Source organism: Oerskovia gallyi, from assembly GCF_014836745.1.
Lineage (GTDB): Bacteria > Actinomycetota > Actinomycetes > Actinomycetales > Cellulomonadaceae > Oerskovia > Oerskovia paurometabola.
This window is the reverse complement of the sequence record NZ_JACSQE010000012.1, coordinates 5,096-61,757: the sequence shown is the minus strand read 5'-3', so window position 1 is coordinate 61,757 and position 56,662 is coordinate 5,096. Positions and strand designations below refer to the sequence as shown.

Sequence of the window (56,662 nt, the reverse complement as noted above, 5' to 3'; positions counted from 1 at the left end):
CGACGCGACCGACGTCGTCCTGGGCCGTCTCGCCACCCACGTGGCGACCCTGCTCCGTGGCAAGCACAAGGCCACCTTTGCTCCGCACGTCGACGGCGGTGACTTCGTCATCGTCATCAACGCCGGCAAGGTCGCCCTGACCGGCAACAAGCGCGAGCAGAAGCTTGCCTACACCCACTCCGGTTACCCGGGTGGTCTTCGGGCGGTCGCGTACAGCGACCTGCTGGAGAAGCACCCCGAGCGTGCTGTGGAGAAGGCCGTCCGCGGCATGATCCCCAAGACCTCGCTCGGCCGCGCCCAGTTCGGCAAGCTCAAGGTCTACGCAGGCTCTGAGCACCCGCACGCCGCGCAGCAGCCGAAGACTTTCGAGATCACCCAGGTCGCGCAGTAGGCTCCGCCTGCTCGTAGACGAGAACTTAGGACGCGAGGACACACCAGTGGCCGAGACCACCGTCGACATCGACGTGCTGGACGAAGAGACTCCCAGCAACTACACCTCTGAGAGCGCAGCCCCCACGGGCCGTGGCCAGAGCATCACCGCCCCCGCGCAGGCCCTGGGCCGTCGCAAGGAGGCCATCGCCCGCGTGCGCCTGGTGCCCGGCACCGGCCAGTGGAAGATCAACGGCCGCACCCTCGAGGGGTACTTCCCCAACAAGGTGCACCAGCAGCTCGTGAACTCCCCGCTGAAGCTGGTCGACGTCGAGGGTCGCTTCGACGTCATCGCCCGCATCAACGGTGGTGGCACGTCCGGCCAGGCCGGCGCCCTGCGTCTCGGCATCGCCCGTGCGCTCAACGAGATCGACGCCGAGCACAACCGCCCGGCACTCAAGAAGGCCGGCTTCCTGACTCGCGACGCACGCGTCGTCGAGCGCAAGAAGGCCGGGCTCAAGAAGGCCCGTAAGGCTCCGCAGTACTCCAAGCGCTGATCCAGCGCTTGCGCACGACGGCCCCGGTGGACACAGTCCACCGGGGCCGTCGTCTTTTGTCAGGGATGCTGACGAGCGACCGGACCGGTCGGCTCGCGGCGGGGGCGGGGCAGGCCCTGGTGCCTGTACCGTCCCGTTGAGGGAGGAAAACTCATGGGACGACTGTTCGGCACCGACGGCGTGCGGGGGCTGGCGAACAGGGACGTCACGGCCGAGCTCGCGCTCGGCCTGGGCGTGGCTGCCGCGAACGTGCTGGGACGCACCGGACAACCCGACGGGCACCGTCCGCGTGCCGTGATCGGGCGAGACCCGCGTGCCTCGGGCGAGTTCCTGGGCGCGGCGGTGACCGCGGGCCTCGCGAGCGCCGGGGTCAACGTGCTCGACGTCGGCGTCCTGCCGACCCCGGCCGTCGCGTTCCTCACGAGCACGCTCGACGTGGACTTCGGCGTGATGATCTCGGCCTCGCACAACCCGATGGCCGACAACGGCATCAAGTTCCTGGCCCGCGGCGGCATCAAGCTCGAGGACTCGCTCGAGGACGAGATGGAGCGCCAGCTCCACGCCGAGTGGGACCGCCCGCTCGGCGCCGAGGTCGGCCGCGTGCGCCGAGACACCGGGAGCGCCGGTGCCGACTACGTCGAGCACCTCATCGCGAGCATCGGGGCGACCGGGGACGCGCTCCCGCTCTCCGGCCTGCGGATCGCGGTCGACTGCGCGAACGGCGCCGCGAGCGACGTCGGACCTGCCGCGCTGCGTGCCGCGGGCGCCGACGTCGTCGTGATGAACGCGAGCCCCGACGGGCGCAACATCAACGAGAAGTGCGGGTCCAACCACCCCGAGCAGCTCCAGGCCGTCGTCGTGGCGTCAGAGGCGGACTTCGGTGTCGCGTTCGACGGCGACGCGGACCGCTGCATCGCGGTCGACCACCGCGGCGTCCTCGTGGACGGGGACCAGATCATGGGCGTGCTCGCGCTCGCCGAGAAGGACAAGGGCCGCCTCGCCGACGACACGCTCGTCGTGACCGTCATGAGCAACCTCGGCCTGATCCTCGCGATGCGCGAGGCCGGGATCCGCACGGTCCAGACCGGGGTCGGCGACCGCTACGTGCTCGAGGAGATGCGTGCCAAGGGGTACACGCTCGGTGGCGAGCAGTCGGGCCACATCATCCTGTCCCAGTTCGCCACGACGGGCGACGGCGTGCTGACCGCGCTCCAGCTCGCTGCGCGCATCCAGGAGTCCGGCGCCAAGCTGGCCGACCTCGCGGGCGCCGTGCCCAAGCTGCCCCAGACGCTGCTCAACGTGCGCGGCGTGGACAAGGCGCGGACCGCGACCGACGAGGTGCTCCAGGAGGCCGTCGCGGCCGCCGAGGAGCGTCTCGGCGAGACCGGGCGCGTGGTCCTGCGCTCCTCGGGCACCGAGCCGCTCGTGCGGGTCATGGTCGAGGCAGCGACGCAGGCCACCGCGGACGCTGTCGCCGAGTCCCTCGCGGGCGTCGTCCGGGACCGGCTGGCCCTGTGACGGGTCGACCTGCCGCCCCCGGGCCGGGAGGCGGGTTCGCCGGTCCCGTCGACGAGTCGTTGAGGGACCAGGTCGCGGCGCACCTCGCACGGTACGACGACGGCGTGCTGCCCATCGTGCAGGCCGGGCACCCCGTCCTTCGCCGTCCCGCCCTGGCGTACACCGGGCAGCTTGGGGACCTCTTCCCCCGGCTGGTCGAGGCGATGCGCACGACGATGCACGCGGCCCCGGGCGTCGGGCTCGCCGCCCCGCAGGTCGGGCTAGGGCTCGCGGTCGCCGTGGTCCAGGACGCGGGCGTCACCGACCCCGAGGACGCGGACCTCCGGGAGCGGTACCCCGTGCCGTTCCGGGTGCTCGTCAACCCGTCCTACACCGCGGCGGACGACGAACGGCGGTCCTTCTTCGAAGGCTGCCTGAGCGTCAGCGGGTGGCAGGCCGTCGTCGCGCGGCACCGGTCCGTACGCCTGACCGGGCAGGACGAGCACGGTGCGCCCGTGGACGAGGTCCTGACGGGATGGCCCGCGCGGATCGTCCAGCACGAGACCGACCACCTGCGGGGCGAGCTCTACCTCGACCACGCGGAGCTGCGGTCGCTCTCCTCGAACGACAACATGATGCGGTACTGGGGTGGCACCCCGGACCCCACCGAGGCGTCCGAGGTGCTGGGCTTCCGGCTGCCCTGACGTCGCGGGGACCGGAGCACCGAACGCGCGCCCGGAGCACGGAACACATCGTCCGGAGGACGTCACAGCATCCCTGCGGGGGACCTCCCTAGGGGTGGATCTCCCTCCGGAGGATGACGTGACCGGCCTGACGATCCGGCAGAATCGTCCTCGGAAGGTGGGGGTCGACATCAGGGCAGACTGGGGGGTTTCCCCGATGGTGTCGGGCCTCCGTATCCGTAGGCTGGTCACAGGCGTCGACACGATGCCTGTGACCAGCCGGTGACCAGCCGGTGACCAGCCTGGTCCGCCCCGCCGACCGACGAACAGAGGACCCGTGATCGAGGCCGTTTCGACCTTCCTGGAGAACCTGGAGATCTGGGTCCTCGCGCTCGCGGCGTCCGCATGGATCTACCCCGCCCTGTACGCCTTCGCGACGATCGACGGCTTCTTCCCGCCGATCCCCAGCGAGTCGGTCGTCATCACGCTCGCCGTCGCGGCCAGCGCCTCGGGAAACCCGAACCTCGTGCTCGTCCTGGTCATCGCTGCCTCAGGAGCCTGGACGGGCGACCAGATCGCCTACTCGTTGGGCCGCGGGATCGGGACCGAGCGCATCCGCTTCCTGCGGACCGTGCGCGGCCGCAAGGCGGTCGCGTGGGCCGACCAGGCGCTCAAGGCGCGCGGCGCAGCCTTCATCCTGGCGGCCCGCTACGTCCCGATCGGCCGGGTCGCGGTCAACATGACCGCAGGCGCCGTGGGATACCCCCGCCGCCGCTTCATGGCCTACTCCGGCCTGGCCGCCGTCACCTGGGCCCTCTACTCGGTGCTCATCGGGCTCGTGGCAGCGCAGTGGCTCGGGCACCAGCCGCTGCTCGCCATGGTCATCGGCGTCGTCATGGGTGTGCTGTCCGGCGTGATCGTCGACCGCGTCATGAACGCCATGGCACGCAGGCGCCGGGCCCGGGAGGCCGCTCGGCAAGCCGTCCAGGACGCAGCCGGCGCCACCCCGATCCACGGCGAGCCGACCGACCCGACCACCGCGACGTCGTCGGGCGTGGAGGGCGACCCGAGCGTGGTCCGTCGCGCCTCCTGACCTCCGGCGCGCTCAGACCTTGCGCAGGCGGGCGCGCTGGACCGAGTGGTCCGAGCCCTTCGTCAGCACGAGAGTCGCGCGCCCCCGCGTCGGCAGGATGTTCTCCTCCAGGTTCGGCGCGTTGATCGAGTCCCAGATCGACTTGGCCTTCTCGACGGCCTCCTCGTCCGTGAGGGTCGCGTAGCGCTTGAAGTAGGACTCGGGGCGCGCGAACGCCGTCCGGCGCAGCGACAGGAACCGGTCCACGTACCACTGGCGGATGTTGCGCGTGCGCGCGTCGACGTAGATCGAGAAGTCGAAGAAGTCGCTCACCGCGACCGCCTGGTCGTCGGACGGTCCCGGACGGGCCGGCTGGAGGACGTTGAGGCCCTCCACGATGAGGACGTCCGGTCGGCGGACGACGGTCTCGGCCCCCGGGACGATGTCGTAGGTCAGGTGGTCGTACACGGGGCTGCGGACCTCGGGCACTCCCGCCTTGACGCGAGACAGGAACCGGATCAGGGCGCGCCGGTCGTACGACTCGGGGAACCCCTTGCGCTCCATGAGCCCGCGGCGTGCGAGCTCGGCGTTCGGGTAGAGGAATCCGTCCGTCGTGATGAGCTCGACCCGGGGGGTCTCCGGCCAGCGGGCGAGCATCTCGCGCAGGATGCGCGACGTCGTCGACTTGCCGACGGCGACCGACCCCGCGACCCCGATCACGTACGGCGTGCGGGTCGAGCTCTCGCGCAGGAACGTCGAGGTGGCCTCGTGCAGGCCGCTCGTCGCCGTCACGTAGAGGTTGAGCAGCCGCGAGATGGGGCGGTAGATCGCGTCGACCTCCGCCAGGTCGATCGGGTCGCCCAGGCCGCGGAGCTTGACGACGTCGGCGTCCGTCAGCGGCAGCGGCGTCGACTCGGAGAGCCTGCTCCACGCTGAACGGTCCAGATCGACGTACGGGGACGCCGTCGAGAGGTCGGGCAGGCGCCTGGACCCGGGCGAGGCGTCCTGATCGGTCGCGGGAGCGCCCTCGAGCGGAGGGACGGGCAGGTCGGAGGAAGGAACCACTCGGACGATTCTGCCGGACGTCGGGCCGCACCGTGAACACGAACAGGCCGGACCGCTAACAAAGAACCGCAAGATGTCGCGGCTGCGAAGCCTCCAGGACGTCCGGCTAGACTCCGAAACCATGTGTGGAATCGTGGGTTACGCAGGCCCTCCTGAAGCGTCGGGGCGACCCCTCGACGTCGTCCTCGAAGGACTCGGCAGGCTCGAGTACCGCGGCTACGACTCGGCCGGGGTCGCGCTCGTCGCGCCCGACCAGACGGACGTCGCGACGGCCAAGAAGTCCGGAAAGCTCGTCAAGCTCGTCGACGAGCTCCAGGCGCACCCGCTGCCCGCGGCCTCCGCGGCGATCGGGCACACCCGCTGGGCGACGCACGGCGCCCCAAACGACACCAACGCGCACCCCCACCTCGCCGACGACGGCCGCCTCGCCGTGATCCACAACGGGATCATCGAAAACTACAGCGGACTTCGCGAGTCCCTGCTCGCCGACGGCGCCACGTTCCTCTCCGAGACCGACACCGAGGTCGCCGCCCAGCTCCTCGCCCGTGCCTACCGCCGCACGGGGGACCTGACCGAGGCCATGGCCTACGTCGCCCGCCAGCTCGAAGGAACGTTCACCCTGCTCGCCGTCCACGCGGACGCCCCGACCACCGTCGTCGGCGCCCGGCACGACTCGCCGCTCGTCGTCGGGCTCGGGGACGGAGAGAACTTCCTCGGCTCCGACGTCGCCGCGTTCATCGCGTCCACCAAGGAAGCGCTCGAGCTCGGCCAGGACCAGATCGTCACCATCACCCCGGACAGCGTCGAGGTCGTCGACTTCCACGGCAAGCCCGCCGAGGCCACGCGCTTCACGGTCGACTGGGACGCCGCAGCCGCCGAGAAGGGTGGCTTCACGTCCTTCATGGACAAGGAGATCCACGACCAGCCGCACGCCGTGGGCGACACCCTGCTCGGGCGCACCGACGCCGAGGGCCGCCTCGTCCTCGACGACCTGCGGATCGACGAGGCCGTGCTGCGGACCGTCGACAAGATCATCGTCGTCGCGTGCGGCACGGCCGCCTACTCGGGGCACGTCGCGAAGTACGCGATCGAGCACTGGTGCCGCATCCCCGTCGAGGTCGAGCTCGCCCACGAGTTCCGCTACCGCGACCCGATCGTCAACGAGAAGACGCTCGTCGTCGCCGTCACGCAGTCCGGCGAGACCATGGACACGCTCATGGCCGTGCGCCACGCGCGCGAGCAGGGCGCCAAGGTCATCTCGATCGTCAACACGCACGGGTCGACCATCCCGCGCGAGTCCGACGCCGTCCTGTACACGCACGCCGGGCCCGAGATCGCCGTCGCCTCGACCAAGGCGTTCCTGTCGCAGATCACCGCGGCCTACCTCCTGGGCCTCTACCTCGCGCAGCTGCGCGGCAACAAGTTCCCCGACGAGATCCGCGAGATCCTCGACGACCTGCGCGAGATGCCCCGCAAGATCCAGACCGTCATCGAGCGCGGCGAGTACGTCAGCGCCGTGGCGCGCTCCATGAAGGACGCGACGTCGGTCCTCTTCCTGGGGCGTCACGTCGGGTTCCCCGTCGCGCTCGAGGGCGCGCTCAAGCTCAAGGAGCTCGCGTACATCCATGCCGAGGGCTTCGCCGCGGGCGAGCTCAAGCACGGTCCCATCGCGCTCATCGACGAGGGGCAGCCGGTGTTCGTCGTCGTGCCCTCGCCGCGCGGGCGCGACTCGCTGCACTCCAAGGTCGTCTCCAACATCCAGGAGATCCGGGCGCGCGGCGCGCGGACCCTCGTGATCGCCGAGGACGGCGACGACGCGGTGCTGCCGTACGCCGACGAGATCTTCTGGATCCCGCAGTCGCCCACCCTCATGTCGCCGCTGCTCGCGGTCGTCCCGCTGCAGATCTTCGCCATGGCCCTCGCCACGGCCAAGGGGCTCGACGTCGACCAGCCACGCAACCTCGCGAAGTCGGTCACGGTCGAGTAGACGGCCGTCCCGCTCTCCGACGGAAGCCCGCCGTGCCCGCGCCCGGCGGGCTTCCGGCGTCCGAGGCCGGGCCCTCGCGGCCCTCGGCAGGCCGGCGCCAGCGCATAGGGTGAGCGCATGATCATCGGGGTGGGTATCGACGTGGTCGACGTCGCGCGGTTCATGGACACGCTCGAACGCACGCCGCGCCTGCGCGAAAAGCTGTTCACCCCGGCCGAGCGGGACCTGCCCCCCTCGTCGCTCGCGGCCCGGTTCGCCGCCAAGGAGGCCATCGCGAAGGCGCTCGGTGCGCCCGGCGGCATGCGCTGGCAGGACGCGACGGTGCACCGGGTCGTCGGGGGAGCGCCCCAGGTCGAGATCTCGGGGACGGTCCAGGCGCGGGCCACGGAGCTGGGTATCGCGACGTTCCACCTGTCGATCTCGCACGACGCGGGGATCGCGTCGGCCATGGTGGTCGCGGAGGGCTGAGGGGTCCGCCGTCGAGCATGCGGTTCGTGTCGGTCGACCATGCGGTTGGCGTCGTGAAACACGTCGAGACGAACGCCAACCGCATGCTCGGCACCGAGCCTGCCGCCGGCACGGGCCAGAGTGCGGCTCAGCCCTGCAGGGCCGGGATGACCTCGCGCTCGAACAGCTCGAGGCCGGTGCGGTCGTACGCGGCCTCCGCGAAGTACGTGATCGCGTACGTCATGCCCGCGCCCTCGAGCTTGCGCAGGTTCTCGACGATCTGCTCGGGCGTACCGACGAGCGGGCCCGAGCGGAAGTCGGCCACGGTCTCCTCGGCCTTCGCGGGGACGGTCTTGGCGTAGTGCTCGCCGATCCACCGCAGGCGGTCCTCGACGTCGGCCTCGGTCGCCCCGATGACCACGTTGTAGTTGGACGAGCGCGTGATCTCCTCGAAGGGGCGCCCGATCGCCTCGCAGTGCCCGCGCAGCACCTCCGACTTGTGCGTGAAGTCCTCGAGCCGGCCGTCGAAGTTCGTGTACTGCGCGTGCTGGGCCGCGATGCGCAGCGTCTTCTTCTCGCCGCCGCCCGCGATCCACAGCGGGATGCTCGGGGCGTCGGCGCCGTCCGGCCCCACGCCGTCGAGGACCTGGAGAGGCTGCGGGTGGCACAGTGCGCCGTCGACCTGGAAGTACGTGCCGTCGAGTGTCGCGGATCCCGTGCGCCACATCTGCTCCATGACCTGCACGCCCTCGTCGAGCGCGCCCAGGCGCGCGCCCGCGCCGGGGAAGCCGTAGCCGTAGGCACGCCACTCGTGCTCGTACCAGCCGGCGCCGATGCCCATCTCGGTGCGGCCGCCGCTCACGATGTCGACGGTCGCGGCGACCTTCGCGAGGTAGGCGGGGTTGCGGTAGGCGATGCACGTGCACATCTGGCCCAGACGCACGCGCTCGGTCGATGCGGCGAACGCGGCCATGAGCGTCCAGGCTTCGTGCGTGGCCTCGCCCGTGGGCTCGGGCACGGTGTGGAAGTGGTCGTAGACCCACGCCGACTCCCACGCGTGGCGCGCACCCGGGAGGCGCTCGCCGGCCAGTGCGGTGTCCGCGTGGCGCGCGAGGGAGCGCATGGTCTCCCACTGCTCGGAAGGGTCGATGCCGACGAGGTCCTGGCGCCAGCCTTGCGGGATGAAGAGTCCGAATCGCATGGTCGCCAATCTAGCCCGGGAGACCGCGGGCGCGCCGGGTCCGGTGCGCCGGTGGTCCGGCGGGGAGCGTGGCGGCGGGGCAGGATGGGCCCATGATCGAAGCGTTCACCGCCGCCCAGGTCCGCGCCGCGGAGGAGCCGCTGCTCGACCGCGGGGTCCCGCTCATGGAACGGGCCGCGTTCGCGCTCGCGACCGTCGTGGCGCAGGACCTTCGGCGCGGCCCGCACAGCGGGACGCCCGACGGCGCAGCGCGACCTCGGCGCGTGACCGGTCGAGGTGTGGTGCTCCTCGTGGGCTCGGGCAACAACGGCGGCGACGCCCTGTTCGCGGGGGCGTACCTGGCGCGGCGCGGTGTCGCGGTCGAGGCGGTCTGCACGAGCGAGCACCCGCACGCCGAGGGGGTGGCGGCCCTGCGTCGCGCGGGCGGGAGGGTGCTCGACCTGACGGCACCGGCCGTGCGCGCTCGCTGGTCGCAGGTCCTGGACACGGTCCTCGCGGCCGACGTGGTCGTCGACGGGCTGGTAGGGATCGGCGCGAGCGGGGCGCTGCGTGGCCTGGCAGGGGAGCTGGTCGGGGCTCTCGTGGACGAGCGGTCGCGGCGGACGCGCAGGGCTGTGGGGCGGGTGCCTTCGGCCGGGTCGGGGAACGGGGGCCCGTGGGTCGTCGCGGTCGACACGCCGAGCGGCATCGGGGTCGACGACGGCTCGGTCCCCGGGCCGGTGCTCCCCGCCGACCGGACGGTCACGTTCGGCGCGCTCAAGCCCGGGCTGCTGCTGCCCCCCGCGACGCATCTCGCCGGGGTCGTGACGCTCGTCGACGTCGGGCTCGAGGACGTCGGTGGTGCGCGCGGCCCGGTGGTGCGGCGCCTCGAGCGCGCCGACGTCGCTCGCCTGTGGCCCGTCCCCGGTCCGACCGACCAGAAGTACACGCGCGGTGTCCTGGGCGTCGTCGCCGGCACGCCCACCTTCCCGGGCGCGGCGGTCCTGGCCGTCACGGCGGCGGTCCGCGCGGGCGCGGGCATGGTCCGCTATCGCGGGCCCGACGACGTCGCTCACGTCGTCGTCTCGGCGCGCCCCGAGGCCGTGCCCGCCGAGGGCAGGGTGCAGGCGTGGGCGCTCGGCTCGGGGATCCCGGCGGCGGAGGAGCGAGGTGGCGCACGGGACAGCGGCGGGAACGGAGACGGCGAGCAGAGCGCGGACGCCGGGCAGCACGAGCGGACCCGGTACGCGCTCGCAATCGCGTGCGGGGTGCTGGCCGAGGACGTGGCGGGACCGCGGGTACCGGCCGCGGTCGACGCCGGGGCCCTGTCGCTGCTCCCGGACCGCTGTCCGGCGTCGGTCGTCCTGACGCCGCACGCGGGGGAGCTCGCGGCGCTCCTGCGAGCGCGGGGCGAGGACGTCGACCGCGCGGGCGTCGAGGCAGAGCCGGTGCGCTGGGCGCGCAGGGCGCACGACCTCACGGGCGCGACCGTGCTGCTCAAGGGGGCGGCGACCGTGGTGGTCGGTCCGGCCGGGGCGTGGTCGCAGGCCGACGGACCCGCGTGGCTCGCGACGGCCGGGGCAGGAGACGTCCTCACGGGTCTTCTGGGTGCCCTGCTGGCGGCGTACAGCGAGCGTGTGGTGCAGGAGCCCGGCCTGGCGGCAGAGCTCGCTGCTGCGGCTGCTACGGTCCACGGGTGGGCGGGCGCCCGGGCGAACCCGGGGGGACCCGTCGCGGCGCTGGACGTCGCAGAGGCGCTGCCGGGCGTGGTCGCGGAGCTGCTCCGCCGAGGGTGACGGTCTCAGCCGCCGAGGGCTACACGCGAGCCCGCCGAGGGTGACGAGACGAGAGGGCGACGCATGCCGATCGAGGGTGAGCAGGTCGTGGTCGAGGGTGACGTCGCGGCTGCCCTCGCGGCGCGGTGCCGGTCGCTCGTCGACACGGCACGGCGTGCGCAGGGACCGGGCGGTCCCGTGCGGGTGCTCGTCGGGATCGCGGGTGCGCCGGGAGCCGGCAAGTCGACGCTCGCCGGCGAGGTCCTCGCGTCGCTCGCGCACCCGGTCTCCGGGGCGCCGGCGGTGCGCGCCGTCGTCGTGCCGATGGACGGGTTCCACCTCGCCGACGTGGAGCTCGGGCGACTGGGGCGCCGCGACCGGAAGGGGGCACCGGACACGTTCGACGCGCACGGCTTCGTGGCGCTCCTCGAACGGCTCCGGTCGCCGCGCCCGGGAGCCACGGTCTACGCCCCGGCGTTCGACCGGGACCTCGAGGAGCCCGTCGCCGGGTCGATCCCCGTGACGCCCGACGTCGAGCTCGTGCTCACGGAGGGCAACTACCTGCTGCTCGGCGAGGGCCACGACGAGGGGCGCTGGAACGCGGTACGCGGACTCCTCGACGAGGTGTGGTTCGTGGAGCTTCCCGACGAGACCCGGGTCGAGCGTCTCGTGGCCCGCCACGTCCGGCACGGCAGGTCGCTCGCTGCCGCGCGGGACTGGGTGCTCGGCTCCGACGAGACCAACGCCCGGCTGGTGGCCTCGACGCGGGACCGGGCCGACGTCGTCGTGCATCCCTGAGCACCGCCCCCGTCCCGCGCGGACACCCTGCTCGGGGGCAACGGCTACCGTGGTGGCCGTGCCCACCCCGACGACCCCCCGTGTCCCGCCGCGTCGCCGACGGATCCCGTTCCAGCCGCTGCCCGTGCGGGACGGGCTCAACGCGACGCGCGTCGTCCTGCCGGGGAACGGTGACGGCAGCGAGGGGGCGCCCCGGTGGGAGACCGTCCTCGACCACCTGATCCACCGCTTCCCCGACGACGAGCCGCGCCTGCGGGAGAAGGTCGACGCGGGCGAGGTCGTCGACCACCTGGGGCGACCCGTGACCGCCGAGACGCCCTTCGCGCAGCACGCGCGCGTCTTCCTCTACCGGGACCCGCCCGTCGAGACGCGTGTACCTTTCGAGATCGAGATGCTGTACCAGGACGACGACCTGGTCGTGGTCGACAAGCCGCACTTCCTGGCGAGCATCCCGCGGGGGGCGTTCATCGCGGAGTCCGCGCTCGTGCGGCTGCGCCGAGACCTCGACCTGCCCGAGCTCTCGCCCGCCCACCGCCTCGACCGCGTCACCGGCGGGGTCCTGGTACTGACCGTACGACCCGAGGTCCGCGGTCCGTACCAGACGCTCTTCGCCGAGCGTCGCGTGACCAAGGTCTACGAGGCCGTCGCGGGCGTCGACCCGGGGCTCGAGCTCCCGCGCGTCGTGCGCAGCCGCATCCACAAGGAGCGCGGCGTCATGCGTGCGTTCGAGGTGCCCGGCGAGCCGAACTCCGAGAGCCTCGTCGAGCTCCTGGACACCCGGGAGGTCACGGTCGGCTCGGGTCAGGGGGAACCCAGCACGCTCGGCCTCTACCGCCTGACGCCGCACACCGGCAAGACCCACCAGCTCCGGCTGCACATGAACTCGCTCGGTCTGCCGATCCTGCACGACAACTTCTACCCGACGTTCTACGACGTGCGCCCCGACGACTTCGGTCGGCCCCTCCAGCTCGTCTCACGCTCGATCGAGTTCGTCGACCCCCTCAGCGGGAAGCAGCGGCGGTTCGAGACCACGCGCCCCCTCCAGGAGTGGCCCTAGGTCCGCCGGCGTCACCGTCGGCGGGGGTGCGGTCACCCTCGACGGGGGTTGCGGTCGCCGTCGGCGGGGAGATGCGTCACCGTCGGCGGTGCCCCCGCAGGCGGGTGAAGGAACCGGTGAGAGAATCGGTGACCGTGAGCCCCTTCAGCGACCCCAGGCACGGATCCGCGGACGACGTCACCCCTCTCACGGCGGCCGGTGCCCCACGCCCCGCCGACTACTTCCCCGCGCGCGCGGTGATCGACCTGGGCGCGATCCGCTCGAACGTCGAGGCGCTCGCGTCCCGCGCGAGCACCGCGCAGGTCATGGCCGTCGTCAAGGCCGACGCGTACGGTCACGGCCTGCTGCCGAGCGCCCGCGCGGCGCTCGCGGGCGGTGCCACGTGGCTCGGCACGGCCCAGGTCTCCGAGGCGCTCGCGCTGCGCGCCGCGGGTGTCCGCCCCGACCAGGCGCGCATCCTGACGTGGCTGTACGCGCCGGGCGCACCGCTCCAGGCGCTGGTCGAGGCCGAGATCGACGTCTCGGTCGCCTCGGTGTGGGCCCTCCAGGAGCTCGCCGAGGCGGCGCGCGCGGCCGGTCGCCCGGCCCGCGCGCACCTCAAGATCGACACGGGGCTGGGCCGCAACGGGATCATGCCGGACCAGCTTCCTGCGGCGCTCGACGCCGCGCTGCGGGCCGAGGCCGAGGGCGTGCTGAGCGTCGTCGGGATCTGGTCGCACTTCGCGTTCGCGGACGAGCCCGAGCACCCGACCGTCCTGCGCCAGGTCGAGGTCTTCGACGACGCGGTCCGCACGGCCGAGAGCGCGGGCGCCCGGTTCGAGGTGCGCCACCTCGCGAACTCCGCGGCGACCCTGACGAACCCGCGCGTGCACTACGACCTCGTCCGTCCGGGTCTCGCGGTGTACGGCCTCTCGCCGGTCCCGCAGCTCGGGACGCCCGACGACTTCGGCCTGACCCCGGCCATGACGCTCGAGGCCGAGCTCGCGACGGTCAAGCGCGTCCCGGAGGGCCAGGGCGTGTCGTACGCGCACGCCTACACGACGTCGCAGGCGACGGTCCTCGGCGTGGTGCCCCTGGGGTACGCGGACGGCATCCCGCGGCACGCGTCGGGTGCGCTGCCCGAGCGGCCGGGCGGGCCGGTGCTGGTCGGCGGCCCGGTCGACGAGGCGGGCGGGGTCGACGGCACGGGCCGCGTCCTGCACGTCGCGGGGCGGGTCTGCATGGACCAGTTCGTGCTGGACCTGGGCCCGTACGCCGCAGAGCAGGCCGGTGACGTCGTGACGCTGTTCGGACCCGGCACGGGCCTCGCGCGCGGCGGAGCGCCGACCGCCGAGGACTGGGCGCTGGCCGCCGGGACCATCAGCTACGAGATCACGACGCGCCTGGGGGCCCGCGTACCGCGCGTCTACCGGGACGGCGGTGCGTCGGGCCCGACGGCGGATCTCACCACCGGTGCGTCCGGCGCCCTCGGGACGCCTGCCGCAGCGCGGCCGGACCGCGCACAGGACCACACGCTGCGTGAGCGCACGCACGACGACCAGGAGTGGCTGTCATGACCGACCTGACCTTCGACCTGCCCGACGCGGACGCGACCCGCGCGTTCGGCCTGGCGCTGGCGCGCGAGCTGCGTGCGGGGGACCTCGTGATGCTCACGGGCGACCTGGGCGCGGGCAAGACGACGCTGACGCAGGGCATCGGCACGGGGCTGGGGGTGCGCGGCCAGGTCGCGTCGCCGACCTTCATCATCGCGCGCGTCCACCCTCCGCTCGCGGACGGCCCGTACCTGGTCCACGTCGACGCCTACCGGCTCGGCTCGCTCGACGAGGTCGAGGCCCTCGACCTCGACGCAAGCCTCGACGAGTCGGTCACGGTCGTCGAGTGGGGGCAGGACCTCGTGGAGTCGCTCGCGGAGGACCGCCTGGAGATCACGATCGAGCGCCCCCGGGGTGGTGTCGACACGTCTGCCACGGGCGAGGCGTCCCGGTCCGGCGAGACCGACGAGCCGATCGACCCGGACGACGAGGACGAGTCGCCCGAGGCCGGCGTCCGGCACGTGACCGTGCGGGCCCTGGGCGACCGGTGGGCCGAGGTCGCTCGCCTCGCCGACGGGCTGCGTGCGGCGGTCGAGGCCGCTGCGGAGCACGCCGCTGCGGACCCGGCCGCCGGTGGCTCGGCCCAGGACCTGGCCGCGCACCGGCCTACGGATCAGTAGGCTGGGACCGTGGCAGTTCTCGCGCTCGATACGTCAGCCGCCGTCGCGGTCGCCCTCGTCGGGGACGGCGGTGAACGGCTCGCTGTGCGCTCGGCGGACGAGCGCCGTCGGCACGCCGAGACCCTGGCCCCGCTCATCAGCGAGGTGCTCGCCGAGGCCGGGGTGGACCGTACCGCTCTGACGGCCGTCGTCGCGGGTACGGGACCTGCACCCTTCACGGGCCTGCGGGTCGGGCTGGTCACGGCGCGCACTCTCGCGCTGTCGCTCGGCATCCCGGCGTTCGGTGTCTCGGGGCTCGACGCGATCGCCGCGCAGGCCGTGAGCGACCTGGGGCTGACCCCGGGCGAGGAGGTCCTCGCGACGGCCGACGCGCGTCGGCGCGAGGTCTACTGGGCGCGCTACCGCGTGGTGGCGTACGAGGGACCGCACGCGACGCCGGTCGTCGAGCTCGTCGCCGGCCCGGACGTGGGGCCGGCCGCAGGACTGGCCGACCAGGCCGAGGGTGCCGTGGTCGTGGGTGAGGGCGCCGCGCTCTACCCCGATGACCTGCCGCTCGCGGAGGACGCCCCCCTCGTCCCCGACGCGGTCGTGCTGGCGCGGCTCGCGATCGCGCGCAGGGACGCAGGCCTCGACCAGCCCACCGAGCCGCTGTACCTGCGCCGCCCGGACGTCCAGGAGCCCGCGGCCCGCAAGCGCGCGACCGACGCCCCTGCGGCGGACCGGAAGGCGAGCGGGGCGTGAGCGCCCACTACGAGGTCAAGCTGCGTCCGCTGCGCGCGGCGGACCTGCCGCGCGTCGTGCGCCTCGAGCAGGAGCTGTTCGGCCCGAGCGCCTGGACGTACGGGATGCTGGCCGAGGAGCTCGGCGCGCTGGGCCGCTGGTACGTCGCGGCCGAGCCCGTCCGGATCTACGCGGCCGGACCCCAGGAGCTCGTCGGCTACGCGGGGCTGTGGTTCGACGGCGACGTCACGCAGATCATGACGATCGGGGTGGACCCGCAGTACCACCACCTGGGCATCGGGTCGGTGCTCCTGACGGCGCTGATCGACCGTTCGCGCCAGGTGGGCGCGAGCGCGGTCCTGCTGGAGGTCGCGGTCGACAACGACGCGGCGCTGGCCATGTACGGCAAGTTCGGCTTCGAGCAGCTCGGCATCCGCAAGCGGTACTACCAGCCGGAGGACGTCGACGCCTACACGATGCGCCTCGAGCTGACAGACGACTCCGTCGAGACCGCTCCCGCGGCCGGCGAGAGGGACGCGCTCCCGGACGAGCCGGGCGTCGCGTGAGCGCTCGGGACGCGGTGCTCGTCTCGGCGCGGGCGCTGCACGACGAGCTCGCCGCGGGCACGGGTGACCTGGTCCTGCTCGACGTCCGCTGGGCGCTCGGCGTGACCGACGGCCACGAGCAGTACCTCGCGGGGCACCTGCCCGGCGCGGTGTTCGTGGACCTGGAGACCGAGCTCGCGGCTCCGCCGTCACCGGCGCGGGGCCGCCACCCGCTGCCGGACCTCGCCGACCTCCAGGCCGCGTGCCGCCGCTGGGGCGTGCGCGCGGGGTCGCGCGTGGTCGCGTACGACGCCGTGGGGGCCACGTCGGCCGCGCGCGCGTGGTGGCTGCTGCGCTGGGCTGGCCTCGCGGACGTCCGCCTGCTCGACGGGGGACTGGGCGCCTGGACCGCCGCGGGCCTGGCCCTCGAGACGGGCGAGGTGGTCCCGGTCCCGGGCGACGTCGTGCTGTCCCAGGGCGCGCTCCCCACGCTCACGCCCGACGACGCGGCGGACCTGGCGTCGTCGGGCGACGGACTGCTCCTGGACGCGCGGGCGGGCGAACGCTTCCGGGGCGAGGTCGAGCCCGTGGACCCGCGCGCGGGACACGTCCCGGGCGCGGTGAGCGCGCCGACGAGCGCCAACCTGGGACCCGACGGGCGCTTCCTCGACGAGGCCGCGCTGCGCGAGCGCTTCGCGGACCTGGGCGTGCAGCGCGGCGCGCGTCGGCAGGTCGGCGTGTACTGCGGGTCGGGCGTCACGGCCGCGCACGAGGTCGCGGCCCTCGCGACGATCGGGGTCGACGCCGCGCTGTACGCGGGATCGTGGTCGCAGTGGTCGAACGACGAGACCCGCCCGGTGGCCACGGGGGCCTGACCGGACGGGTCTCGGGGACGTGCTGGGCGGTCGCCTCAGAGGGTCTCAGAGGGTCTCGGAGGCCTGGTCGAACGTGAGGCGCGTCTGGCGCGGGTACGTCGCGCCCTCGCCGGCCGGGGTGCCGACGTTGATGACGACGAGCGACTTCCAGCCGTTCTCGCCGAAGAACTCGGCGTCGATGCCCGCGGCGTCGAACCCGCCCATGGGGCCGACGTGCAGACCGGCGGCGCGCAGGCCCACGATGAAGTAGCCGACCTGGATCAGCGCGGACGTGCGGGACATGCCCGCGCGGGTCTCGACACCGGCAGCCTCGAAGTTCTCCTTGGCGCCCTCCATGTGCGGGGCGAGGACCGGGAGGTACTCGTGGAAGTTGGGGTCGGCCGCGGCGACGATCGTGAGCGGGGCCGCGAGGGTCTTGGCCTTGTTGCCGTCGGCCATGTGCTCGACGAGGCGCGCACGGGCCTCGGGGTCGCGGACCACGAGGAGGCGCAGCGGCACGGTGTTCATGGCGGTCGGGCCCCAGCGGACCAGGTCGTAGGCGGCCTGGATCTTCTCGTCGGGCACCGCCTCGTCCTCGAAGGCGTGCACGGTCCGGGCCTCGCGGAACAGGAGGTCGGCGGTCGAGGCGTCGATCTCGAGCAGGTCGTCGAAGGCGGCGTCGATGGGGGTGAAGGTCTCGGTGCTCATGCCTCGGTCAACAGTTGAAGGATCAATCACCCTTCCCGCTCGGGGCCGTGACGTGCGACACATCCGGTCCGGGGCGCCCGGCCACGTGCTGGTCAGGGCGCGTCCCCGCGGTCCCCGTGCGGCGCCGCGCACGACGACCGCCGCCACGCGACTACGCTGGGAACCATGGTTTCTGGCGGTTCCTCTGACACCCTCGGCGCGCCCCTGGTCCTCGGCATCGAGTCGTCCTGCGACGAGACGGGCGTCGCGCTCGTGCGCGGGCGCGAGCTTCTCGTCGACGCGGTCGCGAGCTCCATGGACGAGCACGCCCGCTACGGCGGCATCATCCCCGAGGTCGCCTCGCGCGCCCACCTCGAGGCGATGATCCCCACGATCCAGCGCGCGCTGGGCGAGGCCGACGTCGACCTGTCCGAGATCGACGCGATCGCCGTGACGGCAGGGCCCGGTCTCGTGGGGCCGCTCACGATCGGCGCGTCGGCCGCCAAGGCCCTGTCGATCGGCCTGAACAAGCCGCTCTACGGCGTGAACCACGTGATCGGCCACGCCGCCGTGGACGAGCTCGTCCACGGCGAGCTCCCGGAGCGCGTCATGGCGCTCGTGGTCTCGGGCGGGCACTCCTCGCTGCTCCTGGTCGACGACATCGCGACCGACGTGACCGAGCTCGGCTCGACGCTCGACGACGCCGCCGGCGAGGCCTTCGACAAGGTCGGCCGCCTGCTCGGCCTGCCCTACCCGGGCGGTCCGCACATCGACCGCCTCGCGCGCGAGGGCGACCCGACCGCGATCCGGTTCCCGCGCGGCCTCACGGCCCGCAAGGACCAGGAGAAGCACGCGTACGACTTCTCGTTCTCGGGGCTCAAGACCGCGGTGGCACGGTGGGTCGAGGCCCGCACCGACAGCGGCCTCGAGGTGCCCCTGAACGACGTCGCGGCCTCCTTCGCCGAGGCCGTCGCCGACGTCCTCACGGCCAAGACCATCGCGGCCTGCCAGCGGCACGGCGTCGAGACCCTCGTGGTCGGCGGTGGGTTCAGCGCCAACTCCCAGCTCCGCGACATGGCCGCCAAGCGCTGCGCCGAGGCCGGGATCGACCTGCGCATCCCACCGATCCGCTACTGCACCGACAACGGCGCGATGATCGCCGCGCTCGGGTCCGCCGTCGTCCGGGCCGGTGTGGCGCCGTCGGGCCTGGACATCCCCGTCGACTCGTCAATGCCGCTCACGACCGTCTCGGTCTGAGCCAGGACCTGCGCAGACCGGCGCGCTGACGCGTGCCGCGCCTCAGCGCGCAGGGCGCAGCAGGAACGTGAACTCGTCGGCGTCCGCCGCGGCGTGGTGCCCGTCCTCGTCCTGGACGGCGACCGTCTCGAGGCCTGCCGCCGTGGCGAGCGCGCGGAACCCGTCCTGCGTGTACCAGTGGATCGTCCAGAGCCGCTCCTCCACCGTGCTCGCGCCGTCGAGCACCCGCTCGTAGCGCAGCGCGCTGCGCTGGGTCCGCGTGTGCTCGTCGCGCTCCTCGGCCACGACCCCGACCCGCAGGACGGCGCCGTCCTCGCGCGTCGTCTCGCGAGGGACGCCCACCGCCTCGGGGGGAGTGGGGGACGGGACGAAGAGCGGGACCAGGGCGGTCCCGTCCTCGGTCAGGTGGGACCGGATGCCGCGCAGCGCCGCGAGTGCCGTGTCGTCGTCGGGCAGGAGGCAGAACGTGGGGCCCGCGAGGAAGATCGAACGGTACGTGTGCGGCAGGTCGAGGGACTCCATGCGCTGGTGGTGGAGCGTGACGTCGAGCCCCTGGACGGCCGCGAGCTCGCGGCACCGCTCGAGCATGTCGGCCGACGAGTCCACACCCTCGACGTCCAGGCCCAGCGAGCGCAGGACCAGGAGCGGGTCCCCGTCGCCGCAGCCCAGCTCGAGGGCCGGCTCGCCCGAGTCGAGCACGAAGCGCGCGTAGCGCTCCGGGTCCTCGTAGCCCGACTTCAGGGGAGCGTAGAGCTCGGCGACGATGCCCGTGTAGAAGTCCGCAGGATCCATGCGTCCCATGGTCTCAGCAGGGGCAACGCAATATCCGGACCGGCGCGCGGGGACGCTGCAGGCCCTGTCAGAGCGGGCGGCCCGCCCGCATCTCCGCGACGAGCGCACGCACGACGGCATCGAGCTCGCCCCCGTTGCGCCGCGCCACGGCCCGCTGCCGCTGGTAGGAGGCGCCGCGGCGCAGGATGAGGCGCACGTCGTCGAGCTCGGCGAGGCACCCCAGACGGGCCGCGACGGGCTCGAGCTCGACGAGCAGCTTGCTCACCGCCTCGGTCACGAGCTCCTCGTTGCCCGCACGGTCGAGGATGATGATCGCGTCCATGCCGTAGCGCGCCGAGCGCCACTTGTTCTCCTGCGCGAACCACGCAGGGATCGTGGGGAGCTCCTTGCCCTCGTCGAGCAGCGTCGACAGGTGCTCGACCAGGCAGTGGTTGAGCGCGGCGAGCGCGAGGACCTCGGTCAGGTTGGTCGCGCCGTCGCAGATGCGCGTCTCGAGCGTGCCGAAGCGTGGGGACGGCCGCAGGTCCCAGCGGACCTCGTCGAACTGGTCGATCACGCCCGTGTGCATCATGTCGCCCACGTAGCCCTCGAGCTGCTCCCACGTCTCGAACTGGAAGCCCAGGCCCGCGGTCGGGAGCTGCTGGAACATGAGCGCACGGTTCGACGCGTAGCCCGTGTCCTTGCCGCCCCAGAACGGCGACGACGCCGAGAGCGACTGGAGGTGCGCGAAGTACCCCAGCATGGCGCGCGAGATGGGCAGCACCTTGGCGCGGTCCTCGATCCCGACGTGCACGTGCACGCCGTAGATGAGCATCTGCCGCCCCCACCACTGCGTGCGGTCGATGAGGGTCGCGTAGCGCTCCTTGTCCGTGACCTTCTGCTGGGCCCAGCGCGCGAACGGGTGCGTGCCCGCGCTCATGAGCTCGACGCGCAGGGGGTCGGTCAGGACGCGGATCTCCTCGATCGCGGCCTCGAGGTCGCGGCCGGCGTCGCCGACCGTGCGGCACACGCCGCTCACGACCTCGACCGTGTTGAGGAGCAGCTCCTGGCGGATGTGCGGGTGCTGGGTCCCGTCGGTGGGCTCGACGGCGTCCAGCACGGTCTGGGCGACCTGGCGCAGGTCGCCCGAGTCCTTGTCGACGAGCGCGAGCTCCCACTCGATGCCGACGGACGAGCGCTCGGACCGGGCGAAGGGAAGGTGCACCGATCAGCCCCTTTCTCCAGGCGTGGGGGAGTCGAGGACGCTCGTGCCGTCGGGCCGGGTCAACGGTTCGACGACCAGGACCTGCTGCGACCCGCCGACCCGGGTCAGGACGACGGTCGCCTCCGCGGTGCCGCGCAGGTCGAGCTGTTTGCGGAGCTGTTCCGGCACGACGGCCGTGCCTCGCTTCTTGATGGTCAGCCGCCCGACGCCCCGCTCGCGCAGGTACGCCTTGAGCTTCTTGAGGCTGAAGGGCATGACGTCCAGGACACGGTAGCCGGTCGCAAGATCAGCGCTGTCGGCGCTGCCCACGACCGCGCGCGGCGCGGGGTGGTCCGTCGTGACGTACGCGATGGTCCGGTCGAGCAGCCGCCCGCCCAGCTCCGCCGCGGCGTGGGCCACGAGCCCGGCGCGGATGACCGCGCCGTCGGGCTCGTACAGGTAGTGCCCGACGGCGCCGACGTCCGGCACGGGCTCGTCGTCGCCCTGGTCGTGGCGCAGGGTGCGCGAGGTCGTGCGGTGGTTGCCGTCGGCGTCGGTCGTGGTGCGCAGCACGAGGGCCGTGCGTCCGGGGCCGTCCGGGGCGAGGGGCCCGAACCAGAGTGCGGCCTCCACGACGTCGCCGTCGACCGAGACCCACTGGGTCTCGGCGTCGGCGGGCAGCCCCGCGTGCGGGATGCCAGGACCGACCTTGATCCCGACCGCGGGCACGACCGAGCGCAGCGCCCACACGTCGTCGAGCGGGGGAGCGTACGAGCGCGGGTCGAAGATCCGCGTGCCCGACCGCGTGCGCCGCGCCGGGTCGGCGAACACACCGTCGACGCCTTCCGCGACGAGGTCGATGCTCAGGCCGTCGGCGTGGCGGACCTCGGCCTCGGGGAAGTGGCGCAGGTTGACCGTCGCGATCGAGGCCGTGACCTCGTCGACGTCGGTCGCGAGGACCTGCAGGCCGGTCCCGGCGAAGGTCATGGAGTCCGCGCCGATGCCGCACGTCAGGTCGGCCACCTTGTTGACGCCGGCCGCGTGGTAGCGCTGTGCGTGGTGGGCCGCGACCACGAGCCGGGTCGCCTGCTCGAGACCGTCCTGGGTGAAGAGCATGCCGTCGGCGAACGCGTCGAACTTGAGGTGGGCCTTGGCGCGCAGGCGGGACTGGGTGAGGGCTGCCGCGGCGAGCTCGGGGTCGACGCCCTGGGCGCGCAGGCCGGTCGCGAGCACCATGGCCTGGCGCTCGTCGTAGGGCGGGAGTGCGCTGAGGAGCGACCATCCCGCCGGGCTGAGCAGCTTGGTCAGTGCCGACGCGTCCATGCATCGATCTTTCCACGCCCGGCGCGCGTTGGCACTCGCCTTGACCGAGTGCTAATGCGGACCTAGATTGAGCGTAGGTCGTCCGCACCTTCGGGTGAGGGCGACGAGAGCGACTCCCGCCGGTCCGGCACCCGCGACGACGGACGGCAGGCTGCGCTCGACACCTACCCGTTGCAGTTCTCACAGCGAAACGGAGGTCCGACGTGTCGGTCCCCATCAAGCCGCTCGAGGACCGGATCGTCGTGAAGGCCCTCGAGGCCGAGACCACGACCGCATCCGGCCTGGTCATTCCGGACACCGCCAAGGAGAAGCCCCAGGAGGGCGAGGTCCTGGCCGTTGGTCCGGGTCGTATCGACGACAACGGCAACCGCGTCCCGCTGGACGTCGTCGTCGGCGACAAGGTCATCTACAGCAAGTACGGCGGCACCGAGGTCAAGTACGGGGGCCAGGAGTACCTGGTGCTCTCCGCGCGCGACATCCTCGCCGTGGTCGTCTCCTGATCTTCTGATCACCGGCTGACGTCCAGCAGCTCTGCTGGTGACGAAGGGCCCCGCAACCTGTCGGTGGGGGGGCCCTTCGTCATGTCCGGTGCCGGCGGGATCTCGAGGCCGGCGCGGGCGCCGGGGACGTGTGGTGGATGCTGACGGGTGGTGCGGGGTGCTGCGCGGACGGCTCGCGTGCGCAGGCCGGGCGGGGCCCGGCCGGTCGGCAGGTCAGCCGGTCTTCGCGACGCCGGCCAGGATCGCGGCGCGCTCGTCCTCGCTGAGGCCGCCCCAGACCCCGTAGGGCTCGCGGACCTTGAGGGACTGCTCGCGGCACTGCATCATCACCGGGCACGAGGCGCAGATCGCCTTGGCCGCCTCGGCGCGTCGTCGTCGGGTCGAGCCTCGCTCGCCCTCCGGGTGGAAGAAGAGGGTGTCGTCCTGGTCGCGGCACGAACCCTGGTACTGCCATTCCCACAGTTCCATGACCGGTCCGGGGAGCCTCGAGATCTCTGTCATGCAGGACAACCTACAAGCGTTGCAGAAGTTGTTCAAGTGGCTGAGGTGGGCAACTTCGTGAACCGGTTCTGCGAGGTCTGCATCGATTTGGGCACGGAGTGGCGCGAACGGCACTCGTTTCACGCGTGGTTCAGCCATTCCGGGCATCACGGACTGAGACACGCCGCGTCCGAAGTGGCGAGCGACTGAACCGGTCGGCAGAATCGGGTGCATGAATTCACTCCGGTCCGCCCCGAACCCCGGCGGGCCCCGACGGAAGGCGACCGAGGCACCAGCTCTCGCCGTCGCGGCCGTTGCCAAGAGGCTGGGCGTCGCCCCGGCCACCCTCCGTACCTGGGACCGTCGCTACGGCCTCGGGCCCTCGGAGCACACCGCCGGCTCCCATCGCCGGTACACCGCCGACGACGTCGCGCGGCTCGTCATCATGCGTCGCCTGACGCTCGAGGGGGTCGCCCCCGTCGACGCAGCGCGTGCAGCCCTCGACGCGGACGAGGCCGAGCTGGCCCTCGAGAGCGACGCGGGCGACGCCGAGGCCGACGGCGCCGATGATGCCGACGGCGCTGATGACGCAGGGGGTGACCTGGAGGAAGGCCCCGCGCCCGGCGGCGGCTCGTCCCAGGCGACCGACACGCCCTCCGGCGGGGTGCGGCTGCTGCGCTCGGTGCCACGATCTGCCGACGACGAGCCCATCCGCCTGGGGGCGCCTCGTCTGACGAGCGTGTCCGACGTCGTGGACGCCGCCATCGCGTTCGACCAGAAGAAGTGCGACCAGCTCCTGCGTATCGCGCCCGGCACGGACCCGGGGCACTGGTGGTCGACGCTCGTCGAGCCCGCGCTGCACCGCATCGCCGAGCGGACGTTCCTCGCGTCCCCGGGCGAGATGCCCGAGGTCGTGTTCTCGAACGCGACCCTGGCCGCACTGCGCGAGTACACGCACGCGTCCGAGGAGGCGCTCGTCGCGGGAGGCGGTCCGCCGCCCAACCACCCGAGCCGCATGCGCCGCATCGTGCTGATCTTCGCCGCGCCCGGGGAGCAGGTGCCGCTCGCTGCGCACGCCCTGGCGGCGGCCCTCGGCGCCCAGGGGGCCATGGCTCGCATCGTCACGGGCTCGGCCACGGCGCACCGCTCGCTCGAGCTCGTCACCATGGTCCGCCCAGCGGCCATCGCCGTGGTGACGATGCAGCCCCGGCCGGTGCTCGACGTCGTGCACACCCTGCACGAGGCCAACCCGGACCTGCCGATCTTCGTCGGTCTCGCGAACGACGAGGCGGCGGCGAGCCTGCCCTACGCCTCGACGGTCCAGCGCGTGCGCAGCTTCACCGGTCTGCTCCACGAGGCCCTCGCCGTCGTACGGTGACCTGCGCCACGCGCACGCTCCCGGCCGTCACCCGGCCGTCCCCCGGTCGTCTCGGTGGCGGGACGGCCGGGAATATGCCCGAGGCCCTGAGCGTAGAATCTTGATGTGACCGACTCTCTCGCAGCCCCCGCACACGACCCCTTCGGCTTCACCGGACTGACGTACGACGACGTCCTCCTGCTCCCGAACGAGACGGACGTCATCCCGAGCGAGGTCGACACGACCGCCCGGCTGACGCGCGAGATCACCATGTCCGCACCGCTGCTCTCGGCGGCGATGGACACGGTGACCGAGTCGCGCATGGCGATCGCGATGGCCCGCCAGGGCGGGATCGGCATCATCCACCGCAACCTGTCGATCGAGGCGCAGGCCAAGGAGGTCGACCTCGTCAAGCGGTCCGAGTCCGGCATGATCACCGACCCGGTCACGGTCGGTCCGGAGGCCACGCTCGCCGAGCTCGACGCGCTGTGCGGTCAGTACCGGGTGTCCGGCCTGCCCGTCGTGGAGCCCGACGGCACGCTCGTCGGCATCATCACGAACCGGGACCTGCGGTTCGTCAACCCCGCGGACTTCGCCGAGCGGCGCGTGTTCGAGATCATGACCCCCATGCCCCTCGTGACGGCCCCGATCGGCATCGCGCGCGACGACGCGGCCGCGCTCCTGGCCAAGCACAAGATCGAGAAGCTCCCGCTCATCGACGCCGAGGGCCGGCTGGGCGGTCTCATCACCGTCAAGGACTTCGTCAAGACCGAGCAGTACCCGGGCGCGACCAAGGACGGCGAGGGTCGCCTGCGCGTCGGTGCGGCGATCGGGTTCTTCGGCGACGCGTGGGCTCGCGCGACGGCGCTCGCCGAGGCCGGCGTGGACGTCCTGGTCGCCGACACCGCGAACGGCCACGCACGCCTCCTGCTCGACATGATCCGCAAGCTCAAGGCGGACCCGGCGTTCAAGGACGTCCAGGTCGTCGGTGGCAACGTCGCGACCCGCGCGGGCGCGCAGGCGCTCGTCGACGCCGGAGCCGACGGCGTCAAGGTCGGCGTGGGCCCGGGCTCGATCTGCACGACCCGGGTCGTCGCGGGCGTCGGCGTCCCGCAGGTCACGGCCATCTACGAGGCCTCGCTCGCGTGCCGCCCGGCCGGCGTGCCGGTCATCGGCGACGGCGGCCTGCAGTACTCGGGCGACATCGCGAAGGCGCTCGTCGCGGGTGCGGACACGGTCATGCTCGGCTCGCTCCTCGCGGGCTGCGACGAGAGCCCCGGTGACCTCGTGTTCGTCAACGGCAAGCAGTACAAGCTCTACCGCGGCATGGGCTCGATCGGGGCCATGGCCTCGCGCGGCAAGAAGGTGTCGTACTCCAAGGACCGCTACTTCCAGGCGGACGTCGCGAGCGACGACAAGATCGTCCCCGAGGGCATCGAGGGGCAGGTGCCCTACCGTGGCCCGCTCGGCGCGGTCGCCCACCAGCTCGTCGGGGGCCTGCACCAGTCGATGTTCTACGTCGGCGCGCACACGATCCCGCAGCTCCAGGAGCGCGGCAAGTTCGTGCGCATCACGCCGGCCGGGCTCAAGGAGTCGCACCCGCACGACATCCAGATGACGGTCGAGGCTCCCAACTACACGGGGCGCTGACCTCGCGCCCGCCGCGGCGGGCGTCGAAGCACGACAGGACGGGCGTGACCTTCTCGGTCACGCCCGTCCTGTCGTGTGCGGGCCACGTCGTGCGCGGATCCCGTCGCCGGTCGCCCGGGGTCAGTCGCGGAACGTCTCGATCCGCGCACCGAGCTCGATGAGCCGCTCCTGGAGCTGCTCGTAGCCGCGCGAGATGATGTCGACGTTGCGCAGCACCGAGGTGCCCTTCGCCGCGAGCATCGCGAGCAGGATCACGACGGCGGGTCGCAGCGCGGGAGGGCAGCTCACCTCGGCTCCGGACCAGTGGGTCGGTCCGGTGATGTCGAGCCGGTGAGAGTCGAGGAGCCGGACGTCGGCTCCGAGGCGCGTGAGGTCCGTCAGGTGGATCGCCCGGCCCTCGTACACCCAGTCGTGGATGAGGGTGTGCCCGCTCGCGCACGCCGCGATGACGGCGAAGAACGGCAGGTTGTCGATGTTGAGCCCCGGGAAGGGCATGGGGTGGATCTTGTCGATCGGTGCGTGGAGCTGGCTCGGGTGGACGGTCACGTCGACCAGGCGGGTGCGCCCGTTGAGTGCCAGGTACTCGGGGGAGAGCGAGTAGCGCAGACCCATCTCGGACAGGGTCGCGAGCTCGATCTCCATGAACTCGATCGGGACGCGGGCGACCGTGATCTCCGAGCCCGTGACGATCCCGGCCGTCAGGAGGCTCATGGCCTCGACCGGGTCCTCGGAGACCGCGTACTCGACGTCGGCGTCGATGTCGGTGCGCCCGTGGATGCGCAGCGTGGTCGTGCCGATGCCCTCGATGCGCACGCCCAGGAGCTCGAGGTAGAAGCAGAGGTCCTGGACCATGTAGTTGGGGCTCGCGTTGCGGATCGTGGTCACGCCCTCTCGCGACGCGGCGGCCATGATCGCGTTCTCCGTGACGGTGTCGCCGCGCTCGGTGAGGACCACGCTGAGGTCCTGGGTGCCGGGCGCCGCGACGATCGCCTCGTAGTTTCCCGAGGCCGCGGTGACGGACAGCCCGAACGGGCGCAGCGCGATCATGTGGGGTTCGACGGTCCGGGTGCCCAGGTCGCAACCGCCCGCGTAGGGGAGCGAGAACTGGGCCTGGAGGCCGAGGAGGGGCCCGAGGAACATGATGATCGAGCGGGTGCGGCGCGCGGCGTCGACGTCGATCGACGCGAGGTCGAGCTGCTCGGGCACGACGATCTCGAGGTCGCGGCCGTCTGCCGACCAGGTGGCCTGCACGCCGATGCTGCGCAGGACGTCGACGATGCGGTCGACCTCGACGATGCGCGCGACCCGGCGCAGCGTGGTGCGTCCGCGGTTGAGGAGCGAGGCGCACAGGAGCGCGACCGCGCCGTTCTTCGAGGAGTTGACCTCGATGCGGCCCGAGAGCTCGTGTCCGCCGCTGACCCGCAGGTGGGAGTGCTTCGGTGCGCCGAACGAGATGATCTCCGAGTCGAGAGCGGCGCTGATGCGGGCGAGCATGTCGAGGCTCACGTTCTGCGAGCCCTGCTCGATCCGGTGGATCGCGCTCTGGCTCGTCCCGAGGCGCTCGGCGAGCTGGGCCTGGGTGAGGCCCTTGTTCTGGCGTGCGCCGCGGATGAGGGCGGCGACCTGTGCGAGGTGCTGGGGTGCTTCGTCGACCATGGTCATGAGCCGACGATAACTCATCGATGAGATATCGGCGCGTCGATGTCGGCGGCGCGGAGGGGCTTCACGGGATCGTCACGGGCGGCCCATATGTTCTATGAGGTTTTCATGGTCGGCCGACCGTGCTCACGACGGCCAGGCGGTGCTTGCCCCGGCACCGACGTACCCCTGCCCGGCGCGCCAGGAGTTGAAGTTCTCGGCCCAGTCCCGGTGCGCCGTGATCTGGTGACGGTGCAGCGAGTCGAGGTCCTGCTCGGCGAGCTCGGGGAAGACACGGGTCATGGCCTCGAGCACGTCGAGGGTCGCGAGCACGTCGACGTCCGCGGTGTGGAGGTTGCCGCCGTCCGTCACGCCGTAGTGCGCGCACAGGTCGCCGAGCTTGCGCTTGCCCTTGCGGTACCGGTCGAGCGACCGGTCGAGCACGAGCGGGTCGACCACGGGCGTGACCTCGCGCCCCAGGCGCTCGCCCAGGGTCGGCAGCGCGTGCCGGGCGAGCTCGGCGTCGAGCAGCGACAGGTCGAACGCGGCGTTGAACGCGACGACGGGCACGCCGATCGCGAGGTCCGCGGCGATGAGCGACGCGATCTCCTCGAGCGCGGGGCCGGGGGCCACCCCGTGCTCGACCGCGTGCTCGGTCGAGATGCCGTGGATCGCGGCCGCCTCCGCGGGGATGGGGACGCCCGGGTCGACGAGCCAGGTGCGGACCTCGGTGCTCCTTCCGGGGACGCGCCGCACGAGCGCTGCGGTCACGATGCGGTCGTTCGTGACGTCGACCCCGGTGGTCTCGGTGTCGAACCCCAGCAGCGGTCCGGTCGTCCAGCTCATCGTCGTGCTCCTTGCCGTCGTCCTGTGGGTGGTGGCCCGGCGTTCCTCGCCGTTCGCGACCGTCCCTGGTCTCTGCTGGGAGCATGCCAGCGGCCACTGACAGCCCTGCCGGGCGGTGCTGCTGGGACGCCCTGGTCCACCGCGTGGCTCGGGAGGGCGTGCCCGCGCCCGGGGCCGGTATCCTCGTCGGGTGAGCAACGAGATCGAGATCGGTCGTGGCAAGCGCGGACGGCGCGCCTTCTCCTTCGACGACATCGCCGTGGTCCCCTCCCGGCGTACGCGTGACCCGGAGGACGTGTCGGTGGGGTGGCAGATCGACGCCTACCACTTCGACCTGCCGATCCTGGCGGCCCCCATGGACTCCGTCATGAGCCCGGCGACCGCGGTCGCCCTGGGCAACGCGGGCGGCCTGGGCGTGCTGGACCTCGAGGGCCTGTGGACGCGGTACGAGAACCCGGAGCCGATCCTCGCGGAGATCGCGACGCTCGACGCCCCGAGCGCGACGCGCCGCATGCAGGAGGTGTACGCCGAGCCGATCAAGGCCGAGCTGATCACCCAGCGCCTCAAGGAGGTCCGGGAGTCGGGCGTCACGGTCGCGGGAGCCCTGTCGCCGCAGCGCACGCAGGAGTTCTACAAGACGGTCGTCGACGCCGGCGTGGACCTGTTCGTCATCCGTGGCACCACGGTCTCCGCAGAGCACGTCTCGGGCAACGCCGAGCCGCTCAACCTCAAGCGCTTCATCTACGAGCTCGACGTCCCGGTCATCGTCGGTGGCGCGTCGACCTACACCGCGGCCCTGCACCTCATGCGCACCGGAGCGGCCGGAGTCCTCGTGGGCTTCGGCGGCGGCGCGGCGCACACGACGCGTGTCAGCCTCGGCATCCACGCGCCCATGGCGACGGCCGTCGCGGACGTCGCGGCCGCGCGTCGGGACTACCTCGACGAGTCGGGCGGCCGCTACGTGCACGTCATCGCCGACGGGGGCGTGGGGCGCTCGGGCGACCTGGTCAAGGCCGTCGCGTGCGGCGCCGACGCCGTGATGCTCGGTGCTGCCCTGGCGCGCGCGACCGAGGCTCCGGGCAAGGGCTGGCACTGGGGCTCGGAGGCCCACCACCCGCAGCTTCCTCGCGGCGAGCGCGTGAGCGTCGGCACGGCCGGCACGCTCGACGAGATCCTGTTCGGCCCGGGCCGCCAGGCCGACGGCACGCTCAACCTCGTGGGTGCTCTCAAGCGCGCCATGGCCACGACGGGCTACTCGGACCTCAAGGAGTTCCAGCGCGTCGAGGTCGTCGTCTCGCCGTACCAGCCGCGCTGATGGCCCCGGGCCGCATCCGCGACGGGGTCGGGCTGACGAACGCCCTCGGCGCGGGCGCGCCCGCAGCCGTGCCCGACGCCGCCGCACCGCAGTCGCTGACCGTCGGCGGCGTCGCCTTCCACGAGATCACGGACGACGACGTCGAGCAGGTCGTCGCCCTCTGGGAGGCCTGCGGCCTCGCACGCCCGTGGAACGACCCGCGCCTCGACGTGGCGGACGTCCGGACCGCTCCCTCCTCGACGATCCTCGTCGCGCGCACGGGCGCCCCGGGTGCCCCAGGCGCTCCGGGGCGCGAGGCGGGCGCGGTCGTCGCGACGGCCATGGCCGGGTTCGACGGGCACCGCGGCTGGATCTACTACGTCGCGGTGGCGCCCGACCTGCAGGGCACGGGGCTCGGTCGCGACGCGGTCGTCGCCGCGGAGGCCTGGCTCGCGGCGCAGGGCGTGCGCAAGGTGCGCCTCATGGTGCGCTCGACCAACACGCAGGTCCTGGGCTTCTACGAGCGGCTCGGGTACGCCGACACCGAGTGCACGGTCCTCGGCCGCGACCTCGTCTGAGACGACGAAGGTGCCGAACCCGAGGTCGGTCGAGCAGCCGCGACGAGCTGCGTGACCGGCCTCGGGTTCGACACCCGGGGGAACCGTCAGATGGTCGACCAGCCGCCGTCCGACATGAGGAGCACGCCGTTCACGTTGGCCGAGTCCTCGGAGAGCAGCCAGGTGATCGAGGCCGCGAGCTGCTCGGCGGTCGCGGGCTCGGGCACGGTCGCCTGCATGATCGGCCCGAGGCGCTTGGCGCCGAGCTCGGAGCGGAAGGGCGCCTCGATGTTGGTCGCGACGGCGCCCGGCGCCACGGCGTTGACGCGCACTCCCGCGGGGCCGTAGAAGAGCGCGGTGCTCTTGGTCAGACCCACGACCGCGTGCTTCGACGTCGCGTACGGGGTGCCCGAGGCGCCCGCGCGCACGCTGGCCTCGCTCGCGACGTTGACGATCCGGCCGTGGCCGGCCTCGACCATCGCGGGCAGCACGGCGCGCATGAGCTTCATGGGCGCGGTCACGTTGATGCGCATGACGCGCTCCCACAGGGCGTCGTCGATCTCGGCCGTGGGGACGAACGAGTCCATGATCCCGGCGTTGTTGACGAGGCCCGTGATGCGCCCCTCGCCGGCCTCGACGATGCTGGCGATCACGGCGTCGTCGGACACGTCGCCCACGATGGTCAGGAGGGGGGCTTCGCCGCTCTCGGCGACGAGTGCGGCGAGGCGGTCGGCGTCGAGGTCGCTCGCGATGACGCGTGCACCCTCGGCGAGGAGCCTGGTCGCGGTGGCCTTGCCGATGCCGGAGCCTGCGCCGGTGACGACGACGGTCGCGCCGGAGAATCGGTTCGGGATGGTCGACGTGCTCATGATGGGGGTCCTTCCGCCGGGTCGAGGTGCCTGGGTGCGGCTCCTGCTACCTTTCTAACACTCAGTGCCATAAATATGTTTCGCGAGGAGATGTGATGTCGCAGACACCCGCACGCCGCGGCCGACCTGCCACGGTCGACCCGGCGCGCGTCGCCGCCACGGCTCTACGCCTGTTCACCGAGCGGGGCTTCGGCAACGTCACGATGGACGACGTCGCGAGCGCGTGCGGCGTCGGTCGGCGGACCCTCTTCCGCCTCTTCCCGTCGAAGGCCGCGATGGTCTGGGGCGGCTCGGGGGAGGCGCGCGACGCGATCGCCGACGTGCTCGGCGCGAGCAGCCCGGCGAGCCTGGCCGAGGCGCTCGACGTGGTGCGCGCCGCGTTCGTCGCGTCCTCGACCTTCCCCGACGACGCGCTCGAGGTCACGCGCCAACGGCTGCGGCTCATCGGGTCGGACGACGAGCTGCTCGCCTGGGGAACCTCGCGCATCGGCACGTCGGCCGCGCTCGTCGAGTCGTTCCTGACCCGCGCCGAGGGCGGGCCCGAGCCGTCGCTGCGCGCCCGGTCGCTCGCCGCGGCGTGCTCGGCGGCCAACTTCGCCGCGCTCGTCTGGTGGGCCGAGGTCGCCGCCGAGCGGGACCCGGCCCAGGTCGTCGACGACGCCCTCGCCCACCTGCTCGACGGTGCGCGTACCTGGGCGACGCAGGGCTGAACGGGACGGCGCTGCCGGGCCGAGCCCCCCGCGTCGCCGCGGACCCGGACGAGGCACGCCGGGCGAGACGTACCAAAGGGGATTGTGTGAAGGATGTTCTGCCCGGGGGTACCGCCGCGTAACCTGTCACGCATGGCAAGCGAAACACCGGACGGCAGCGCCGCCATCGACGGCCTCCTGGACCCGGAGCACCCTTCCGCGACGTACGTGCTGGAGCCCGACGTCGTCGCTCCCCTCGTGGCCCGCGTCGTCACCTCCCACACGGCGGGCGAGCACCGCTCGGTCCTCCCGTTCACCGGGGCGCCGCTCGCATCGATCCCCCTGTCCTCGGTCGAGGACGTCGCGGTCGCGGTCGGACGGGCGCGTCGGGCGCAGCGCTCCTGGGCGCACACCACGGTCGCCGAGCGCTCCGCGGTGCTGCTGCGCTTCCACGACCTGGTCCTCGAGCGGCAGGCCGAGATCCTGGACCTGCTGCAGATGGAGACTGGCAAGTCGCGCCGCAGCGCGTTCGAGGAGGTCGGCGACATCGCCCAGGTCACGCGCCACTACGGCGTGCGGGCCGCGCACTACCTGGCAGAACGCCGTGTGGGCGGCATGCTCCCCGTCCTGACGCGCGCGAGCGTGCACCGTCGCCCGGTCGGCGTGGTCGGAGCCATCGCCCCCTGGAACTACCCGCTCACGCTGGCGCTCGCCGAGGCCCTGCCGGCCCTGGTCGCAGGCAACGCCGTGGTGGTCAAGCCGGATCCGCAGACCACGCTGACGGCCCTGTGGGCCGCCGAGGTCCTGGAGGAGGCCGGGCTGCCCGGTGACCTCCTGCTCGTCGTGGCAGGCGGCGGGGAGATCGGCGCGGCCCTGACGGGGCTCGTCGACCACATCGCGTTCACGGGTTCGACCGCGACGGGGCGCAAGGTCGCCGCGCAGGCGGGCGAGCGGCTCATCGGGACCACGCTCGAGCTCGGCGGCAAGAACCCCCTGTACGTCGCTGCGGACGCGCACGTCCCGTCCGCAGCCCAGGGCGCCGTGCGCGCGTGCTTCTCCAACAGCGGCCAGCTCTGCGTCTCGGTCGAGCGGCTGATCCTGCACGAGGACGTCGCCGAGGAGTTCCTCGACGCGTTCGTCCCGCTCGTGCGCGAGCTCCGGCTCGGCACCGCGCTCGACTACTCGGTGGACATGGGCTCGCTCACGTCGCAGGCGCAGCTCGACCGCGTGGTCGCTCACGTCGACGACGCCCTGTCCCAGGGCGCCCGCGTGCTCGCCGGCGGCGTGCACCGCGCGGACATCGGCCCGTTCTTCTACGCGCCCACGGTCCTCGACCACGTGCCGCCCACGGCCGAGTGCGCGCGCGAGGAGACGTTCGGCCCGGTCGTCACGGTGACCCGCGTGCCCGACGACGCGGCCGCGATCCGGGCCATGAACGACTCGGACCTCGGGCTCAGCGCGAGCATCTGGACGCAGGACACCGCGCGCGGGCGCCGGCTCGCGGCGCAGGTCGAGGCTGGGGCCGTCAACATCAACGACGGCTACGCGTCGGCGTTCGGCTCGGTCGCGGCACCCATGGGCGGGTTCAAGAGCTCGGGCGTGGGGCGTCGGCACGGGCGCGAGGGGATCGAGGCGCTCACCGAGGCGCAGACGATCGTGGTCCAGCGCGGCGTCTCGCGCGGGTTGAGCTTCGACACCCTCTATGCGCAGCCCGCCGACCGTGCGAGCCGCCTGCTCACGACCGCGTTCGCGGTCATGAAGAAGCTGCGCCTGCCCTAGCGGCGGGGAGCGTCTCCGTGACCCCGAAGACCGCGCGCGCCCGCACGTACGTGTCGTGGGTGTCGAGTCCCGCGACGTCGCGCACGACGCGTTCCGCGGGTACGCCGTGCCCGACGAGCCAGGGCAGCATCGCGGTCGGCTCGTCGTAGTCCTCGCTCGAGCCGTCTCCGCTCACGAGGACGACCTCGACCGTACGCACGGTGCGCCCCGGGGAGGTGTCGGTCGTCCCGGCCGCGCCTAGTGGTGCACGTCGCCGCCGTGCGCGTGACCGTGCGCGCCCGGACCCGCGAGCTCGGTCCGCAGGTTCTGCTCGGCACGCTCCTGCCAGCGGTCGCGTGCCAGCGGTGTCCGGAAGAGGGACGGGAGCGCGAGAAGCTGTCCGAGGACCGCGGCACGGCCCGCCGCGAACTGCTCGTCGGGCACGTGGGCGTACTCGGTCCGCACCTGCCGGACGTAGCGGGCGTACCGGTCGGGCGCGCTGCCGAGGATCGCGAGGTCGGCGTCGCACACGAGCGCACCCGCGGCATCGTCGGGGGCCGGGTCGTGCGTGGCCGTGAGACGGACGAGCCGCGCGACCTCCGCGACGTCGTCGGGCGTCAGGCGCGCCCCGCCCGACGGGAGAGGCCCGTCACCGGTGAGCGGCGTCGTCGGGCCGGGGACGAGCCCGGACAGGCGTTCCACCGCGAGCGCGGCCGACGCCTCCTCGTCCTGCCCCGCGACACCCTCGTGGACCGCGTCGTGGAACCACAGGGCGAGCTGCGCGCGCAGCGACGTGCCCGACGGCGCAGGCTCCCCGGGAGAGGGCACGCCCGGCGAGCGGCCCTCCAGGACCGCGAGGGAGTCGAGCACGTGAGCCAGGTGCGCGGGCCCGTGATAGGCGCGGTGCGGCTCGTGCCAGCGGGCGACCAGGTCCTCACCCACCTCGGGCGCCCCCGGGACCCCCGGCAGCGTCGCGTCCCACCGTGCCAGCAGGGCCGCGGCCTTGGCCGCCGCCCGCTCGCGGGCCGGGACGCGCAGCCCCGAGGCCCGCAGCCGCACGATGAGCTCGCGCCCCGACACGTCCTGGGCCCCCGCGGCGACGCAGTCCGCGTGGCGCTCGGCCGGGACGTCGTAGTGGTCGAGGTCGAACGCGCGCCGACCCAGCCCCAGCCGCTCGGCGAAGCCGTGCAGCTCGTCGAGCGAGGAGTCCGAGACGAGGTGGGACCACGAGGTCCCGTGGGCCGGCCAGGTCGGCGGGTCGATGAGAAGAGCCACGCCTCGACCCTAGAGGGTCGAGGCGTGGCTCGGGTCGTGCGCGGGCAGTGCCGTGCGCGCGCACGTGCCGTCGCGCCGTGCTCGGGTGCGCGACGACGGCGGGGGAGAGGTCAGGACTCCTGCGGCGCCTCGGGCTCCTGGGCCGCCGCCGGCTCAGCGGGCGCTGCCGATGCTGCCGACGTTGCGGGCGGGAACGTGACGGGCTTCCCGGCCTTCTCGGTCTCCTCCACGATCTCCACGCTCAGGCGGGCGATCGCGAGCTCCTCCATGGTCGGCACGACCATGACCAGCGTGCTCGTCCAGTCGGGCGAGATGACGCGCGGCTCCTTGCTGCGGACCGCGTTGCGCCCCGGGTCGACCGCGATGCCGAGGCCAGCGAGGCCCTCGACGACCTGGGCGCGCACGATGTCGTCGTTCTCGCCGACACCGGCCGTGAACGCGATGACGTCGATACGGCCCAGCACGGCCATGTACGCGCCGATGTACTTGCGCAACCGGTGGATGTACACGTCGAGCGCGAGCTTCGCGTCCTCGTTCCCGTCGGCGATCAGCTCGTGCAGCGCGCGGAAGTCGTTCTCGCCCGCGAGACCCTTGATGCCCGAACGCTTGTTGAACAGGTCGTCGAGCTCGTCGATCGACATGTTCGCGTTGCGCGCGAGGTGGAAGATCACCGCGGGGTCGATGTCCCCGGTGCGGGTCCCCATGACCAGGCCCTCGAGCGGGGTCAGGCCCATCGAGGTGTCGACCGCGATGCCGCCGCGCACGGCCGAGGCCGACGCGCCGTTGCCGAGGTGCAGCACGATGATGTTGAGGTCCTGCAGCCGTCGGCCCAGGACCCGCGCGACCTTGCCCGACACGTAGTGGTGGCTCGTGCCGTGGAAGCCGTACCGGCGCACGCCGTACTTCTGCGCGGTCGTCTTCTCCAGGGCGTACGTCGAGGCCGCCTCCGGGAGCGACGAGAAGAACGCCGTGTCGAACACCGCGACGTGCGGCACGTCGGGCAGGAGTTCGCGGGCGACCGAGATGCCCGTGACGTTCGCCGGGTTGTGCAGCGGTGCGAGGGGAGCCAGGTCGAGGATCTGACGCTCGACCTCGTCGTCCACCAGGACGGGACGGGAGAACTGGGCGCCACCGTGGACGACGCGGTGACCCACCGCGTACACGTTGGCGTCGGCGAGCCGCGGCCCGACCTCGTCGAACAGCGACAGTGCGATGCGCAGCGCCTCCGCATGGTCGCGGACGGGCTCCTCACGCGCGGTCGTGTTGCCCGCGAAGCGGTGCTTGATGACACCGTTCGACTCGCCGATGCGCTCGATGGTCCCCGCGGCGATGGCCTCGCCGCCGACCGGGTTGACGAGCTGGTACTTGAGCGAGGACGACCCCGAGTTCATCACGAGGACCGAGCCGTGCGCCCCGTACGCCGAGTACGGGTTCGAGCGCTCGTGCTCCGGGAGGACGGTCATGCGGGTGCTCCGTTCGTGCCGGGCTCGGTGGTCGAGCCCGCCTGTGCCTGGATGGCCGTGATGGCCACGGTGTTGACGATGTCCTGGACCAGGGCACCGCGCGAGAGGTCGTTCACGGGCTTGTTCAGGCCCTGGAGGACGGGGCCCACCGCGATGGCGCCCGCCGAGCGCTGCACCGCCTTGTAGGTGTTGTTGCCCGTGTTGAGGTCGGGGAAGATGAAGACCGTCGCCTTGCCGGCGACGTCCGAGCCCGGCATCTTGGACGCCGCCACCGACGCGTCGACCGCGGCGTCGTACTGGATGGGGCCCTCGACGAACAGGTCGGGGCGGCGCGTGCGCACGAGCTCGGTCGCCGAGCGCACCTTGTCGACGTCCACGCCCGAGCCGGACTCGCCGGTCGAGTAGGACAGCATCGCGACGCGCTGGTCGATGCCGAACTGGAGGGCCGTCGCGGCCGACGAGATCGCGATGTCCGCGAGCTGGGTGTCGGTCGGGTCCGGGTTCACGGCGCAGTCGCCGTAGACCAGGACCCGGTCCTCGAGGCACATGAGGAACACCGAGGACACGACCGAGACGCCCGGCACGGTCTTGATGATCTCGAACGACGGCTTGATGGTGTGGGCCGTCGTGTGGCGCGCCCCCGAGACCATGCCGTCGGCCAGGCCCAGGTGGACCATCATGGTGCCGAAGTACGACACGTCCGGGACGATCTCGCGCGCACGCTCGACCGTCATGCCCTTGTGGGCGCGCAGCCTCGTGTACTCCTCGGCGAAGCGCTCGACGAGCTCGGGGTCGTGCGGGTCGATCACGGTCGCGGCGTCGATGTCGAGGCCCAGCTCGGTCGCGCGCGCACGGATCGACTGCTCGTCGCCCAGGATCGTCAGGTCGGCGACCTGGCGGCCCAGCAGGGTCGAGGCCGCACGCAGGATGCGGTCGTCGTCGCCCTCGGGCAGCACGATGTTCTTGCGGTCGGACCGGGCCCGCGAGAGCAGCTCGTACTCGAACATGAGCGGCGTGACGACCTCCGGGCGCGGCACGTCGAGACCCGCGACGAGCGCGGCGCCGTCGACGTTCTGCTCGAACAGCGCGAGCGCCGTGTCGACCTTGCGCTGCGACTCCTTGGACACCCGACCGCGCACGCGCGACGCGGCGCTCGCCGACCGGAACGTCCCGAGGTCCGTGCGGATGATCGGCAGGCTCGGGTCGAGGGCCTCGACCAGGCGACCCGTCGAGTCGGTCGGGTAGAAGCCGCCGTTGAGCACGATCCCCGCGAGCGACGGGAAGTTGCGCGCCTGGTGGGCCGCGAGCAGACCGATGAGGATGTCGCTGCGGTCACCGGGCGTGATGACCACGGCGCCGTCGACGAGCTTCTCGAGCAGGTGCTCGAGCGACATGGCGCCGACCAGCAGGTCGAGGACCTCACGGCCCAGCAGCTCGGGGTCGCCGAGCGCGAGCCGTCCGCCCACGGCCTCCATGATCGCGGCCACGGTCGGTGCGTTGAGGAACGGGTCCTCGGGGATGGCCCACCCGGGCAGCGAGCCCGACGCCGAGTGGGGGCCCTGGCCCTCGGGCGTGATCGTCGAGAGCTGGGCGCGCACCTGGTCGATGCTCTCGGGACGGCAGCGGTTCGCGATGACCGCGATGGGCTGGGCGTGGTTCGAGCGGAGCTCGTTGACGCTGACCTCGGTGAGGTTCGCGATGGCCTCGGGCGTGCGGTCGCGGCCCGAGACGACCAGGAGCACCGGGGCGCCCAGGTTGGCCGCGATGCGCGCGTTGAACGCGAGCTCGGTCGGGCCTGCGACGTCCGTGTAGTCGGTGCCGACGATCACCACGAAGTCGCACTGCTTGGCGACCTCGTGGTACCGGGCGACGATCTGGGCGAGGGCGGCCTCGGGGTCGGCGTGGACGTCGTCGTACGTGACGCCCATGGCCTCCTCGTAGGTGAGGTCGACACCGTCGTGCGCGAGCAGCAGCTCGAGCACGTAGTCGCGGTCAGCGGCGGGGGGTACGGCGGCGGAGCCGGCCCCGTCGACGGGGGCGGTGGCCCCCGCGACGGAGCTCGGGGCGGTCCGGGTCACGGGCCGGAAGACCCCGACCCGCTGGACCCGACGGGTCAGCAGGTCGAGGACGCCCAGCGCGATCGTGGACTTCCCCGTCTCGCCCTCGGGTGAGGCGAGGTAGATGGATCGGGCGGTGCTGGTCACTCGTTGTCGCCTCCGGTAGCGGCGGCCGCGTCGTACGACGGGCCGCTCCCTTCTGTCGCGGTGTCGCCCGCGTCGGGCCACACCCAGTCACGGACCGAGGGGATGTCCTCGCCGTGCTCTCTCGTGTACTGCCGTGCCTCGAGGCGGGCGTCGACCATCTTCTGGCGCAGGCCCGCCGCCTTCGAGCGCAGCGACGGCACGCGGTCGATGACGTCGATCACCAGGTGGAACCGGTCGAGGTCGTTGAGCATGACCATGTCGAACGGCGTGGTGGTCGTGCCCTCCTCCTTGTAGCCGCGCACGTGGATGTTGTCGTGACCGTTGCGGCGGTAGGTCAGGCGGTGGATGAGCCACGGGTACCCGTGGTACGCGAAGACCACGGGCTTGTCCGTGGTGAAGAGCGTGTCGAAGTCGCGGTCGGAGAGCCCGTGCGGGTGCTCCTTCTCGTCCTGCAGGCGCATGAGGTCCACGACGTTGACGACGCGCACCTTGAGGTCGGGCAGGTGCTGACGCAGCAGGTCGGCCGCAGCGAGCGTCTCGAGGGTCGGGACGTCGCCCGCGCAGCCGAGCACGACGTCGGGGTCCTCGCCCGGGACCTCGCTGCCGGCCCACTCCCAGATGCCCAGGCCCCGGGTGCAGTGCGCGACCGCCTGGTCCATGGTGAGGAAGTTCGGCGCCGGCTGCTTGCCCGCGACCACGACGTTGACGTACTGGCGCGAGCGCAGGACGTGGTCGTACGTCGAGAGCAAGGTGTTGGCGTCCGGCGGCAGGTAGACGCGGACGATCTCCGCCTTCTTGTTCACGACGTGGTCGATGAAGCCCGGGTCCTGGTGGCTGAAGCCGTTGTGGTCCTGGCGCCACACGTGGCTCGAGAGCAGGTAGTTGAGGCTCGCGATCGGGCGGCGCCACGGGATGTCGTTCGTGATCTTGAGCCACTTGGCGTGCTGGTTGAACATCGAGTCGATGATGTGGATGAACGCCTCGTAGCACGAGAACAGGCCGTGGCGACCCGTCAGCAGGTAGCCCTCGAGCCACCCCTGGCACTGGTGCTCGGACAGCATCTCCATGACGCGACCCGCCCGCGCGAGGTGCTCGTCGACGTCGGGCCCGAAGAAGTCCGCGTTCCACTGCTTGTCCGTGACCTCGTAGACGGCCTGCAGGCGGTTCGACGCGGTCTCGTCGGGGCCGAAGATCCGGAAGTTGTCCGGGTTGAGGCGCACGACGTCCGTGAGCCACTGGCCCAGGACCCTGGTCGCCTCCGACATGCCCCCACCGGGCGCGCTGACCTCGACCGCGTAGTCGCGGAAGTCGGGCAGGCGCAGGTCCTTGAGCAGCAGGCCGCCGTTGGTGTGCGGGTTGTCGCTCATGCGCAGCGTGCCCCGGGGCGCCAGGCGAGCGACGTCCGCGTCGAGACGGCCCTCGTCGTCGAACAGCTCGTGGACGCGGTAGGAGTCGAGCCAGTCCTTGAGGTCCTGCAGGTGCTCGGGGGTGTCGCGCGCGCTCGCGAGCGGCACCTGGTGCGAGCGCCAGGAGTCCTCGGTCTTCTTGCCGTCGATCGTCTTGGGGCCCGTCCACCCCTTGGGGGTGCGGAAGACGATCATGGGCCACGCCGGGCGCTCGTCGTTGCCCGCTGCGGCGTCGGCCTTGATCTGCGCGATGTGGTTGAGCACCTCGTCGAGCAGGACCCCGAAGCGCCGGTGGACCTCGTAGTGGTCCTCGCCGTCGAACCCGCCCGTGAAGAAGTACGGGGTGTGCCCGTAGCCGATCATGAGGTCGCGCAGCTCGTCGTCGCTGATGCGCCCGAGGATCGTGGGGTTCGCGATCTTGTACCCGTTGAGGTGCAGGATCGGCAGCACGACACCGTCGTTGACGGGGTTGACGAACTTGTTCGAGTGCCAGCTCGTGGCCAGGGGGCCGGTCTCGGCCTCGCCGTCGCCCACGACCGCGGCGACCAGGAGGTCCGGGTTGTCGAACGCGGCGCCGTAGGCGTGCGAGAGCGCGTAGCCGAGCTCGCCGCCCTCGTGGATCGACCCCGGGGTCTCCGGGGCGACGTGCGAGGGGATGCCGCTCGGGAACGAGAACTGGCGGAACAACCGGCGCAGGCCCTCGGTGTCCTGGGTGATGTCCGAGTAGACCTCCGAGTACGTGCCCTCGAGGTACGAGTTCGCGACCAGGCCGGGCCCACCGTGACCGGGGCCCGTGACGTAGATCGTCGACTGCTCACGCTCGACGATCGCGCGGTTCAGGTGCGCGTACAGGAAGTTCAGGCCCGGCGTCGTGCCCCAGTGGCCGAGGAGGCGCGGCTTGACGTCGTCGCGGGTGAGGGGCTCGCGCAGCAGCGGGTTCGCGAGCAGGTAGATCTGGCCCACCGACAGGTAGTTGGCGGCCCGCCACCACCCGTCGACGCGCGCGAGCGTCTCCTCGGAGAGGGGGGCGACCTCGGCGGATCGCCAAGGGGTTCCTTCTGTCGGACGCGAGGTGGTCGTAGTCATCGCACGCTCCAGCTGTACCGGGGAATGGTGGCACCTTCATACAACCTCATCCATGGGGGCAACGCATGGTTTCGACGGCCCCACGGGATGTGAGGTGCGTCTGTCGGGGAAGAAAAGGACGAAGGTCCCGATCGGCTCGTCGAGAGGTCCCGGGACGGGCGATCGTGCCCGGGACAGTGGTCTGGGTCACGTCGGGGGTCGGGGATTCTCTCGGGCCACCCCCGCGCGGCTACCGTGGAGTCGTGTCCGACCAGGCCCCCTCTCGCCCCGGCTTCTGGGCTGTCGCCCGCCGCCCCCGCATGATCGGCTTCCTGCTGCTCTTTCTCCTCGCGGCGGCCGTGTGCGGTCGTCTCGGGGTGTGGCAGCTCGACCGTGCCTACCAGCGGGCCGAGCTCGCCGAGCAGCACGAGATCGCCGAGGCCGAGGCCGCCGGACCCGAAGGCCTCGGCGTGCTGCTCCCTCCGCAGTCGACCTTCCCGGGCGAGCTCGTGGGACGCCAGGCCTGGGTCGAGGGCGAGTACGAGCCCGAGGGGCAGCTCCTCGTCGCGGGGCGCGCGCTCGACGGGCGCACGGGCTACCTGGTCCTGACGCCGCTGCGCGTGAGCGACGACGGCACGGGCGGCGAGTCCTGGGCCGGCCTGTCCGGCCCGCCCGTGGTCCCGGTCGTCCGGGGCTGGGTCCCGACGGCGGACGCCGAGGACGACGCGGCCCTCGCCGTACCCTCGGGCGAGGTGCGGGTCACCGCGTACCTCCAGGCCTCGGAGGCCGCCGGGACCGGCGGCCTGCCCGAGGGGCAGACGGACTCGATCTCCTCGGCGGCCCTCGCCAACGAGTGGGGCAACCCCATCTACGGCGGCTACCTGGTGCTCATGGAGTCCGACCCGGCGCAGCTCGCCGCGGCCGACGGCGGCCCGCACCTGCTGCCCCGTCCGACCATCGAGGGGGGCAACGGGGTCAACGTCCAGAACGCCTTCTACGCGCTCCAGTGGTGGATCTTCGGCGCGTTCGCGGTCGCCCTGTGGGTGCGGCTCGTGCGCGACGAGGCCGCGGGCGGGCGCAAGCGCTCCGACGGGGTCGGGGGCGGGATCGCAGGGCTGCCCGACCTGCCGCAGGACCCCGTCAGCCGTCCGACGGCGTGAGGTCGAGCAGCATCTCGACCGTGCCCGCGTCCTCGACCTGGACGAAGCCGAGGTTCGGCGCCGCGACGTCGTAGTCGGAGAAGGTGACGGGGATCGACCCGCTGACCTGCGCCCCGTCGCCCGTGGTCCGGGCGTCGAGGGTCGCCGTGACGTCGTGCGAGACGCCCTTGATCGTCAGCGTGCCGGTGGCCTGCACGGTGGCCGTTCCGCTCGCGAGGCTCGAGAGGTCGACGGGGGCGGTGAGGACGAAGGTCGCGGTCGGGTGCTCGCCGGTGTCGAGGATGCGCAGGAACTGCCGGTCGCGTCCAGAGTCGTCGGTCTCGATCGTCGTCATGTCGACCTCGATGCTCGCCGCGGTGAGGATGCCGCCCTCGACCGTGACCTCGCCGCGGACGTCGCCCGTGCGGCCGACCACGGTCACGTCCTGCCCAGAGAGCACCTCGTCGACGCGGTAGCCCGCCTGGGAGTCGGTGTCCACGGCGTAGACGCCGTCCTGGACGCCGTCGACGGACGAGCCTGCGGTGTCGGCGCTCCCGCCGGCCGTGGCGTCGTCGGTGGCCGTCGCCGAGCCGACCGACAGGGGAGCGGCCTCCGTGCCGGCCTGCGAGCGGGCGTAGACCCACGTGCCGCCCAGCAGCAGGAGCGCGCACAGCGTCGCGATCCCGACGGTCAGCGCGATCGTCTTCTTCATGGCCCCTCGCATCCTCGTTGAACGTTCAACCAATCGTGAGGGCTCTTGCTGGGGAATGCCTGGAAGCAGGGCGTGGTGCCTGCTGTGCACCCGGGCGTGCGCCGAGGACCTCGTCGTCCTGTCAGGTCGTCGGACGGCGCCGGGACATGTCGGACTGGCGAGAGCGTACCGGCAGGTCAGAGCGTCGCAGGACGGCGTTCAGGGCGTGGCCGGACACCGGCCACGCCCTGAACGGTCCCGCGAGGGGAACGGGCTCACTCCTGCTGCCAGGAGCTCCACAGTCGCGCGTAGTCGCCACCCGCGGCGACGAGCTCGTCGTGCGGACCGATCTCGGTGATGCGCCCCCCGTCGACGACCGCGACCCGGTCGGCGTCGTGCGCGGTGTGCAGGCGGTGCGCGATCGCGACCACCGTCCGTCCTTCGAGGACGGCGTTGAGCGAGCGCTCGAGGTGCCGGGCCGCTCGCGGGTCCAGCAGCGACGTCGCCTCGTCGAGGATCAAGGTGTGCGGGTCGAGCAGCACGAGGCGCGCGAGCGCGACCTGCTGCGCCTGCGCGGGCGTGAGCACGTGACCGCCCGAGCCGACCTCGGTCGCGAGCCCCTCGGGGAGCGTCTCGACCCAGCCACGCGCGTCGACCGCAGCAAGGGCCCCGAGCAGCGCGTCGTCGTCCGCGTGCTCGTCGGCCAGCCGCAGGTTGTCCGCGAGCGACCCGACGAACACGTGGTGCTCCTGCGTGACGAGTGCGACGTGACGGCGCAGGTCGTCGAGCGGGAGGTCGACCAGCTCGACGCCGCCGACCGTGACCGAGCCGCCCGTGGGCGGGTGGATGCCCGCGAGCATGCGCCCGAGCGTCGACTTGCCCGCGCCGGACGGACCGACGACCGCCAGGCGCTCGCCGACCGCGAGGTCGAGGTCGATCCCGTGCAGCACGTTGTGCCCCTCGCGGTACGCGTACTCGACGTCCCGCGCCACGACGTGCTCGTCCGTGGGCACCTCGTCCCCGGCCTCGCGGTCGCTGTCGACGAGCTTGACGCCCACGATGCGCGCGAGCGAGGTCGCGGCGACCTGGATCTCGTCGAGCCAGAAGATGAGCTCCCAGACGGGCCCGGCGAGCTGGAACGCGTACATCGCGATGGTCGTCACCGCGCCGATCGTGGCGTGCCCCGTCGAGAGCAGGTAGCCGCCCCACACGATCACTGCGACGGGCGCGAGCACGAACGTGAAGTCGACCGCGGGGAACAGGACCGTGCGCAGGTTCAGCGTGTACTTCTCGGCCGCGAAGGCCTCGCGCAGGTCCGCCTCGACCCGGGCCCGGCGCCGGGCCCCCAGGCGCAGGGCGTCGACGGTGCGGGCACCCTCGACCGACTCGGTGATGGTGCCGTTGAGCGCCGCGTACGCCGCGGACTCGCGCTGGTAGCCGGGCGAGGCGCGCCGAAGGTACCAGCGGGAGACCACGACCATGAGCGGGACGCCCAGGAACAGCGACACGGCCACGAGCGGCGAGGTGAGCATGCTCGCCACGACCGTGAGCAGGATCGTGACGACCGCGACGATGAGGCGCGGGACGCCGAACCGCACGGCGTGCTGGATACGGTTGACGTCGTTGGTCGTGCGCGCGACCAGGTCTCCCGTGCCGGCCCGCTCGACGGTCGACAACGGCAGCGTCGTGACGGTCTCCAGGAAGTCCTCGCGGAGCTCGGCGAAGACCGTCTCCCCGAAGATCATCGAGGACTTCTGGGCGTAGCGGATGAGCACGGCCTGGACGAGGACCGCGCCCACGCCGATCGCGATGACCTGGTTGACGTAGGCCGACGTGGTGCCCTGGGCGACCGCGTCGACGAGGCGGCCCAGGATCCACGGGCCCGCGAGCCCGGCGATCGCCGCGACGGTGTGCAGGACCGCGAGGCCGATGAGCGGCCTGCGGTGCTCGCGGACCAGGTAGGCGGTGTGCTGGCGGACCTGGGAGGCGTCCGCGACGGGGAGCTTCATGACACGCCCTTCGAGGCGTCGGTGAGCTCGGCGGAGCCCATGGGCAGGTGGTCGTCCTCGGGGACTGCGGGCGTCTCGTCCATCGAGCGCCCGACGACGGCGCGGTAGCGCGAGGCCTCCGCGCCCTGGTGGGCGTCGTGCGGGCGGTGCAGGAGCTCACGGTGCGTGCCGTGCGTGACGACGCGGCCGTCCTCGACGAACAGGACGTCGTCGACGTGGTCGAGCACGAGCGGGCTCGCGGTCACGATGAGCGTGGTGCGCCCGCGCCGGACCTCGGCGAGGCGTTCGGCGATGCGGGCCTCGGTGTGGGCGTCGACCGCGCTCGTGGGCTCGACGAGCACCAGGATCTCGGGGTCGGTGAGGATCGCGCGGGCCAGGGCGACGCGCTGGCGCTGGCCGCCGGACAACGAGCGGCCCTTCTCCGGGAGCTCGCCCGCGAGGCCGTCGGGCACCGAGTCCAGGACGTCGTGCGCGTCGGCGATCATGACGGCCCGCAGGAGCTCGGCCTCGAGGCTCCCGCCGCGCACGTCGATCTCCTCGCCGAGCACGCCCGAGAACAGGTGGGGCGTGGCCTCGGCGACGACGATGCGCTCGCGCACCACGTCCTTGTCGAGGTCGGAGAGCCGGATCCCGCCCAGGTGCACGGGCGTGCCCGCCTCCGCGACGTCGTCGAACCGGCCCATGCGCGTGGCGATGCGCGCCGACTCGTCCGGGTCCACGCTCACGAGCGCGACGACGCGGCCGGGCGTGAGCTCGACACCGCTCGCGTCGTCGACCAGGGCCGCCCCGGCGGGCGGCGCGGACGCCGTGCCGGGGGTCGCGCCCGTCGCGGGGACGACCGAGAGCACCTTGACGAGCTTCTTCGCGGCCACGTGGGCGCGCGTCGTGATCTGGAGCGTCTGGGTCGCGATCTGCAGCGGCCACGACAGGAACGCGGCGTACCCGTAGAACGCGACGAGCTGCCCGGGGCTGATGTCCCCGGCCACGGCCGCGTGCGCGCCCAGGTACAGGACCAGGGCGACGAACAGCCCCGGCAGCAGGACCTGGAGCCCGTCGAGGTAGGACTGCGTGGTCGCGACCCGCACGCCCGTCTCGCGCACGGCCTGCGACTGGGTGCGGTAGCGGTCCGTGAAGACCTTCTCGCCGCCGATGCCGCGCAGGATGCGCAGGCCCGAGACGGTGTCCGCGCCCAGGGTGGTCAGCCGGCCCGACGCCTCGCGCTGCGCGGCCTGGCGCTGCTGGAGGGGCTTGACGAGGAACGCGAGGATGCCCGCGACGACGGGCAGCCCGAGGATCACCACGAGGCCGAGCTGGAGCGAGGTGCTCAGCATGATCCCCGCGACCACGGCGTACGCCATGAGGGAGCCCGCGAAGCGCGCCGCGATCGCGTAGACCTCGCCCACGCGCAGCGCGTCGGACGCGACCGCGGACACGACCTCTCCCGTGGGGAGCTCGTCGGTGATGGTGTGCCCCGAGCGCGCCACGGTGTCGCCGACGAGCTGCGAGGTGGTGAAGGCCGAGCGCAGCCAGTTCTCGATGTCGAAGCGGTGCCCGAGAGCGGCCGCGCCCACCTGCACCAGGCCGATGCCCAGCATGACCGCGGCCCAGCCGAGAAGGACCGCGCCGAAGCCCTCGTCGAGACCCTCGTCGAGCGCGCGACCGAGCACGTAGGGCATGACGGCCTGGCACACGAACGTGACCATGCCGAGCAGGACGGCGGCCAGGAGGATCCCCCACTGGCGGCGCGCGAGCCACCACAGGAAGGCACCGGGGCCGGTGAGCGGAGGGGTGCCAGGGTCGGGGAGGGGGAGGGGGCGCACGGTCATTAACATTAGGTGTGGCCACCGACACCGGGCCACGGATTTTCGCTCAGCGTAAGGAAACCTTCCCATGACCACGCCCGACCCCGCCGGCTCGCAGAAGACCTCCGACGCCGTGGCGGACGCCCCGTCGCAGGAGGTCGTGGACCGCGCCGTCCGCAAGGCCCGCGGCGCGCTCCAGCGCTACCGCGTGATGGCCCTCATCACCGGTGTGATGCTCCTGATCCTGTGCGTCGAGATGATCGTCAAGTACGGCGTCGGCCAGTTCGTCGACGTCGACGGCGTGATGCGCTTCGTGGGCTGGATCCCGTTCGCGCACGGCTGGGTCTACGTGGTCTACCTCGTGACGGTCCTGGACCTGTGGTCCAAGATGCGCTGGAGCTGGGGACGACTCGCGACCATGGTCTTCGCGGGCGTCGTGCCCGTCATGTCCTTCATCCTCGAGAAGAAGGTCCACCGCGAGGCCGAGGCCAAGCTCGACGCCCTCGTGGAGCAGTACGCGCGATGACCTCGCTGCCGCCGCTGGTCGCCCCCTCGGCCGAGCCCCTGTCTGCGCAGGAGCTGGCCCGCTACTCGCGGCACCTGGCGCTGCCGGGCATCGGGGTCGAGGGCCAGCAGCGCCTGCGGGCCGCGCGCGTCCTGGTCGTGGGCGCGGGCGGGCTGGGCAGCCCCGCGCTGCTCTACCTCGCGGCGGCCGGCGTCGGGACGATCGGCATCGTCGACGACGACCGCGTGGAGGTCTCCAACCTCCAGCGCCAGGTCATCCACGGCGGCTCGGACGTGGGGCGACCCAAGGTCGTCTCGGCGCGGGACGCCCTCGCGGAGGTCAACCCGCACGTGAGCGTCCGCCTGCACGAGCAGCGCCTCGACGCGACCAACGTCCTCGACGTCCTGGCGGGCTACGACGTCGTCCTCGACGGGACCGACAACTTCGCGACCCGCTACCTCGTGGGCGACGCCGCCGAGATCGCGGGCATCCCCTGCGTGTGGGGCTCGATCTTCCGCTTCCAGGGCCAGGTCAGCGTCTTCTGGTCGGCGCCGCCGGTCGGGGAGGGCGTCGTCTACCGCGACGTGTTCCCCGAGCCGCCGCCGCCCGGCACCGTGCCCGACTGCGCGACGGGCGGGGTCCTGGGCGCCATGTGCGGGACGGTCGGCTCGGTCATGGCGACCGAGGCCATCAAGCTGATCACCGGTGCGGGCCGCACGCTCCTGGGCCGCCTCGCGGTCTACGACTCGCTCGAGCTCACGTGGCGCCACCTCGCGATCCGGGCCGACCCGGCCCGCGTCCCGGTGACGGGGCTCCTGGCGGGGGACCACGCGTACGAGGCGTTCTGCGGGTTCGCCCCGGTAGACGACGTGGGCTCGGTCGAGGTCCCGTCGGGTCTCTCGTCCGGCGCGGACCTCTTCTCCGGCCCGACGGCGGACGGCCGCCTCGCGGTCGACCTCGCCCGGGTGCCGGGCAGGACGGGGCCGACGCCCACGAGCCTGACCCCTCGCGAGCTCGCCGACCGCCTCGCGGACCCCGACGACGACCTGCTGCTGCTCGACGTGCGCGAGGACTGGGAGACGCAGATCCTCTCGCTCGACGGCGCCCGCGTGGTGCCCAGCGGGGTCTACGCGGGGCCCGGGGCGGCCGCGGCGCTCGCGGACCTGCCGCGCGACCGGACGGTCGCGGTGCTGTGCAAGGTCGGAGGCCGGTCCGAGCGGGTCGCGAGCCTCGCGCGGGCCGCGGGCGTGGACGCGCGCAACGTCGAGGGCGGGGTCCTGGCGTGGGTGCGGGACGTCGAGCCGGGCCGCCCGACCTACTGATTCCTCGCTCTCCTCGCTCTCCTCGCTCTCCTCGCTGTCGGCGAGGTAGAACGTTCTGCGTGACGTAGAACCCGGTGCGTTCTACCTCGAGCAGGACGTTCTACCTCAGCGGGAGTGCTCCGGCACTGCGCCGGGTCAGAGCGCCAGGTCGAGGTTGCCGGCGCCCAGCAGGCCGGACCCCGTGAGCCCGGCCCGGCCCACCATGCCGTCGACGGGCGAGCTCGCGAGGGCCTGCTCGCGGCGCGGGATGCGGCCCGCGAGCGCCGCGAGCCGTCCGGCCTCGACCGCGAGCCGCATGGCCGTGGCCATCCGCACGGGGTCGGCGGCGCGGGTGACCGCCGTTGCCAGGAGAACCCCGTCGCACCCGAGCTCGAGGGCGTGCGCGGCCTCCGACGCGGTCCCGATCCCCGCGTCCAGGATCACGGGCACGCGGGCCGCCGACGCGATGGCTGCGATGTTGCGCGGGTTGAGGATGCCCAGCCCCGACCCGATGGGCGCGCCCAGCGGCATGACGGCCGCGCAGCCCACGTCCTCGAGGCGGCGCGCGAGGATCGGGTCGTCGTTGGTGTAGGGCAGGACGGTGAAGCCGTCGCGGACCAGGGTCTCGGCGGCCTGGACGAGCCCGATCGGGTCGGGCAGCAGCGTCACGTCGTCGGCGATGACCTCGAGCTTGACCCAGTCGGTGCCGCAGGCCTCGCGGGCCAGGTGGGCCGTGAGGACGGCCTCCTTGGCGGAGAAGCAGCCCGCGGTGTTGGGCAGGGCGCGGATGCCGAGGCGGTCGAGCAGGCCCCAGATGCCGGTCTCGCCCGCACCCCCGTCGCCGCCCGCGCCACCCGACGGACGCACCCGCGCGACGCGGCGCATCGCGACGGTCGTGAGCGCGGTGCCGGACGCGACGAGCGCCTCCTCGAGCGTGAGCAGGTTCGCGGCGCCGCCCGTGCCCATGACGAGGCGCGAGCCGAGCGGCACGCCCGCGACGACGAGAGAGTCGTCGGCCGCGCGGTCCTGCGGGTCCTCAACCACCCTGCACCGCCGTGACGACCTCGACACGGTCGCCGTCGTGCAGGGTCGTGGACGCCCACGTGCTGCGGGGGAGCACGGCGTCGTCGATCGCGACCGCGACGCCCCGGGGGACGTCGCCCGTGTCCCCGAGGAGCTCGGGCAGCAACGCGGCGACGAGGGCCGTGACGGTCGTGGGCACGGCGAGCGGATAGGGCTCGCCGTTGACGAGCGCGGTGCCGGTCATGTGGTCCTCCGGGGGGTGGGCGTGGGGGAAGGGGCGGACGCGGGGGAGAAGCGCAGGGGGTCGATCGCCGCGACCGCGGGCGGCAGCGGCTGGCCGGTCAGGACCGCGTCGATCGCTGCGCCCGTGACCGGGGCGAGCAGCACGCCGTTGCGGTAGTGGCCCGTCGCGAGGACCAGGCCGGGCACGCTCGTGGCTCCCAGGAGCGGCAGGTTGTCGGGGGTGCCCGGGCGCACGCGCGGCGTGACCTCGACGAGGGCCAGCTCGTCGAGCGCGGGGAGCAGCGCGCGGGCGTCCCGCAGGAGCGCGAAGACGCCGCCCGCGGTCGCGCGCCGGTCGTCGGGGTGCTCCTCGCTCGTCGCGCCGACGACGACCTCGCGGTGCCCGTCGGGTCCGGGCGTACGCGGTACGACGTACACCGGACGTCCCTGCACGACGCCGCGCACCACGTGGTCGAGCGTGAACCAGGGCGGGGCGTCGAGCCGGAGCGTCTGCCCCTTCACCGGACGGGTCGGGGCCGTGACCTCGGGGACGTCCGCGAGCAGGTCCCCCGAGTCCGCACCTGCCGCGAGGACCACGGTCCCCGCCCGGTGCTCGTGGCCCGCGTCGTCGAGAGCCCCGGTCACGGGGGCGCCCGGTCCTGGCGAGCGCAGGAGCCGGACGGCCCGGCGGTGCACGACGGCGGCGCGCGGGTCCCGTGCGAGGGCCGCGGTCAGGGCGCGGTGCACCGCCCGCGGGTCGACCTGGTGGTCTCCCGGCGCCCAGAACGCGCCCGCGACGCGCTGCCCGACGAGCGGCTCGCGCTCCCGGGCGGCCGCGACCGTGATCTCGGTCGAGTCGAGCCCCCACGCCTCCTGCAGCGCACGCACGCGCCGCCCGAGGGCCAGGTCGTCCCCGTCGTAGGCCAGCGTGAGCGTGCCCGTGGCCCGCAGCCCCACGTCGAGCCCCGAGTCGGCCTCGAGCTCGGCCGCGAACGCGGGCCACCGCGCGGCGGAGTCGGCGCCCAGGCGCAGCGCGGCCTCCTCGCCGAAGTCGGCCTCGGTCACCGGGGCGAGCATCCCGGCCGCCGCGTGGGTCGCGCCGTCGCCCGGCGCCGGGTCCAGGACGGTCACGCGCAGACCTGCACGCGTGGCCCGCCACGCCGCGGTGAGCCCCACGATGCCGCCGCCCACGACGACGACGTCCGTGGCGCCGTCGGGCACGGGTGGGCGCGCGGGCAGGGCAGGGTGGTCGGTGGACAGGGCTGCGCTCATGCGCTCGCTCCCTTCGCTGGCATGACCCAGATCAGGTTCGACGGTCGGCTCTCGCCCTCTCAGCCCCGAACGGGGCTCCCGTGCTTCGCGGCCACCCTACAACGCACGCCGACCACGCCCGGGGCGTGCCCACGGGCTGCGCCCCGACCGCGCCCCCGACGAGCCGTGCCTATCCTGGGCGCCGTGACCACCGCTCCGACCGGCGACGCCGAGGCCCGACAGCACACCGCCCCCCGCGCGGGCACCGTCGAGCGGCTGCGCGCCGCCCGGCTGTACCTGTGCACCGACGCGCGCGAGGAGCGCGGCGACCTCGAGGACTTCCTGCACGCGGCGCTCGCGGGCGGGGTCGACGTGGTCCAGCTCCGGGACAAGACGCTCGACGTCGCGCGCGAGCTCGAGCTCCAGGAGACGGTCGCGCGCGTCGCGACCGAGCACGGGGCGCTGTGGGCCGTCAACGACCGGGCCGACGTCGCGCTGCTGACCGGGGCCCCCGTCGTGCACATGGGTCAGGGCGACCTGCCCGTGCCCGCGGTCCGGTCGCTCCTCGGAGCGGGCCCGCTCCTGGGCCGCTCGACGCACTCGCTCACCCAGGCCGCAGCCGCCGAGGCCGACCCCGACGTCGACTACTTCTGCGTCGGCCCCCTCTGGGCCACGCCCACGAAGCCGGGGCGCGACGCCGTCGGGCTCGACCTGCTGCGACAGGTCGCGGCGACGGCGCCGACCACGCCGTGGTTCGCGATCGGGGGTGTCGACGCCGACAGGCTCGACCAGGTGCTGGACGCGGGCGCCGAGCGCATCGTCGTGGTCCGCGCGATCACGGGTGCGGCCGATCCCGAGCGGGCCGCGCGCGAGCTGCGCGAGCGGCTGCCCGCCTGACGCGCGCAGTGATCCCCGTCGCACGTGCTGGACCGATGCCGGGGATCGGCCTCGGGCCAACTATCCTGGGCTGGTGACACCCACCCCCTCAGCCCCCCGGCCCGTATTGGTCGTCGACTTCGGCGCACAGTACGCCCAGCTGATCGCGCGTCGCGTGCGTGAGGCCAAGGTGTACTCGGAGATCGTCCCTCACACCTTCACCGTCGAGCAGATGCTCGCCAAGGACCCGGCAGCGATCATCCTGTCCGGCGGTCCGTCGTCCGTGTACGCGCAGGGCGCGCCCTTCGTGGACCCCGCGCTGTTCGAGGCCGGCGTGCCCGTCCTCGGCATCTGCTACGGCTTCCAGGCCATGGCCAAGGCGCTCGGCGGGACGGTCGCGCAGACCGGGCTCAGCGAGTACGGCGGGACGTCGGTCGACGTCTGCCAGGCCGGTGCGCTGCTCTCGGGCTCGCCCGACCAGCAGACCGCCTGGATGAGCCACGGCGACGCCGTGCACGCGGCCCCCGAGGGCTTCGAGGTCCTCGCGACCTCGGCGGGCTCGCCGGTCGCGGCCTTCGAGAACACCGAGCGTCGCCTGTACGGCGTGCAGTGGCACCCCGAGGTCAAGCACTCCCCGCTGGGCCAGAAGGCTCTCGAGAACTTCCTGTACCAGGGCGCCGGCCTCGCCGGTGACTGGACCCCGGGCAACGTCATCGCCGACCAGATCGCACTCATCCGCGAGCAGGTCGGGGACGCACGCGTCATCTGCGGCCTGTCCGGCGGCGTCGACTCCTCGGTCGCCGCGGCCCTCGTCCAGCAGGCCGTGGGCGACCAGCTCACGTGCGTGTTCGTCGACCACGGCCTGCTGCGCGCGGGCGAGGTCGAGCAGGTCGAGCGCGACTTCGTCGCGGCCACGGGCGTCAAGCTCGTCGTCATGGACGAGAAGCAGCGCTTCCTCTCGGCGCTCGCGGGCCACTCGGACCCCGAGACCAAGCGCAAGATCATCGGCCGCGAGTTCATCCGCGCGTTCGAGCAGGCGGCGCGCGACATCGTCGCGGACGCGGGCGAGCACGGTGGTGAGGTCAAGTTCCTCGTCCAAGGCACCCTGTACCCGGACGTCGTCGAGTCCGGCGGCGGCGAGGGCACCGCGAACATCAAGAGCCACCACAACGTGGGCGGCCTGCCCGACGACCTGCAGTTCTCGCTCGTCGAGCCGCTGCGAGCCCTGTTCAAGGACGAGGTGCGCGCCGTGGGCCGCGAGCTCGGCGTGCCCGAGGTCATCGTTGCCCGTCAGCCGTTCCCCGGCCCCGGTCTCGGCATCCGCATCGTCGGCGAGGTCACGGCCGAGCGCCTGGAGATCCTGCGCGCGGCCGACGCGATCGCGCGCGAGGAGCTCACGAAGGCCGGCCTGGACGACGAGATCTGGCAGTGCCCCGTCGTGCTCCTGGCCGACGTCCGCTCGGTCGGCGTCCAGGGCGACGGCCGCACCTACGGCCACCCGATCGTGCTGCGCCCCGTGTCCTCCGAGGACGCCATGACCGCGGACTGGACCCGTCTGCCGTACGACGTCCTCGCGATCATCTCGACGCGCATCACGAACGAGGTCAAGGACGTCAACCGCGTCGTGCTCGACGTGACGAGCAAGCCGCCGGGCACCATCGAGTGGGAGTGACCTCCCGCTGAGCCACGAAGGGCCGGCCCCCGCAGAGCGATCTGCAGGGGCCGGCCCTTCGGCGTCCGGGGTGGTGCGGGGTCGGGCCGCACCCGCAGGCCCGACGGCGGAGCGCACCGCCTGCGGACGGCCTCGGCGGGTCTGCGGTACCTTGCCCGTCATGGACCCTCGTGCTGCCCGCCTGCGCCTCCACGGGCACCGTTGATGTTCGGCCGCTCCCGGCGCTCGCAGGTGCCCGCACTCGACGAGCTCGTGGTCTCGAGCGTCGAGGTCCTGGAGCGCGGTATGCCTGTGACCCGGGTCCTGCGGTGGCCCGACGGCTGGACGTACCTCTCCGCGGTCGAGGCACCCGAGTCCCAGCAGGTGGTCGTGCACTTCCACGACCTGCTCGTGCTCGACCCCGGGCTCGCGAAGCTCCCACTCCGTCGCGCGCAGGTCGCCCTCCGGGCCGCACGCGCCGACACGGTGGGATCGTGGACCGTCCTCGGGCCCTACAACACCCGGATCGTGGAGCAGATGCTCGACGACGGCACGCTCGACCGCAAGCAGGACGGGATGCTGCGGGACCTGCCGGAGGACGACGGCCCCGGGCACCGGCCGGACCCCGTACGGTGGTCGCTCCGCGCCGTCGTCGGGCGGAACGCGCAGCACCCCGAGACCTTTCCGATCCCCGAGGACACGTCCGGCGTGGTTCCCGGAGCCCTGGTCAAGCTCGTCTTCCTCCCCGACGAGGGGATCGGGGAGCGCATGTGGGTGCTCGTGACCGAGGTGGACGGTGACCGCATGGTCGGTGTGCTCGACAACGACCCGGCCGCCATCACGGGCCTGCTCGGCGGGGACCGGATCGAGTTCGAGCGCCGGCACGTCCTGGACCTGGACGCCCGCCCCGCGGGCTGACCGCTCAGCCCCGCGCGGTGCCCGCCGTCCGCTCCTCGCGGTACGCCGCCGCCTTCTCGTACGCCTTCTCGACGTCCGCGAGCACGCTCGGCCACCCGCTCGACGGCCGGACCGCGCGGTTGTGCGCGACGATGCGGTCGAGCAGACCGTCCTGCGTCACGAGCCGCACGATCTGGTCCGTCATCGCGTCGTCGTCGTCGGCGAGCAGGCCGTCGACCCCGTCCGTCAGCCGTTCGGCCACCCCGGACTCCGCGCGCGTCACCACCACCAGGCCCGCGGCCTGCGCCTCGAGCGCCGCGATCCCGAACGACTCCTGGATCGCGGGGGCCGCGAACACGTCGGCGCGCGAGTAGAGGCGCTTGAGCTCGTGCGCGCCGAGGCGCCCCGGGAGGCTGACCGTCGAGGAGAGCCCGTGCTCCTTGACGAAGCGGCGGGCCGCGTCGAGCTCGGGGCCCTCGCCCGCGATCGTCGCGAACAGCGCGTCGTGCGGCAGGCGCTCGACGGCCTGCCGGATCGACTCGAGCAGCGGCAGGACCCGCTTGCGGGGCGCGAACCGGGTCGCGGCGACGACGTGCACGGCCTTGCCCTCGCCGCGCGCGTCCCGCTCGACGCGCGGGACGGCCCACTCGTCGAGGTCCAGCCCGTTGTGCAGGATCTCGACGGGCACGTCGGGCCCGGCGATGCGGCGCAGCGGGGCGGCCGTCAGCTCGCTCACGGCCGACAGCAGGATCGGGAGGCGCGACCAGTGCGTGACGCGGTCGAGAGCGGCGAACCACCGCTCGGCGGAGCCCCACACGCTGTGCACGGTCAGGACCGCGGGCAGGCCCAGGTGGGCGACGGGCTTGAGCGACGCCTGCACCGACGGCGTGAGGACGCCCATGTGCAGGTGCACGACGTCGGGGCGCGCGTCCCGCAGGAGACGTGCCACGTGGTGGGCGGCCCGCGGGTGCACGGGGTAGCCACCGGGGATCCGGGCGGCCACGCGGTGGATCGTGACGCCGTCGTGCACCTCGCGGCTCATGCCGTGCTCGCCGGGCGCCGCGGGCGTCGTGGTGACCACCTCGACGTGGTGGCCGGCCGCGGCCTGCTGGGCCGCGAGGCGGCTCACCTGGGTCTCTATGCCGCCGAGCAGCGGCAGGTAGCAGTCCGTCACATGGGTGATCCTCACCCCAGGATTCTCCCATCGACGCGTCCACGGGCCGTGCCCGGCTGGCCTGATTCGGGGTCGAACAGACCTTTCGTCCGGCGGAGACGACGAATCGTCGCTACGTTGACATCAAAGAATCGGCTCGGGGAGGGATATCGCAATGTCCAGCACTGTCACGGTTCGGCCGGCGAAGGGCGTAGGGGTCATCGGGATCCTCACCGTCATCGCCGGGATTGTCATGATCATCGCCGGTGGCGTCACGTGGGGGGTCGTCACCTCGCAGCTGTCGGCCGAGGACATCACGGTGTCCGACGACGCGGACTTCCTCGCAGGACGCCACGTCAACGGTCCGTTCACCGCCTACGCCCAGGCGGAGGTCATCAACAAGCACGCGCTCGAGATCAGCGACGGCCAGACCTACGCCGAGCTCCCGCAGGACGACGAGCGGCGCGCCACGGTCATGAACGCCTCGTTCCTGCGCGCCTCGCTGTTCACCTCGGTCGTCGCCTACGGCGTCTCGGCACTGGTCATCGGCCTGGGCATCCTGTTCATCCTCATCGGCATCGCTCTGCGGCGGATCGCGAGCGGCCCGGCCGTCGCGGTCGAGACGTCGGACGGCTACTCCTCGGGCGGCAACCTGTCGGCGGCCCCGGCCCCGGCGACGCACACCCCGGCCCACGCTGCGCCCGCAGCACCGGTCACGCCCGCACCGACGACCCCGGCTCCCACGACCCCGCCCGTCACGCCGCCGACCCGCACGTCGGCTCACGCGGCGCCGGTCGTCGAACCCAAGAGCCCGGGGGTCCCCGCGACGCACACCGATCCGCTCGTCGAGCCCAAGAGCCCGGGGGTCCCTGCGACGCAGACCGACCCGATCGTCGAGCCCAAGAGCCCAGGGGTCCCGCCGACCGGTCCGGACACGCCTCCGACGACGCCCCCCGCGGGGGAGACGCCTCCGCGCTGAGGTCCTCTTCCAGGTGCACGACGGCGGCGCACCGGTCCAACTGGACCGGTGC

General features: G+C 72.8%; 52 protein-coding genes (1 of these 52 only partly in view). 30 read left to right on the top strand and 22 right to left on the bottom strand.

Going from position 1 to position 56,662, the window contains the following annotated elements; genetic code table 11:
- The 5 genes from rplM to H9640_RS14745 form a co-directional block, all read left to right on the top strand.
- Nucleotides 1-391 carry the 3' portion of a 50S ribosomal protein L13 gene (gene rplM / locus H9640_RS14765; RefSeq protein ID WP_030151909.1) on the top strand. It extends 53 nt beyond the left edge of the window, so only the last 391 of its 444 coding nucleotides appear in the window; the start codon falls outside the window, past its left edge; it ends in the stop codon at nt 389-391.
- A gap of 46 nt (nt 392-437) precedes the next feature.
- Nucleotides 438-926 carry a 30S ribosomal protein S9 gene (gene rpsI, locus H9640_RS14760; RefSeq protein WP_138825522.1) on the top strand — a complete coding sequence of 163 codons (489 nt, stop codon included), beginning with the start codon at nt 438-440 and terminating at the stop codon, nt 924-926.
- Between the two features lie 153 nt (nt 927-1,079).
- Nucleotides 1,080-2,444, top strand: a complete 1,365-nt coding sequence (glmM, locus tag H9640_RS14755; protein WP_191791505.1) for a phosphoglucosamine mutase — start codon at nt 1,080-1,082, stop codon at nt 2,442-2,444.
- Nucleotides 2,441-3,127 carry a peptide deformylase gene (locus H9640_RS14750; protein WP_318243792.1) on the top strand — a complete coding sequence of 229 codons (687 nt, stop codon included), beginning with the start codon at nt 2,441-2,443 and terminating at the stop codon, nt 3,125-3,127. The genes glmM and H9640_RS14750 overlap by 4 nt, the downstream gene beginning before the upstream one ends.
- A 316-nt stretch (nt 3,128-3,443) precedes the next feature.
- A complete protein-coding gene (locus H9640_RS14745) occupies nt 3,444-4,199 on the top strand; it encodes a DedA family protein (RefSeq protein WP_191791504.1) in 756 nt (251 codons plus the stop codon).
- A gap of 12 nt (nt 4,200-4,211) precedes the next feature.
- Here H9640_RS14745 and coaA read toward each other — a convergent pair whose 3' ends face one another.
- A complete protein-coding gene (coaA, locus tag H9640_RS14740) occupies nt 4,212-5,159 on the bottom strand; it encodes a type I pantothenate kinase (protein ID WP_191791640.1) in 948 nt (315 codons plus the stop codon).
- Nucleotides 5,160-5,364: 205 nt separating this feature from the next.
- Here coaA and glmS point away from each other — a divergent pair, with 205 nt between their 5' ends.
- On the top strand, nt 5,365-7,230 hold the full coding sequence (glmS, locus tag H9640_RS14735; RefSeq protein WP_191791503.1) for a glutamine--fructose-6-phosphate transaminase (isomerizing): 1,866 nt from the start codon (nt 5,365-5,367) through the stop codon (nt 7,228-7,230).
- A gap of 117 nt (nt 7,231-7,347) precedes the next feature.
- Complete coding sequence (locus H9640_RS14730) at nt 7,348-7,698, top strand: holo-ACP synthase (RefSeq protein WP_191791501.1); 351 nt, start codon at nt 7,348-7,350, stop codon at nt 7,696-7,698.
- A 127-nt stretch (nt 7,699-7,825) separates the two neighbouring features.
- Here H9640_RS14730 and H9640_RS14725 read toward each other — a convergent pair whose 3' ends face one another.
- Entirely contained in the window at nt 7,826-8,878 is a 1,053-nt protein-coding gene (locus H9640_RS14725; protein ID WP_191791499.1) for an LLM class F420-dependent oxidoreductase, read from the bottom strand.
- 92 nt (nt 8,879-8,970) lie between these two features.
- On the opposite strand from H9640_RS14725, the gene H9640_RS14720 reads away from it, so the two are divergent.
- From H9640_RS14720 to H9640_RS14685, 8 genes are all read left to right on the top strand, one after another.
- A complete protein-coding gene (locus tag H9640_RS14720) occupies nt 8,971-10,653 on the top strand; it encodes a bifunctional ADP-dependent NAD(P)H-hydrate dehydratase/NAD(P)H-hydrate epimerase (RefSeq protein ID WP_191791497.1) in 1,683 nt (560 codons plus the stop codon).
- A 63-nt stretch (nt 10,654-10,716) separates the two neighbouring features.
- Nucleotides 10,717-11,430 (top strand): nucleoside/nucleotide kinase family protein, encoded by a 714-nt coding sequence (locus tag H9640_RS14715; protein ID WP_191791495.1) that lies wholly within the window; start codon nt 10,717-10,719, stop codon nt 11,428-11,430.
- Nucleotides 11,431-11,488: 58 nt separating this feature from the next.
- On the top strand, nt 11,489-12,487 hold the full coding sequence (locus H9640_RS14710; RefSeq protein WP_318243791.1) for a pseudouridine synthase: 999 nt from the start codon (nt 11,489-11,491) through the stop codon (nt 12,485-12,487).
- A gap of 134 nt (nt 12,488-12,621) precedes the next feature.
- Nucleotides 12,622-14,043: an alanine racemase gene (gene alr, locus H9640_RS14705; RefSeq protein ID WP_404821903.1), complete on the top strand. Its 1,422-nt coding sequence runs from the start codon at nt 12,622-12,624 to the stop codon at nt 14,041-14,043.
- The gene (gene tsaE, locus H9640_RS14700) at nt 14,040-14,699 is read left to right on the top strand and encodes a tRNA (adenosine(37)-N6)-threonylcarbamoyltransferase complex ATPase subunit type 1 TsaE (RefSeq protein ID WP_191791491.1); all 660 of its coding nucleotides are present in this window, start codon (nt 14,040-14,042) and stop codon (nt 14,697-14,699) included. Before alr ends, tsaE begins: the two co-directional genes overlap by 4 nt.
- 9 nt (nt 14,700-14,708) lie before the next feature.
- Complete coding sequence (tsaB, locus tag H9640_RS14695) at nt 14,709-15,440, top strand: tRNA (adenosine(37)-N6)-threonylcarbamoyltransferase complex dimerization subunit type 1 TsaB (RefSeq protein ID WP_191791489.1); 732 nt, start codon at nt 14,709-14,711, stop codon at nt 15,438-15,440.
- The gene (rimI, locus tag H9640_RS14690; protein ID WP_191791487.1) at nt 15,437-15,985 is read left to right on the top strand and encodes a ribosomal protein S18-alanine N-acetyltransferase; all 549 of its coding nucleotides are present in this window, start codon (nt 15,437-15,439) and stop codon (nt 15,983-15,985) included. The genes tsaB and rimI overlap by 4 nt, the downstream gene beginning before the upstream one ends.
- A complete protein-coding gene (locus H9640_RS14685; protein WP_191791485.1) occupies nt 15,982-16,839 on the top strand; it encodes a sulfurtransferase in 858 nt (285 codons plus the stop codon). Before rimI ends, H9640_RS14685 begins: the two co-directional genes overlap by 4 nt.
- Nucleotides 16,840-16,884: 45 nt before the next feature.
- On the opposite strand, the gene H9640_RS14680 is transcribed toward H9640_RS14685, so the two are convergent.
- Nucleotides 16,885-17,526 carry a malonic semialdehyde reductase gene (locus tag H9640_RS14680; protein ID WP_191791483.1) on the bottom strand — a complete coding sequence of 214 codons (642 nt, stop codon included), beginning with the start codon at nt 17,524-17,526 and terminating at the stop codon, nt 16,885-16,887.
- Between the two features lie 165 nt (nt 17,527-17,691).
- On the opposite strand from H9640_RS14680, the gene tsaD reads away from it, so the two are divergent.
- Nucleotides 17,692-18,762 (top strand): tRNA (adenosine(37)-N6)-threonylcarbamoyltransferase complex transferase subunit TsaD, encoded by a 1,071-nt coding sequence (gene tsaD / locus H9640_RS14675; RefSeq protein ID WP_191791481.1) that lies wholly within the window; start codon nt 17,692-17,694, stop codon nt 18,760-18,762.
- Nucleotides 18,763-18,804: 42 nt separating this feature from the next.
- Here tsaD and H9640_RS14670 read toward each other — a convergent pair whose 3' ends face one another.
- From H9640_RS14670 to H9640_RS14660, 3 genes are all read right to left on the bottom strand, one after another.
- A complete protein-coding gene (locus H9640_RS14670) occupies nt 18,805-19,554 on the bottom strand; it encodes a class I SAM-dependent methyltransferase (RefSeq protein ID WP_191791480.1) in 750 nt (249 codons plus the stop codon).
- 67 nt (nt 19,555-19,621) lie between these two features.
- The gene (locus H9640_RS14665; RefSeq protein WP_138825488.1) at nt 19,622-20,758 is read right to left on the bottom strand and encodes a glutamate--cysteine ligase; all 1,137 of its coding nucleotides are present in this window, start codon (nt 20,756-20,758) and stop codon (nt 19,622-19,624) included.
- Nucleotides 20,759-20,761: 3 nt separating this feature from the next.
- On the bottom strand, nt 20,762-22,060 hold the full coding sequence (locus H9640_RS14660) for a class I SAM-dependent methyltransferase (protein ID WP_191791478.1): 1,299 nt from the start codon (nt 22,058-22,060) through the stop codon (nt 20,762-20,764).
- A gap of 203 nt (nt 22,061-22,263) precedes the next feature.
- Here H9640_RS14660 and groES point away from each other — a divergent pair, with 203 nt between their 5' ends.
- A complete protein-coding gene (gene groES, locus H9640_RS14655; protein WP_030151887.1) occupies nt 22,264-22,560 on the top strand; it encodes a co-chaperone GroES in 297 nt (98 codons plus the stop codon).
- Nucleotides 22,561-22,773: 213 nt separating this feature from the next.
- On the opposite strand, the gene H9640_RS14650 is transcribed toward groES, so the two are convergent.
- A complete protein-coding gene (locus H9640_RS14650) occupies nt 22,774-23,061 on the bottom strand; it encodes a WhiB family transcriptional regulator (protein WP_030151886.1) in 288 nt (95 codons plus the stop codon).
- A gap of 211 nt (nt 23,062-23,272) precedes the next feature.
- Here H9640_RS14650 and H9640_RS14645 point away from each other — a divergent pair, with 211 nt between their 5' ends.
- Both H9640_RS14645 and guaB read left to right on the top strand, forming a co-directional pair.
- Nucleotides 23,273-24,418, top strand: coding sequence for a MerR family transcriptional regulator (locus H9640_RS14645; RefSeq protein ID WP_191791476.1), 1,146 nt, complete (start codon nt 23,273-23,275; stop codon nt 24,416-24,418).
- Between the two features lie 105 nt (nt 24,419-24,523).
- Complete coding sequence (gene guaB, locus H9640_RS14640) at nt 24,524-26,047, top strand: IMP dehydrogenase (RefSeq protein WP_138825480.1); 1,524 nt, start codon at nt 24,524-24,526, stop codon at nt 26,045-26,047.
- Between the two features lie 120 nt (nt 26,048-26,167).
- On the opposite strand, the gene H9640_RS14635 is transcribed toward guaB, so the two are convergent.
- On the bottom strand, nt 26,168-27,703 hold the full coding sequence (locus H9640_RS14635; protein ID WP_191791638.1) for a UDP-N-acetylglucosamine 1-carboxyvinyltransferase: 1,536 nt from the start codon (nt 27,701-27,703) through the stop codon (nt 26,168-26,170).
- A 129-nt stretch (nt 27,704-27,832) separates the two neighbouring features.
- Nucleotides 27,833-28,531 (bottom strand): exonuclease domain-containing protein, encoded by a 699-nt coding sequence (locus H9640_RS14630; RefSeq protein ID WP_191791474.1) that lies wholly within the window; start codon nt 28,529-28,531, stop codon nt 27,833-27,835.
- Between the two features lie 190 nt (nt 28,532-28,721).
- Between H9640_RS14630 and H9640_RS14625 the strand changes: the two genes are divergently transcribed.
- Together H9640_RS14625 and H9640_RS14620 are read left to right on the top strand one after the other, a co-directional pair.
- A complete protein-coding gene (locus H9640_RS14625; RefSeq protein ID WP_191791472.1) occupies nt 28,722-29,846 on the top strand; it encodes a GuaB3 family IMP dehydrogenase-related protein in 1,125 nt (374 codons plus the stop codon).
- Nucleotides 29,846-30,403 (top strand): GNAT family acetyltransferase, encoded by a 558-nt coding sequence (locus tag H9640_RS14620; protein ID WP_191791470.1) that lies wholly within the window; start codon nt 29,846-29,848, stop codon nt 30,401-30,403. Before H9640_RS14625 ends, H9640_RS14620 begins: the two co-directional genes overlap by 1 nt.
- A gap of 86 nt (nt 30,404-30,489) precedes the next feature.
- On the opposite strand, the gene H9640_RS14615 is transcribed toward H9640_RS14620, so the two are convergent.
- Nucleotides 30,490-31,251 (bottom strand): SDR family NAD(P)-dependent oxidoreductase, encoded by a 762-nt coding sequence (locus H9640_RS14615; protein WP_191791469.1) that lies wholly within the window; start codon nt 31,249-31,251, stop codon nt 30,490-30,492.
- Nucleotides 31,252-31,346: 95 nt separating this feature from the next.
- Here H9640_RS14615 and H9640_RS14610 point away from each other — a divergent pair, with 95 nt between their 5' ends.
- Nucleotides 31,347-31,961, top strand: coding sequence for a TetR family transcriptional regulator (locus H9640_RS14610; RefSeq protein ID WP_191791467.1), 615 nt, complete (start codon nt 31,347-31,349; stop codon nt 31,959-31,961).
- 132 nt (nt 31,962-32,093) lie between these two features.
- Nucleotides 32,094-33,719 carry a succinic semialdehyde dehydrogenase gene (locus H9640_RS14605; RefSeq protein WP_191791465.1) on the top strand — a complete coding sequence of 542 codons (1,626 nt, stop codon included), beginning with the start codon at nt 32,094-32,096 and terminating at the stop codon, nt 33,717-33,719.
- Here the strand turns inward: H9640_RS14605 and H9640_RS19730 are convergent.
- The 5 genes from H9640_RS19730 to H9640_RS14580 form a co-directional block, all read right to left on the bottom strand.
- Nucleotides 33,694-33,894 carry an ElyC/SanA/YdcF family protein gene (locus tag H9640_RS19730; protein WP_318243790.1) on the bottom strand — a complete coding sequence of 67 codons (201 nt, stop codon included), beginning with the start codon at nt 33,892-33,894 and terminating at the stop codon, nt 33,694-33,696. The two genes, H9640_RS14605 and H9640_RS19730, sit on opposite strands and share 26 nt — an antisense overlap.
- A gap of 62 nt (nt 33,895-33,956) precedes the next feature.
- Nucleotides 33,957-34,973 (bottom strand): DUF4031 domain-containing protein, encoded by a 1,017-nt coding sequence (locus H9640_RS14595; RefSeq protein ID WP_191791463.1) that lies wholly within the window; start codon nt 34,971-34,973, stop codon nt 33,957-33,959.
- Between the two features lie 110 nt (nt 34,974-35,083).
- On the bottom strand, nt 35,084-36,436 hold the full coding sequence (locus H9640_RS14590; RefSeq protein ID WP_191791461.1) for an acetate/propionate family kinase: 1,353 nt from the start codon (nt 36,434-36,436) through the stop codon (nt 35,084-35,086).
- Entirely contained in the window at nt 36,433-38,640 is a 2,208-nt protein-coding gene (gene pta / locus H9640_RS14585) for a phosphate acetyltransferase (RefSeq protein WP_191791460.1), read from the bottom strand. Before pta ends, H9640_RS14590 begins: the two co-directional genes overlap by 4 nt.
- Nucleotides 38,637-41,132 carry a phosphoketolase family protein gene (locus tag H9640_RS14580; protein ID WP_191791458.1) on the bottom strand — a complete coding sequence of 832 codons (2,496 nt, stop codon included), beginning with the start codon at nt 41,130-41,132 and terminating at the stop codon, nt 38,637-38,639. The genes pta and H9640_RS14580 overlap by 4 nt, the downstream gene beginning before the upstream one ends.
- 242 nt (nt 41,133-41,374) lie before the next feature.
- Between H9640_RS14580 and H9640_RS14575 the strand changes: the two genes are divergently transcribed.
- The gene (locus H9640_RS14575) at nt 41,375-42,271 is read left to right on the top strand and encodes an SURF1 family protein (protein ID WP_318243789.1); all 897 of its coding nucleotides are present in this window, start codon (nt 41,375-41,377) and stop codon (nt 42,269-42,271) included.
- On the opposite strand, the gene H9640_RS14570 is transcribed toward H9640_RS14575, so the two are convergent.
- The 3 genes from H9640_RS14570 to H9640_RS14560 form a co-directional block, all read right to left on the bottom strand.
- Nucleotides 42,252-42,962 carry a YceI family protein gene (locus H9640_RS14570; RefSeq protein ID WP_191791456.1) on the bottom strand — a complete coding sequence of 237 codons (711 nt, stop codon included), beginning with the start codon at nt 42,960-42,962 and terminating at the stop codon, nt 42,252-42,254. The genes H9640_RS14575 and H9640_RS14570 overlap by 20 nt on opposite strands.
- Nucleotides 42,963-43,216: 254 nt before the next feature.
- Entirely contained in the window at nt 43,217-44,950 is a 1,734-nt protein-coding gene (locus tag H9640_RS14565) for an ABC transporter ATP-binding protein (protein WP_191791454.1), read from the bottom strand.
- Nucleotides 44,947-46,776 carry an ABC transporter ATP-binding protein gene (locus H9640_RS14560; protein WP_191791452.1) on the bottom strand — a complete coding sequence of 610 codons (1,830 nt, stop codon included), beginning with the start codon at nt 46,774-46,776 and terminating at the stop codon, nt 44,947-44,949. The genes H9640_RS14565 and H9640_RS14560 overlap by 4 nt, the downstream gene beginning before the upstream one ends.
- A gap of 64 nt (nt 46,777-46,840) precedes the next feature.
- On the opposite strand from H9640_RS14560, the gene H9640_RS14555 reads away from it, so the two are divergent.
- Both H9640_RS14555 and moeB read left to right on the top strand, forming a co-directional pair.
- Entirely contained in the window at nt 46,841-47,278 is a 438-nt protein-coding gene (locus H9640_RS14555) for a DUF3817 domain-containing protein (protein ID WP_191791450.1), read from the top strand.
- Entirely contained in the window at nt 47,275-48,579 is a 1,305-nt protein-coding gene (gene moeB / locus H9640_RS14550) for a molybdopterin-synthase adenylyltransferase MoeB (RefSeq protein ID WP_191791448.1), read from the top strand. The genes H9640_RS14555 and moeB overlap by 4 nt, the downstream gene beginning before the upstream one ends.
- 135 nt (nt 48,580-48,714) lie before the next feature.
- On the opposite strand, the gene H9640_RS14545 is transcribed toward moeB, so the two are convergent.
- From H9640_RS14545 to thiO, 3 genes are all read right to left on the bottom strand, one after another.
- Nucleotides 48,715-49,524, bottom strand: coding sequence for a thiazole synthase (locus tag H9640_RS14545; protein WP_204810390.1), 810 nt, complete (start codon nt 49,522-49,524; stop codon nt 48,715-48,717).
- A 70-nt stretch (nt 49,525-49,594) separates the two neighbouring features.
- Nucleotides 49,595-49,825 carry a sulfur carrier protein ThiS gene (gene thiS / locus H9640_RS14540; RefSeq protein WP_191791444.1) on the bottom strand — a complete coding sequence of 77 codons (231 nt, stop codon included), beginning with the start codon at nt 49,823-49,825 and terminating at the stop codon, nt 49,595-49,597.
- Nucleotides 49,822-51,075 carry a glycine oxidase ThiO gene (gene thiO, locus H9640_RS14535; protein WP_191791442.1) on the bottom strand — a complete coding sequence of 418 codons (1,254 nt, stop codon included), beginning with the start codon at nt 51,073-51,075 and terminating at the stop codon, nt 49,822-49,824. The genes thiS and thiO overlap by 4 nt, the downstream gene beginning before the upstream one ends.
- Nucleotides 51,076-51,249: 174 nt before the next feature.
- Between thiO and thiE the strand changes: the two genes are divergently transcribed.
- From thiE to H9640_RS19725, 3 genes are all read left to right on the top strand, one after another.
- The gene (gene thiE, locus H9640_RS14530) at nt 51,250-51,951 is read left to right on the top strand and encodes a thiamine phosphate synthase (protein ID WP_449867006.1); all 702 of its coding nucleotides are present in this window, start codon (nt 51,250-51,252) and stop codon (nt 51,949-51,951) included.
- 73 nt (nt 51,952-52,024) lie between these two features.
- The gene (guaA, locus tag H9640_RS14525) at nt 52,025-53,602 is read left to right on the top strand and encodes a glutamine-hydrolyzing GMP synthase (protein WP_191791438.1); all 1,578 of its coding nucleotides are present in this window, start codon (nt 52,025-52,027) and stop codon (nt 53,600-53,602) included.
- Between the two features lie 231 nt (nt 53,603-53,833).
- Nucleotides 53,834-54,499: a DUF2314 domain-containing protein gene (locus H9640_RS19725; protein WP_318243788.1), complete on the top strand. Its 666-nt coding sequence runs from the start codon at nt 53,834-53,836 to the stop codon at nt 54,497-54,499.
- A 4-nt stretch (nt 54,500-54,503) separates the two neighbouring features.
- Here the strand turns inward: H9640_RS19725 and H9640_RS14515 are convergent, their stop codons facing one another.
- Nucleotides 54,504-55,667 carry a glycosyltransferase family 4 protein gene (locus H9640_RS14515; RefSeq protein WP_191791434.1) on the bottom strand — a complete coding sequence of 388 codons (1,164 nt, stop codon included), beginning with the start codon at nt 55,665-55,667 and terminating at the stop codon, nt 54,504-54,506.
- Nucleotides 55,668-55,806: 139 nt separating this feature from the next.
- Between H9640_RS14515 and H9640_RS19720 the strand changes: the two genes are divergently transcribed.
- On the top strand, nt 55,807-56,610 hold the full coding sequence (locus H9640_RS19720) for a hypothetical protein (protein ID WP_318243787.1): 804 nt from the start codon (nt 55,807-55,809) through the stop codon (nt 56,608-56,610).
- Nucleotides 56,611-56,662 lie beyond the last annotated feature (52 nt).

Bases quoted from the DNA above. Each gene is read 5' to 3' on its own strand.
- thiS (WP_191791444.1), bottom strand. From the start codon at position 49,825: ATGACCGGCACCGCGCTCGTCAACGGCGAGCCCTATCCGCTCGCCGTG.
- tsaE (WP_191791491.1), top strand. From the start codon at position 14,040: ATGACCGACCTGACCTTCGACCTGCCCGACGCGGACGCGACCCGCGCG.
- H9640_RS14680 (WP_191791483.1), bottom strand. From the start codon at position 17,526: ATGAGCACCGAGACCTTCACCCCCATCGACGCCGCCTTCGACGACCTG.
- H9640_RS14620 (WP_191791470.1), top strand. From the start codon at position 29,846: ATGGCCCCGGGCCGCATCCGCGACGGGGTCGGGCTGACGAACGCCCTC.
- H9640_RS14645 (WP_191791476.1), top strand. From the start codon at position 23,273: ATGAATTCACTCCGGTCCGCCCCGAACCCCGGCGGGCCCCGACGGAAG.
- H9640_RS14545 (WP_204810390.1), bottom strand. From the start codon at position 49,524: ATGGGCACGGGCGGCGCCGCGAACCTGCTCACGCTCGAGGAGGCGCTC.
- H9640_RS14635 (WP_191791638.1), bottom strand. From the start codon at position 27,703: ATGGTCGACGAAGCACCCCAGCACCTCGCACAGGTCGCCGCCCTCATC.
- H9640_RS14560 (WP_191791452.1), bottom strand. From the start codon at position 46,776: ATGACCGTGCGCCCCCTCCCCCTCCCCGACCCTGGCACCCCTCCGCTC.
- H9640_RS14565 (WP_191791454.1), bottom strand. From the start codon at position 44,950: ATGAAGCTCCCCGTCGCGGACGCCTCCCAGGTCCGCCAGCACACCGCC.
- H9640_RS14610 (WP_191791467.1), top strand. From the start codon at position 31,347: ATGTCGCAGACACCCGCACGCCGCGGCCGACCTGCCACGGTCGACCCG.
- H9640_RS14590 (WP_191791461.1), bottom strand. From the start codon at position 36,436: ATGACCGTCCTCCCGGAGCACGAGCGCTCGAACCCGTACTCGGCGTAC.
- H9640_RS14715 (WP_191791495.1), top strand. From the start codon at position 10,717: ATGCCGATCGAGGGTGAGCAGGTCGTGGTCGAGGGTGACGTCGCGGCT.
- H9640_RS14725 (WP_191791499.1), bottom strand. From the start codon at position 8,878: ATGCGATTCGGACTCTTCATCCCGCAAGGCTGGCGCCAGGACCTCGTC.
- glmM (WP_191791505.1), top strand. From the start codon at position 1,080: ATGGGACGACTGTTCGGCACCGACGGCGTGCGGGGGCTGGCGAACAGG.
- thiO (WP_191791442.1), bottom strand. From the start codon at position 51,075: ATGAGCGCAGCCCTGTCCACCGACCACCCTGCCCTGCCCGCGCGCCCA.
- H9640_RS14660 (WP_191791478.1), bottom strand. From the start codon at position 22,060: ATGGACGCGTCGGCACTGACCAAGCTGCTCAGCCCGGCGGGATGGTCG.
- H9640_RS14630 (WP_191791474.1), bottom strand. From the start codon at position 28,531: ATGAGCTGGACGACCGGACCGCTGCTGGGGTTCGACACCGAGACCACC.
- glmS (WP_191791503.1), top strand. From the start codon at position 5,365: ATGTGTGGAATCGTGGGTTACGCAGGCCCTCCTGAAGCGTCGGGGCGA.
- H9640_RS14615 (WP_191791469.1), bottom strand. From the start codon at position 31,251: ATGAGCACGTCGACCATCCCGAACCGATTCTCCGGCGCGACCGTCGTC.
- H9640_RS14605 (WP_191791465.1), top strand. From the start codon at position 32,094: ATGGCAAGCGAAACACCGGACGGCAGCGCCGCCATCGACGGCCTCCTG.
- H9640_RS14650 (WP_030151886.1), bottom strand. From the start codon at position 23,061: ATGACAGAGATCTCGAGGCTCCCCGGACCGGTCATGGAACTGTGGGAA.
- H9640_RS14555 (WP_191791450.1), top strand. From the start codon at position 46,841: ATGACCACGCCCGACCCCGCCGGCTCGCAGAAGACCTCCGACGCCGTG.
- H9640_RS14730 (WP_191791501.1), top strand. From the start codon at position 7,348: ATGATCATCGGGGTGGGTATCGACGTGGTCGACGTCGCGCGGTTCATG.
- H9640_RS19720 (WP_318243787.1), top strand. From the start codon at position 55,807: ATGTCCAGCACTGTCACGGTTCGGCCGGCGAAGGGCGTAGGGGTCATC.
- H9640_RS14670 (WP_191791480.1), bottom strand. From the start codon at position 19,554: ATGGATCCTGCGGACTTCTACACGGGCATCGTCGCCGAGCTCTACGCT.
- moeB (WP_191791448.1), top strand. From the start codon at position 47,275: ATGACCTCGCTGCCGCCGCTGGTCGCCCCCTCGGCCGAGCCCCTGTCT.
- tsaD (WP_191791481.1), top strand. From the start codon at position 17,692: ATGGTTTCTGGCGGTTCCTCTGACACCCTCGGCGCGCCCCTGGTCCTC.
- H9640_RS14720 (WP_191791497.1), top strand. From the start codon at position 8,971: ATGATCGAAGCGTTCACCGCCGCCCAGGTCCGCGCCGCGGAGGAGCCG.
- H9640_RS14580 (WP_191791458.1), bottom strand. From the start codon at position 41,132: ATGACTACGACCACCTCGCGTCCGACAGAAGGAACCCCTTGGCGATCC.
- H9640_RS14570 (WP_191791456.1), bottom strand. From the start codon at position 42,962: ATGAAGAAGACGATCGCGCTGACCGTCGGGATCGCGACGCTGTGCGCG.